Annotated in this window: 47 protein-coding genes and 1 tRNA gene; 19 read left to right on the top strand and 29 right to left on the bottom strand. The window is 74.2% G+C overall.

Annotated features, from left to right (window positions below; all coding sequences use genetic code 11):
- Positions 1–107 precede the first annotated feature (107 nt).
- The 3 genes from QK440_RS25205 to QK440_RS25195 all read right to left on the bottom strand — a co-directional run bounded on the left by QK440_RS25205 (position 108) and on the right by QK440_RS25195 (position 3031).
- Entirely contained in the window at positions 108–1061 is a 954-nt protein-coding gene (locus QK440_RS25205) for a chaplin (RefSeq protein WP_282795485.1), read from the bottom strand.
- A gap of 152 nt (positions 1062–1213) precedes the next feature.
- On the bottom strand, positions 1214–1447 hold the full coding sequence (locus QK440_RS25200) for a chaplin (protein WP_282795484.1): 234 nt from the start codon (positions 1445–1447) through the stop codon (positions 1214–1216).
- A gap of 240 nt (positions 1448–1687) precedes the next feature.
- Positions 1688–3031 (bottom strand): M20/M25/M40 family metallo-hydrolase, encoded by a 1344-nt coding sequence (locus tag QK440_RS25195; RefSeq protein ID WP_282795483.1) that lies wholly within the window; start codon positions 3029–3031, stop codon positions 1688–1690.
- Positions 3032–3209: 178 nt separating this feature from the next.
- Here QK440_RS25195 and QK440_RS25190 point away from each other — a divergent pair.
- Positions 3210–3297, top strand: a tRNA-Leu gene (locus tag QK440_RS25190).
- Between the two features lie 246 nt (positions 3298–3543).
- Positions 3544–4098 carry an AAA family ATPase gene (locus QK440_RS25185; protein ID WP_282795482.1) on the top strand — a complete coding sequence of 185 codons (555 nt, stop codon included), beginning with the start codon at positions 3544–3546 and terminating at the stop codon, positions 4096–4098.
- A 43-nt stretch (positions 4099–4141) separates the two neighbouring features.
- Here the strand turns inward: QK440_RS25185 and QK440_RS25180 are convergent, their stop codons facing one another.
- The 4 genes from QK440_RS25180 to QK440_RS25165 all read right to left on the bottom strand — a co-directional run bounded on the left by QK440_RS25180 (position 4142) and on the right by QK440_RS25165 (position 9834).
- Positions 4142–4735, bottom strand: coding sequence for a hypothetical protein (locus tag QK440_RS25180; protein ID WP_282795481.1), 594 nt, complete (start codon positions 4733–4735; stop codon positions 4142–4144).
- A gap of 369 nt (positions 4736–5104) precedes the next feature.
- Complete coding sequence (locus tag QK440_RS25175; RefSeq protein ID WP_282795480.1) at positions 5105–7996, bottom strand: peroxidase family protein; 2892 nt, start codon at positions 7994–7996, stop codon at positions 5105–5107.
- Positions 7997–8514: 518 nt separating this feature from the next.
- Positions 8515–8946 (bottom strand): YchJ family metal-binding protein, encoded by a 432-nt coding sequence (locus QK440_RS25170; RefSeq protein WP_282795479.1) that lies wholly within the window; start codon positions 8944–8946, stop codon positions 8515–8517.
- Positions 8947–9132: 186 nt separating this feature from the next.
- Positions 9133–9834, bottom strand: a complete 702-nt coding sequence (locus tag QK440_RS25165; RefSeq protein WP_282795478.1) for an FCD domain-containing protein — start codon at positions 9832–9834, stop codon at positions 9133–9135.
- Between the two features lie 192 nt (positions 9835–10026).
- Between QK440_RS25165 and QK440_RS25160 the strand changes: the two genes are divergently transcribed.
- From QK440_RS25160 to QK440_RS25150, 3 genes are all read left to right on the top strand, one after another.
- Entirely contained in the window at positions 10027–10530 is a 504-nt protein-coding gene (locus QK440_RS25160) for a gluconokinase (protein WP_282795477.1), read from the top strand.
- Between the two features lie 218 nt (positions 10531–10748).
- Positions 10749–12155 carry a gluconate:H+ symporter gene (locus QK440_RS25155; RefSeq protein WP_282795476.1) on the top strand — a complete coding sequence of 469 codons (1407 nt, stop codon included), beginning with the start codon at positions 10749–10751 and terminating at the stop codon, positions 12153–12155.
- Positions 12156–12611: 456 nt separating this feature from the next.
- Positions 12612–12815 (top strand): cold-shock protein, encoded by a 204-nt coding sequence (locus QK440_RS25150; RefSeq protein WP_282795475.1) that lies wholly within the window; start codon positions 12612–12614, stop codon positions 12813–12815.
- A 227-nt stretch (positions 12816–13042) separates the two neighbouring features.
- Here QK440_RS25150 and QK440_RS25145 read toward each other — a convergent pair whose 3' ends face one another.
- From QK440_RS25145 to QK440_RS25135, 3 genes are all read right to left on the bottom strand, one after another.
- Entirely contained in the window at positions 13043–14653 is a 1611-nt protein-coding gene (locus QK440_RS25145) for an APC family permease (RefSeq protein ID WP_282795474.1), read from the bottom strand.
- A 135-nt stretch (positions 14654–14788) separates the two neighbouring features.
- Positions 14789–15760: a hypothetical protein gene (locus tag QK440_RS25140; RefSeq protein WP_282795473.1), complete on the bottom strand. Its 972-nt coding sequence runs from the start codon at positions 15758–15760 to the stop codon at positions 14789–14791.
- A 270-nt stretch (positions 15761–16030) separates the two neighbouring features.
- Positions 16031–17686: an FAD-binding dehydrogenase gene (locus tag QK440_RS25135; protein ID WP_282795472.1), complete on the bottom strand. Its 1656-nt coding sequence runs from the start codon at positions 17684–17686 to the stop codon at positions 16031–16033.
- A gap of 191 nt (positions 17687–17877) precedes the next feature.
- On the opposite strand from QK440_RS25135, the gene QK440_RS25130 reads away from it, so the two are divergent.
- From QK440_RS25130 to QK440_RS25120, 3 genes are read left to right on the top strand one after another with little or no spacing between them, the layout of a single operon-like run.
- Entirely contained in the window at positions 17878–18483 is a 606-nt protein-coding gene (locus QK440_RS25130; protein ID WP_282795471.1) for an NUDIX domain-containing protein, read from the top strand.
- 35 nt (positions 18484–18518) lie between these two features.
- Entirely contained in the window at positions 18519–18911 is a 393-nt protein-coding gene (locus tag QK440_RS25125) for a DUF202 domain-containing protein (protein WP_282795470.1), read from the top strand.
- On the top strand, positions 18899–19267 hold the full coding sequence (locus tag QK440_RS25120) for a DUF202 domain-containing protein (RefSeq protein WP_282795469.1): 369 nt from the start codon (positions 18899–18901) through the stop codon (positions 19265–19267). The genes QK440_RS25125 and QK440_RS25120 overlap by 13 nt, the downstream gene beginning before the upstream one ends.
- Positions 19268–19334: 67 nt before the next feature.
- On the opposite strand, the gene QK440_RS25115 is transcribed toward QK440_RS25120, so the two are convergent.
- The gene (locus tag QK440_RS25115; RefSeq protein ID WP_282795468.1) at positions 19335–20270 is read right to left on the bottom strand and encodes an NADP-dependent oxidoreductase; all 936 of its coding nucleotides are present in this window, start codon (positions 20268–20270) and stop codon (positions 19335–19337) included.
- Positions 20271–20667: 397 nt separating this feature from the next.
- On the opposite strand from QK440_RS25115, the gene QK440_RS25110 reads away from it, so the two are divergent.
- Both QK440_RS25110 and QK440_RS25105 read left to right on the top strand, forming a co-directional pair.
- Positions 20668–21702 (top strand): phosphotransferase family protein, encoded by a 1035-nt coding sequence (locus QK440_RS25110; RefSeq protein WP_282795467.1) that lies wholly within the window; start codon positions 20668–20670, stop codon positions 21700–21702.
- A gap of 8 nt (positions 21703–21710) precedes the next feature.
- Complete coding sequence (locus tag QK440_RS25105) at positions 21711–22925, top strand: acyl-CoA dehydrogenase family protein (RefSeq protein ID WP_282795466.1); 1215 nt, start codon at positions 21711–21713, stop codon at positions 22923–22925.
- Positions 22926–23039: 114 nt separating this feature from the next.
- Here QK440_RS25105 and QK440_RS25100 read toward each other — a convergent pair whose 3' ends face one another.
- Both QK440_RS25100 and QK440_RS25095 read right to left on the bottom strand, forming a co-directional pair.
- Entirely contained in the window at positions 23040–23633 is a 594-nt protein-coding gene (locus QK440_RS25100) for a TetR/AcrR family transcriptional regulator (protein ID WP_282795465.1), read from the bottom strand.
- A gap of 161 nt (positions 23634–23794) precedes the next feature.
- On the bottom strand, positions 23795–24562 hold the full coding sequence (locus tag QK440_RS25095; protein ID WP_282795464.1) for an SDR family oxidoreductase: 768 nt from the start codon (positions 24560–24562) through the stop codon (positions 23795–23797).
- Between the two features lie 307 nt (positions 24563–24869).
- Between QK440_RS25095 and QK440_RS25090 the strand changes: the two genes are divergently transcribed.
- Both QK440_RS25090 and QK440_RS25085 read left to right on the top strand, forming a co-directional pair.
- On the top strand, positions 24870–26237 hold the full coding sequence (locus tag QK440_RS25090) for an erythromycin esterase family protein (protein ID WP_282795463.1): 1368 nt from the start codon (positions 24870–24872) through the stop codon (positions 26235–26237).
- A gap of 88 nt (positions 26238–26325) precedes the next feature.
- Positions 26326–27630, top strand: coding sequence for a serine-threonine protein kinase (locus tag QK440_RS25085; protein ID WP_282795462.1), 1305 nt, complete (start codon positions 26326–26328; stop codon positions 27628–27630).
- Between the two features lie 58 nt (positions 27631–27688).
- Here QK440_RS25085 and QK440_RS25080 read toward each other — a convergent pair whose 3' ends face one another.
- Positions 27689–30568 (bottom strand): penicillin acylase family protein, encoded by a 2880-nt coding sequence (locus QK440_RS25080; protein ID WP_282795461.1) that lies wholly within the window; start codon positions 30566–30568, stop codon positions 27689–27691.
- A 357-nt stretch (positions 30569–30925) separates the two neighbouring features.
- Here QK440_RS25080 and QK440_RS25075 point away from each other — a divergent pair, with 357 nt between their 5' ends.
- Positions 30926–31534, top strand: coding sequence for a hypothetical protein (locus QK440_RS25075; protein WP_190138670.1), 609 nt, complete (start codon positions 30926–30928; stop codon positions 31532–31534).
- Positions 31535–31547: 13 nt separating this feature from the next.
- Here the strand turns inward: QK440_RS25075 and QK440_RS25070 are convergent, their stop codons facing one another.
- On the bottom strand, positions 31548–32066 hold the full coding sequence (locus QK440_RS25070; RefSeq protein WP_282795460.1) for a hypothetical protein: 519 nt from the start codon (positions 32064–32066) through the stop codon (positions 31548–31550).
- 32 nt (positions 32067–32098) lie between these two features.
- Here QK440_RS25070 and QK440_RS25065 point away from each other — a divergent pair, with 32 nt between their 5' ends.
- Positions 32099–32824, top strand: coding sequence for a 3-keto-5-aminohexanoate cleavage protein (locus tag QK440_RS25065; protein ID WP_282795459.1), 726 nt, complete (start codon positions 32099–32101; stop codon positions 32822–32824).
- A gap of 115 nt (positions 32825–32939) precedes the next feature.
- Here QK440_RS25065 and QK440_RS25060 read toward each other — a convergent pair whose 3' ends face one another.
- The 5 genes from QK440_RS25060 to soxR form a co-directional block, all read right to left on the bottom strand.
- Positions 32940–34253, bottom strand: coding sequence for a cytochrome P450 (locus tag QK440_RS25060; protein WP_282795458.1), 1314 nt, complete (start codon positions 34251–34253; stop codon positions 32940–32942).
- An 80-nt stretch (positions 34254–34333) separates the two neighbouring features.
- The gene (locus tag QK440_RS25055) at positions 34334–35563 is read right to left on the bottom strand and encodes an NAD(P)/FAD-dependent oxidoreductase (protein ID WP_282795457.1); all 1230 of its coding nucleotides are present in this window, start codon (positions 35561–35563) and stop codon (positions 34334–34336) included.
- The gene (locus tag QK440_RS25050) at positions 35560–36825 is read right to left on the bottom strand and encodes an acyltransferase (RefSeq protein WP_282795456.1); all 1266 of its coding nucleotides are present in this window, start codon (positions 36823–36825) and stop codon (positions 35560–35562) included. The genes QK440_RS25055 and QK440_RS25050 overlap by 4 nt, the downstream gene beginning before the upstream one ends.
- Before the next feature lie 365 nt (positions 36826–37190).
- A complete protein-coding gene (locus QK440_RS25045) occupies positions 37191–37445 on the bottom strand; it encodes a hypothetical protein (RefSeq protein WP_282795455.1) in 255 nt (84 codons plus the stop codon).
- 486 nt (positions 37446–37931) lie between these two features.
- A complete protein-coding gene (gene soxR, locus QK440_RS25040; protein WP_190138659.1) occupies positions 37932–38399 on the bottom strand; it encodes a redox-sensitive transcriptional activator SoxR in 468 nt (155 codons plus the stop codon).
- Between the two features lie 131 nt (positions 38400–38530).
- On the opposite strand from soxR, the gene QK440_RS25035 reads away from it, so the two are divergent.
- Positions 38531–38995, top strand: a complete 465-nt coding sequence (locus tag QK440_RS25035; protein ID WP_282795454.1) for a MaoC family dehydratase — start codon at positions 38531–38533, stop codon at positions 38993–38995.
- 126 nt (positions 38996–39121) lie between these two features.
- Here the strand turns inward: QK440_RS25035 and QK440_RS25030 are convergent, their stop codons facing one another.
- Positions 39122–39772: a TetR/AcrR family transcriptional regulator gene (locus tag QK440_RS25030; RefSeq protein WP_282795453.1), complete on the bottom strand. Its 651-nt coding sequence runs from the start codon at positions 39770–39772 to the stop codon at positions 39122–39124.
- Between the two features lie 98 nt (positions 39773–39870).
- On the bottom strand, positions 39871–41025 hold the full coding sequence (locus QK440_RS25025; RefSeq protein ID WP_282795452.1) for an acyl-CoA dehydrogenase family protein: 1155 nt from the start codon (positions 41023–41025) through the stop codon (positions 39871–39873).
- Positions 41026–41108: 83 nt separating this feature from the next.
- Here QK440_RS25025 and QK440_RS25020 point away from each other — a divergent pair, with 83 nt between their 5' ends.
- Positions 41109–41753, top strand: a complete 645-nt coding sequence (locus tag QK440_RS25020) for a TetR/AcrR family transcriptional regulator (RefSeq protein ID WP_282795451.1) — start codon at positions 41109–41111, stop codon at positions 41751–41753.
- Positions 41754–41785: 32 nt separating this feature from the next.
- Here QK440_RS25020 and QK440_RS25015 read toward each other — a convergent pair whose 3' ends face one another.
- The 5 genes from QK440_RS25015 to QK440_RS24995 form a co-directional block, all read right to left on the bottom strand.
- Entirely contained in the window at positions 41786–42868 is a 1083-nt protein-coding gene (locus QK440_RS25015; RefSeq protein WP_282795486.1) for a Zn-dependent alcohol dehydrogenase, read from the bottom strand.
- 115 nt (positions 42869–42983) lie between these two features.
- The gene (locus QK440_RS25010; RefSeq protein WP_282795450.1) at positions 42984–44372 is read right to left on the bottom strand and encodes an aldehyde dehydrogenase family protein; all 1389 of its coding nucleotides are present in this window, start codon (positions 44370–44372) and stop codon (positions 42984–42986) included.
- 51 nt (positions 44373–44423) lie between these two features.
- The gene (locus tag QK440_RS25005; protein ID WP_282795449.1) at positions 44424–45617 is read right to left on the bottom strand and encodes an MFS transporter; all 1194 of its coding nucleotides are present in this window, start codon (positions 45615–45617) and stop codon (positions 44424–44426) included.
- 227 nt (positions 45618–45844) lie between these two features.
- Positions 45845–47383 carry a citrate:proton symporter gene (locus QK440_RS25000; RefSeq protein ID WP_282795448.1) on the bottom strand — a complete coding sequence of 513 codons (1539 nt, stop codon included), beginning with the start codon at positions 47381–47383 and terminating at the stop codon, positions 45845–45847.
- A 199-nt stretch (positions 47384–47582) separates the two neighbouring features.
- Positions 47583–49862, bottom strand: coding sequence for a molybdopterin-dependent oxidoreductase (locus QK440_RS24995; RefSeq protein ID WP_282795447.1), 2280 nt, complete (start codon positions 49860–49862; stop codon positions 47583–47585).
- A gap of 369 nt (positions 49863–50231) precedes the next feature.
- Between QK440_RS24995 and hmgA the strand changes: the two genes are divergently transcribed.
- The 3 genes from hmgA (at position 50232) to QK440_RS24980 (ending at position 53638) form a co-directional block, all read left to right on the top strand.
- Positions 50232–51566 carry a homogentisate 1,2-dioxygenase gene (hmgA, locus tag QK440_RS24990; RefSeq protein WP_282795446.1) on the top strand — a complete coding sequence of 445 codons (1335 nt, stop codon included), beginning with the start codon at positions 50232–50234 and terminating at the stop codon, positions 51564–51566.
- A gap of 54 nt (positions 51567–51620) precedes the next feature.
- Positions 51621–52370, top strand: a complete 750-nt coding sequence (locus QK440_RS24985; protein ID WP_282795445.1) for a GntR family transcriptional regulator — start codon at positions 51621–51623, stop codon at positions 52368–52370.
- A 71-nt stretch (positions 52371–52441) separates the two neighbouring features.
- Entirely contained in the window at positions 52442–53638 is a 1197-nt protein-coding gene (locus tag QK440_RS24980; RefSeq protein ID WP_282795444.1) for a type ISP restriction/modification enzyme, read from the top strand.
- A 188-nt stretch (positions 53639–53826) separates the two neighbouring features.
- On the opposite strand, the gene QK440_RS24975 is transcribed toward QK440_RS24980, so the two are convergent.
- Both QK440_RS24975 and QK440_RS24970 read right to left on the bottom strand, forming a co-directional pair.
- A complete protein-coding gene (locus QK440_RS24975; RefSeq protein ID WP_190138646.1) occupies positions 53827–54099 on the bottom strand; it encodes a hypothetical protein in 273 nt (90 codons plus the stop codon).
- Positions 54100–54160: 61 nt separating this feature from the next.
- Positions 54161–54625 (bottom strand): anti-sigma factor, encoded by a 465-nt coding sequence (locus QK440_RS24970; protein WP_282795443.1) that lies wholly within the window; start codon positions 54623–54625, stop codon positions 54161–54163.
- Between the last annotated feature and the right edge of the window lie 41 nt (positions 54626–54666).

Here is a 54666-nt window from a genome sequence, read left to right as displayed (position 1 = left end):
CAGACCTGCCCCGCCCGCCCCGCCATCCCCGGTCGCGCGCCGGCACGTTGCCGGGCCGCCCCCCCCGCCCCCCCCCCCCCCCCCCCCCCCCCCCCCCCCCCCCCACGTCACGCACGAGCTCGGCGGTACAGGACCGAACCCGCGAGCAGCATGCCCGCGCCCATCGGCAGCGCGAGCGCGGCCATCGGCGAGCCGCCGGTCTGCGCGAGCTGGTCCTTGCCCGCGGGCGGGGTGACGGCCTGCGCCACGGGCTGGTCCCCCGCGCCGGGCGGCACGAGCGCCGTTTCGCCGTACGGGGTCGTGTCACCGTAGGGGCCCGGGGCACCGTGGGGCACCGTCCCACCGGACCGGTGCGGCCCTTCGGGCGGCCCGTACTCCCCCGGCCCACCCGGGTGTCCGGGCCTGCCGTGCTGCCCCGGCCCGCCCGGCGTGCCCTGGTCCCCGGACGTGTCCGACCCGGGCTTCCCCGGCTTCCCGGGATGCCCGGGCGTACCCGGTCCGCCCGGCTGACCAGGAGTGCCGGGGCCGCCGGGCTTCCCCGGGTGTCCGGGCTCTCCCGGCCGGCCGGGCTTCCCGGGCTTCCCGGGCGGCGTCGCGGTGCCGTCTCCTTCGTTCGCGCAGTCGTTGCCCATGACCGCGTTGCCCGCGCCGCCGATGGTGACGCTGTTGGCGCACAGGTTCACGGGCGCGCGCACCGGCGCCTGCACGGTGTTGCCGGAGCCGACGCCGGGCGAGTGGCCGGAGCCGCCGTGGGCCGAGGCCCCGCCCGCCGAGGGCCGGTCCCCGTGGCCGTCCCCGTACCCGCCGCCTCCGTGACCGGAGGTGTTGGCACAGCGGTTGCCGGCCGCCGGATTCAGCACCCCCACCACGTTCACGGTGTTTCCGCACAGGTTCACCGGGGCGTCCACGGGGGCCTGCACGGTATTTCCCGACAGCACTCCCGGAGAATGCGCGCTTCCGCCTTTGGCGCCCGCGTCCGCGTGGGCGTAACCACTGGTGACCGCGAGCACCCCGCCGGCCGCCGCCGCGGTGAGCAGACCTTTGCGTGTGGCCTGTCGCATAGCTTTCCCTCCCTGACCTACAGCGATACGCACGGGCCCGTCGCGCCGTGCGCCCTGCGCCACGGCCCCGGGGCGCATGGCACGCGCTCCGGGGCCGATGGACTCAGACCCTCGATGGGGTGGCGCCCCTCAGGGGGCGAGAGACGGCAGCGTCACTTGTTGACGCAGTAGTTGCCGAAGGTGGGGTTCAGCAGCCCGACGACGGAGATCGTGTTGCCACAGGCGTTCACCGGCACGTGCACGGGCACCTGGACGACGTTGCCCGAGGCGATACCCGGAGAGTTCACGGCGGCGCCCTGCGCACCGGCGTCGGCAGCGGCAACGCCCGCACCGGCGAGCACCAGACCGCCCGTGGCAACCGCGGCGGCGACGACCTTCTTGATCATTATTCCTCCTAGTTGGCAGTGCGGCCCCAGCCGCGGACCGCACCACCTGTAACGAGGAGGCCAAGGGACGGCTACGAGCGCCGGACAGCTTTCACTCTTTTCAGTCCAATACGCACGTGCAGCCGATTGTTAGGAGTTTCGTTTCGGCTTATTGACCGGCTTGCCGGATTATCCGTTCCGTTCCCGTCAGGACGCGTCTCACCGTCAGAACACGTCTTGGCGTCGGAACACGTCCCACCGTCAGGACGCGTCGATGAAGCGGTCGAGGACACGTACGCCGAACTTCAGCGCGTCCACGGGCACCCGCTCGTCCACACCGTGGAACATGCCCGCGAAGTCCAGCTCCGGCGGCAGCTTCAGCGGCGCGAAGCCGAAGCCGCGGATGCCGAGGTCGTCGAAGGACTTGGCGTCCGTACCGGCCGAGAGCATGTACGGCACGGCCCGGGCGATGGGGTCCTCGGCCTGGAGCGCGGTCTGCATGGCCTCCACGAGGGCGCCGTCGAAGGTGGTCTCCAGGGCCTTGTCCGCGTGCACGTCCTCGCGCTTGACGCGCGGGCCGAGGATGCGGTCGAGGTCGGCGAGGAACTCCTCCTCGAACCCGGGCAGGAACCGGCCGTCGACGTGCGCGGTGGCCTGGCCCGGGATGACGTTGACCTTGTAGCCGGCGCCGAGCTGGGTGGGGTTGGCGGTGTTCCGGAGCGAGGCGCCGATCAGCTTGGCGATGCCGCCCAGCTTGGCGAGGGTCTCGTCCATGTTCTCCGGATCGAGCTCGGTGCCCAGCGCGTCGCCCAGCTCGTCCAGGAAGTGCCGCAGCGTCTTGGTGACGCGGATCGGCCAGTTGTGCCGCCCGAGGCGGCCCACGGCCTCGGAGAGCTCGGTGATCGCGTTGTCCTTGTGGATCATCGAGCCGTGGCCGGCGGTGCCGTCCACGGTCAGCTTCATCCAGTGCATGCCCTTCTGGGCCGTCTCGACGAGATACAGCCGCAGCTGCTCGTTGACGGTGAAGGAGAAGCCGCCGACCTCGCTGATCGCCTCGGTGACGCCCTCGAAGAGGTCCGGGTGGTGGTCGACCAGGTACCGCGCCCCGTAGGTGCCGCCGGCCTCCTCGTCCGCGAGGAACGCCAGCACGATGTCGCGCGGCGGCTTGCGGCCGCTGCGCAGCCGGTCCCGGACGACCGCGAGGGTCATCGCGTCCATGTCCTTCATGTCGACGGCGCCCCGGCCCCACAGGCAGCCGTCGGCGATCTCCCCGGCGAAGGGGTGGTGCGTCCAGTCCTGGGCGTTGGCCGGTACGACGTCGGTGTGGCCGTGGATGAGCAGCGCGGGCCGCGACGGGTCCTCGCCCTCGATCCGGGCCACCGTGGAGGCGCGCCCCGGGTGCGACTCGAAGATCTTCGGCTCGAGACCCACCTCCGCGAGCTTCTCCGCGACGTACTCGGCCGCCTTGCGCTCCCCCGGCCCCGAGTGGTCCCCGTAGTTGCTGGTGTCCATCCGGATCAGGTCACGGCACAGGTCGACGACCTCGTCCTCACCGGACACGGCCCCCGCTCCGCTGCCCTTGCCGCCCGTGGTCGGCTCGCTCACGCTGTTCCTCCCGCTGTCGCACTCTGGGTCCCCTCCATCCTCCCGCGCCCGCCCGCCGGGCCCAAGGGCGGGCGTCCCTCGTCATCCGCCGTTCACGCTCGTGACCTGTGTGATCAGGGACCTCCGAATGTTTGCTATGGTTTTCCACGTCGCCGCGGGAAACCGCGACAGACCACCGGTCCGGGTGGCGGAATGGCAGACGCGCTAGCTTGAGGTGCTAGTGCCCTTTATCGGGCGTGGGGGTTCAAGTCCCCCCTCGGACACCAGCAGGAAGGTCCCTCGCGAGGGGCCTTCTTCGCGTTTGCGCCGCGGCGTGACCAGCCGTGTGCCCTACGGCCCTGAGACTTCCCCGGTGGCCGGTGGCGTCGGACCGGGGCGGGCCGCACTGGACGCGGCCGGCTCCTTCGGTTCGCTCGGCCCGGCGCCTGCCGGTCTTGAGGGCGGGGCTGAGACCGGGCGGCCGGATCGATATCGGATCGCGTGAGGTGGTTGCCCGCTGGCACGCTGCCTCCATGGATCACGCGGAAGTACTGCTCATCGGAGGACGAGCCGGAGTCGGCAAGACGACGGTGGGGTGGGAGGTGTCGGCGCTGCTGCGCTCCGAGGCGGTCGCTCACACGATCATCGACGGTGACTTCATGGGGCAGGTGCATCCGGCACCAGAGGGAGACCCTCACCGTGCGGGGATCACCGAGAGCAATCTGACTGCCGTGTGGGCGAACTTCGCCCAGCGCGGATACCGACGCCTGATCTATACGAACACCATGAGTGTGCTGCCGGAAGCGACGGGCATGTTCAGGCGTGCCATGGGGGCCGGAGTGGGGATCACACGAGTCCTGCTCACCGCCTCCGATGCCACGGCTCGCGAGCGGCTGGTGGGCCGGGAACTCGGCTCGGAGCTGGAGCAGGAGGTGGAAGGAAGCGTCCGCAAGGCACGGCTCCTGGACCAGCGGGCGCCCGAGGAGACGGTGCGAGTGGCGACGGACGGACGGCTCGTCGTGGACATCGCACGGGAGGTGGTGGCCGCCACCGGTTGGGCCGGGCCGCACTTCGCCCGCGGATCGTGATCGTGCGGACTGGCTTGTCCGGGAACCGTTCACGGCTGGGGTACTAAGCACCGCCGCAGGGCTTCACCGAATCCAAGAGGACCTTGTGGCTCAACTTGACCTGGATGATGGAGACGTCCGTGACCGGCTCCGGCGGAGCCGCGTAGGCGTCGCCTGGCTGCACCCAGTGCGTCAGTTCATCGAGGGTGCGCTTCCAACGCCGCCCGCCGCTGTCATTGAAGTATATGGAGTCGACCGTGAAGTACTGATCCAGGCTGATCTCCGCACCGCGAGGGATCTTTCTGTTCGTTTTCGCCGTAGGGTCGACACTCATGTCCTGGCTGCGCAGGACGATTCCGGAGCAGGGCGGCACACTCCCGAGCCAGAGAATCAGCTGGCTCTTCTGCCGTCGCGGTTCAGCGTCCCCCTTCGCCTTCCACTCGACATCGGCCAAAATCATCACATGCACTTTTGAGATCGGGTCCGCCGACCGGTTGACGAGGTAGTAGCGACGACTCCTCAGGCTGTCTTCGACATCGCTGTAAAACGCCACTTTGGATGCTTGAGAGCGCAGTGATTCGTCCGCGTCCTCCTGGGACTGTTTCAACTGATCTTCCGCGGTCCGGGCACTGTAGTAGGTGGCGATGCCGGTGACCACGATGCCTCCGACTGCCGCGACGCCCGCGAGGGCGGTCCCGGTCTGCACCCACCAGTTGAGGCGTCGCCACCGTCCGCGCTCCGGCACTCGATGCTGTGCATCAGGTGTCTCCCGTGCTCGCACCGCACCAGGCCGGGGCCGTCGGCGTGCCAGCCGCAGTCTCACCCGCCGATCTGCACTGTTCCTCGCCACGGCCCCCCTCACTCCGGCCCTACACGCCAACAGACACACCCGGGGCCCATTCAGTTCCCATGAGAGGAAGGCCTTCCGGTAGTGCCTCTGACGTGGCCGGCAGCACGTGAGGGTGACCAACACCCACAGGTCCGATGGGCGGCCAGGTGATGTGTCGGTCAGGTTCGCGTGCTGTGGCTACGGCGTCGGCTGTGGAGGGACCCGGCGCCAGGGGGCGAAGGGGGTGGCTGTGCGGGGGAGGAGGGCGGCCAGGTCGGGGCAGTGGCGGAGGATGACCGTGTTCATGCTGCCCTTGCGGACCCAGTCGATGCCGAGGGGGGTGTAGATCTCGGGGCGGAAGTCGACGGTCAGGAAGCGGTCGCTCTGGAGGCGGCGCGTGGCCATCAGGATGAAGACGCGGAACGCCGTGTCGCTGAAGCCGAAGCCGGTGGGCGGGTTCTCGGCGAGCAGGCCGACCACCGTGTCGATCTCGTCGACCGAGGCGTAGACATCCTTGAGCCGGGCCAGCGACTCGGGGTTCTCGGTCAGGTCCTCGAAGCGGCGCAGGCGCGGTCGGTGCAGGCCCGCGCGGAAGTCGTCGTAGCGCGGGACGCCCCGGCGGCGGGTGCGGACGAGGTCCACGACGGACAGGTCGATGAGCTCCCCGTCGCGTTCGAACCGCGTGAGGGCGCGTGGGAAGTTGTGCAGCGTGATGGCCCCGGGGTGGGCGATGCCGAAGGAGTACAGGGTGTTCGCGAGCCCCGTCTTGCGCAGGACGCCCTCGGCCGCCGCGCCGTTGATGTCGAGGAAGCCGACGGTCTCCAGGCGCTGCCCGAAGTGGTGTTCGCGCAGCTCGAAGTCGTCGGGGATCAGCGGGTGCATGCGGTAGACGGTGATGAAGTCCTCGGTGAGGGAGTACGGGACCCCGTGGTGGTCGGGCAGGGTGGCGGGGATGCCGGTGAGGGCCTGGGACTCGAACAGCCACAGGCCGAGCTTGTCGAGCCACTTGTCCGGCGGGCCGTCCCAGTTGGTGTGCAGGCCGATGTCGAGGGCCTCGGTGGCGAGGACCGCGGGCGTCCACTCCACGGTGTGGATCTTGGCGATGAGGGCGGAGACCACGAGGCGCGCCGTGTGGTAGACGGACTCCTCGCCCATGGAGGGGTACGCCTGCCGCAGCGCGGCGCAGACGGCGTTGTGCTCGCGGGCGAAGAGGGTGTGCATCACGCTGAGGCCGAGCCACCAGCTGTCGGTGAAGCCGCTGAGCGGGGCTCCGTCGCGGCCCGTCGGCAGGTGGCCCCCTTCCAGGCGCAGCTCGGCACCGCCGCCGGGGGCCCGCAGGGAGCGCGCGGTCGTCTCGTTCTCGCCGTACACCTCGGAGCCGTCCCACCAGTGCGAGGCGGTGTTGGCGAAGAGGGGCGGCCGGCCGTCGGGGACGGGCAGGGTCTCGTTCTCGGCGAACCGCATGACCCGCTCGGCGGGGCCGCCGGGCGTGTTCTGCCAGGACATCCCGGAGGGCAGCGGGACCTCGACGGTCTTGGTGCCCGCGGGGTGGCGGCGGTGGTTCACCCAGTCGTGCACCTGGAACTGGATCCAGGCGGCGGCGAGGACGTTGAGGGAGGTCGCGGGCAGGAAGGTCTCGCGGTGGAGCAGCTCGCGGGCGACGGTGACAGGGTTCGGGGTGTCGAAGGTGCCGGGCCGGTGGACGGGCGCGAGGTTGCGGCCGAAGGCGGCGCCGACGGAGCCCATGGCGGGCGCGGACAGGTCGTTGTACGTGCCGTCGTACGAGCGCGCGGTGCGCAGGCGCTCGTCGGGCGGGCGCGGGACGGGCACGGCCCGCGGCGGCGCCTCGTGCACGTCGGTGTCGACGAGGTTGGCGCGGCGCAGCTCCTTGCGCAGGAAGAGCAGGTTCAGGAGGCTCGCCCGGGTCGGCAGGCGGTGCCAGGGCACGAAGCGGTTCAGGAGCCGGAAGGCCGCCGCGGCGGGCACCGAAAGGACGCGGTTGCGCAGGGGCTCCTCGGTCAGGAAGCGCAGGCCCTGGCGGTGGGCGGCGCTCGCCTCGTAGGCGGCCTTGCGGGCGCGGTTGAGGTTGCCCAGGGGGCGGAAGTCGTCGGTGGTGTACCAGGGGTTGAAGGCGAGGTCCTCCACGCGGAGCGCGGTGGCGCGGGCCTCGGCGGTGTCGAGGTCCTGGCCGGGGATGGTGAGCCGGGCGACGGGCAGGGCGGGCGCGACGGCCTCCCGCCAGTCGGCGGAGCCGTCCTCGACGGGGGTGCGGGTCTCGTCGACGTACCGCTGGACGCACAGGTCGAAGGCGATGTCCGCGGTGGCGAGGCGCCGTTCGAGGTCGCGGCGGAGGTGGTTGGGGTCGCGGCGGTCGGGGCGCGGGGCCGAGGCCGTGCCGCCCGCGGGGCGCAGCAGGTAGCGCACCGGCCCTGCGGTGCCCCACAGGATCGCGCCGCGGCTCCAGTACGTCTCGGCCGCGAGGCTGTCGACGGTGTGCCGGGTGCCCGCCAGGACGGTGCGCCGCATGCGGCGGGCGGTGGCCGGGCCGACGGCGAGCGGCAGCTTGACGAAGAGGGCCACGGCGGTCCGGAGCCGGGTGCGGGCGCCCGCCATGGCCCGGGCGAAGGCCACGAACTCGCGGGCGTCCTTCGCGTGCGACACCGGCCAGTTGGTGGCGAGCAGGTCGTGGCTCTCCTCCCCCGACACGACGACGCGTACGGCGAGGCCGCGCAGGTCGGCCCTGCCGTCGGCCTGCCGGGCGCCGCTCGCGTTGGAGATGCGTACGGTCGCCGGGTACTCGGCGCCGGGCCGCGCGAAGCCGTGGCGCAGCTCGTCGGGCAGGTCGTCGCGGAAGCGGAGGCGGGCGTTCTCCACGCCCAGCGCGGCCTTGGCGTGGAACGCCCGGGCCAGGGCGCCGCCGCCCGCGGCGCGCCGGGTGACGGCCTGGACCCGCATCAGCTCGCGGGCGAGGCGCTCGAAGAGGCGGCGCTCGGCCTCGGGCCCGCCGCCGGCGTAGCGCTCGTAGCTGTGCCCGGGCACGGGCGGTGCCGCCTCGGCCGTACTCCGCTCGGGCGCTGTCTCTTCGGCCATCGGGCGCTTCCCTTCGCACGAGGTCGGTACACGGCGGGAGGCGTCGACGCTACTGGCGGCGCGGGACGGGCCGCAGCGCCCGAACCCGCCATGTGCGCGGATCCCGCGCGGGGTCGAACAGGCGGCCGGGCGGCGCCGTCCGGGCCTGTCAGCGGCCCCGGGGCGGGGGCGCGGCGGCGCGGCGCGCGTCCCTCGCGGTCCTCGGTTCTCTGGTTTCCCTCTTCGGGGGGTGTGGGGGTGGCCGGGTCGTGACGGGTACGTCGCCGGGCGGGGGCGTGCGGGGGTGCGGGGGCCGGGGGTGGCGGGGGTTCGAAGGCGCGGGGGGGCGGCGCCGGGCGGCTCGCGGGGTCCGGGAGGCGCCGGGCGGCTCGTGGGGCGCCGGGCGGCTCGCGGGGCGCCGGGTGCTTCGACGGCCGGGGCGAGGACCTGCCCGGGAGTGGGGTGTGCCGGGGAGGGGCCTGGCCTGAGCGGTGCTGGGACGGGGCCTGCCCAGGTGGTGCCGACGTGCGCGGCGCGGGTCAGTCGATGAACTCGCCGTCGACGTAGACCCAGGCGCCGTCGACCCGCTCGAAGCGGCTGCGCTCGTGCAGGCTGTCCGGGCGGCCGCCGTCGCGGTAGCGGGCGCGGAAGGTGACGGTGCCGGTGCTGTGGAAGGCGGTGCCGTCGGTGGTCTCCTCGACCTCCAGGCCGGTCCAGCGCAGCGCCGGGTCGAAGCCGATCTCCGGGGGGCGGGTGCGCGGGTGCCAGGTGCGCAGCAGGTACGCCTCGTCGCGCAGGGCGAAGGCGCTGTACCGGGACCGCATCAGTTCCTCCGGCGTCGCCGCGGCCGCTTCACCGCGGTGCAGGCGGCCGCAGCAGTCGTCGTACGACCGGGCGCTGCCGCAGGGGCAGACGTCGGGACGCGAGGGGTGGGCGGGACGGGCGGGGCGGTGTGGTGCACGTGGGGGCATGGGGTCATTCTCGCCGAGGGCGGAGGTGATGGTGCGGGGGGCGTGGGGGGTGTGGGAGGGCGGGCGGCCCTTGCGGCGCGGGGCGGCCGGTTCCTGGGGCTGGTCCCTGGGACTGGTGCGGCCGGTTCCGGAGGTGCGGCTGAGGCCGGGGCCGAGGCAGCCGGTGGGTGCTGAAGCCCGGTGTGGTCAGGGGGCCAGGATGTCCAGTTCGCGGAGGGCGCCCTCGGCGATCTCGCGGGTGAGGGCCTCGGCACGGGCCGCGTCGCCCTCCCGTACCGCCTCGGCCAGGCGGACGTGCAGGGTCACGGCCGCCGGGTCCGGATCCTCGAACATCACGTCGTGGTGCGTACGACCGGCCAGGACCTCGGCGACGACGTCGCCGAGGCGGGCGAACATCTCGTTGCCCGAGGCGTTCAGGACGGTGCGGTGGAAGGCGATGTCGTGCACCAGGTACGCCTCGAGCTGCCGGCCGCGGGAGGTGGCGACCATGCCGAGCGCCTCCTCGGTCAGGGCCGCGCACTGCTCGGCCGTGGCGTGGCGCGCGGCGAGGCCCGCGGCGACCGGCTCGACCGCCGAGCGCAGGACGGTGAGGGAGCGCAACTGGCGCGGGCGGTCGGCGCCGGCCAGGCGCCAGCGGATGACCTGCGGGTCGTAGACGTTCCACGCCTCGGCGGGCAGCACGGTCACGCCGACCCGGCGGCGGGACGCGACCAGGTGCATGGACTCCAGGACGCGCACCGCCTCGCGCATCACGGACCGCGACACCTCGAAGCGCTGCGCGAGCTCGTCCGTGCGCAGGACGCTCCCTGGCGGGTACTCGCCCCCGGTGATGGCGGGCCCGAGGCTGTCCAGTACACGGGCGTGCAGCCCCCGGGCCTGTGCGGTCATGGAGCCAGCGTACGAGGACGGCGCCACCCCTAAAAAGTCAGACTTTTACGTCACAGTCTCTTGAATTCGTCGGATCTAATGAGTTTCAGTGGCGTGAACGGAACGGGCCCGTGTCCGAAACCGTCGCCCTCGGGCGTGCGGTGGGGACGGCGGCCCGCGACCGATGTCGATGAAGACAGCGAGGCAGCAGCGATGAGCACCCCCCACGTCGTCGTAGTGATGGGCGTCGCAGGTACCGGCAAGACCACGGTCGGCCCCCTGCTCGCGGACCGGCTCGGCGTGCCCTACGCCGAGGGCGACGACTTCCACCCGCCGGAGAACATCGCCAAGATGTCGTCCGGCACTCCCCTGACCGACGACGACCGGTGGCCCTGGCTCGACGCCATCGGCGCGTGGGCGCACGGGCGCGCCGGGCACGGCGGGGTGGTGAGCTGCTCCGCCCTCAAGCGCGGCTACCGCGACCGGCTGCGGGCCGCCGCGCCCGGCCTCGCCTTCGTCCACCTCACCGGCGACCGCGCCCTCATCGAGGACCGCATGCGCCACCGCGAGGGCCACTTCATGCCGACCGCCCTCCTCGACTCGCAGTTCGCCACGCTGGAGCCGCTCGGCCCGGACGAGGCGGGTGTGGCCGTGGACGTCACGGGCACGCCGGAGGAGATCGCGGAGCGGGCGGCGGAGGCCCTGGCCGCGCGGTAGATCACCGGCGCCGTTCTCCCCTCCGCGCCGTTGTCCCCTTCGTCGCGTCCATCGCGTCCATCGCGTCCATCGCGTCCATCGCGTTCGTCGCGTTCGTCGCGCCGTCAGCTCCTCCTCCGGTCCTCTCCGGTCCTCGTCCGGGCTGTCGGCCTCTTCCCTCCCTCCTCACGTACGTACGTCCGCACGCCGGCGTACGCCCACTCGTACAAGGAACCACCGTGACCAGTCTCAGCGTCGAGATGCTGGCAGCGGACCCCGTCGAACCGATCACCTCGGCGGGCCATGCCCAGCTCGGCATCGCCGTTCTCGCGGGCATCGCCGTCATCGTCCTGCTCATCACGAAGTTCAAGGTCCACGCCTTCCTGGCGCTGACCATCGGCTCGCTGGCCCTCGGCGCCTTCGCCGGGGCTCCGCTCGACAAGGCCATCAGCAGCTTCACCACCGGGCTCGGCTCGACCGTGGCGGGCGTGGGCGTGCTCATCGCGCTCGGCGCCATCCTGGGCAAGCTGCTCGCCGACTCCGGCGGCGCCGACCAGATCGTCGACACGATCCTGGCAAGGGCCGGGGGGTCCGGCGGGCGTGCCATGCCGTGGGCGATGGTCCTGATCGCCTCCGTGATCGGGTTGCCACTGTTCTTCGAGGTCGGCATCGTGCTGCTGATCCCGGTCGTGCTGATGGTCGCCAAGCGCGGCAACTACTCCCTGATGCGGATCGGCATCCCCGCGCTCGCCGGGCTCTCCGTCATGCACGGCCTCATCCCGCCGCACCCGGGGCCGCTCGTCGCGATCGACGCCGTCAAGGCCAACCTGGGCGTCACGCTGGCGCTCGGCGTGCTCGTCGCCGTCCCGACCGTGATCGTGGCCGGGCCGCTGTTCTCGAAGGTCGCCGCGCGGTGGGTGGACGTCGCTCCGCCGGAGAAGATGATCCCGCAGCGCGCCACCGACGAGCTGGAGCGGCGGCCCGGCTTCGGGGCGACCGTCGCCACCGTGCTGCTGCCGGTGGTCCTGATGCTCGCCAAGGCGCTCGTCGACATCGTCGTGGACGACCCCGAGGCCACCGTCCAGCGGGTCTTCGACGTGGTCGGGGCGCCGCTGGTCGCGCTGCTCGCGGCCGTGATCGTGGGCATGTTCACGCTGGGGCGGGCCGCCGGGTTCACCAAGGAGCGGCTGTCGACGACGGTCGAGAAGTCCCTCGCTCCCATCGCGGGCGTCCTGATGATCGTGGGCGCCGGCGGCGGCTTCAAGCAGACGCTCATCGACGTCGGCGTGGGGCAGATGATCCTCGACTTCTCCGAGGACTGGTCCATCCCCGCGCTGCTGCTCGCCTGGCTCATCGCCGTCGCGATCCGGCTCGCCACGGGGTCGGCCACGGTGGCGACGATCTCGGCGGCGGGCCTGGTGGCACCGCTCGCGGCGGACATGTCCACGTCGCACGTGGCGCTTCTCGTTCTCGCCATCGGGGCCGGGTCGCTCTTCTTCAGCCATGTGAACGATGCCGGGTTCTGGCTGGTGAAGGAGTACTTCGGGCTGGACGTCGGACAGACGGTGAAGACGTGGTCCGTGATGGAGACGATTGTTTCCGTGGTGGCGCTGGGGTTCGTGCTGCTGTTGTCACTGGTGCTCTGAGAAGTACGGACCGTGGTGCTCTGAGAAGTACGAACCGTGGTGCTCTGAGAAGTACGGACCGCGAGACGCGACGCCCCTTGCCGGGCCGGTCATGGCGAAGCCCCCATTGGCGGAGTCGTCCAGCACTCGGCGGCCGCGGCCGCCCGGCAAGGAGTAACGCTGCACTCCGCGCGCCTCGATACCTGTGCCCGCCGCAACAGAATTCACCGATGCGGACAGGCAGCTTTATTGGGCCATTCACCGGGGTGGGGTCTTTTCATGTACGCGGGCCATTTCCGCGTGCTACTGTCGATGTCAGTTGCAGTTGTGGTTCCCGACGCTTCAAATGCTCCGAGTGACCTCCGGGTCGTCGGCAGCACTTATGTCTTCCGGTCTTTTTCCGGACGGGGTGATCATCGCGGCGACACGGTGTTCGTACAGTGCGGACGCCGATGCACTGCCCCAAAGGAGATTGACATGGCTGCTGGTACCGTGAAGTGGTTCAACGCGGAAAAGGGCTTCGGCTTCATCGAGCAGGACGGTGGCGGCGCCGATGTGTTCGCCCACTACTCGAACATCGCCGCCCAGGGCTTCCGCGAGCTGCTCGAGGGCCAGAAGGTGAACTTCGACATCGCGCAGGGCCAGAAGGGCCCGATGGCCGAGAACATCGTTCTCGTCTGATAACGCCTGTCGCGTAGACGTAGCTGGGGCTCGCATCCTTCGGGGTGCGGGCCCCAGCTGCATTTATTCCACTGGGCGGGAATTCCTGCCGGTGTATTCGTATCGGCTTACTGTGCGACCGGTCTTGCTTTTCTCCATACTCGCCGCATCGCTTTCTCCGTACTCACCGCATCGCTGCGGGAATTCCTCGATAGGGGCCGCAGCGAGGGACGGTCGTGTGAGCCCGGTCAGTCCTGCGGCGCGGGCGGGGGCGTCGCTGCCGCCTTCTCCAGTTGGAAGGCCTCGTTGCCCAGGCCGATACGGGCGTGGGCGGAGGACTTGCGTACGCGCATGACGGCGCCGTGCACCAGCCCCGCCACCGCCGCCGCGCCGATGATCCCCGGCAGCACCCACGGCAGGGCCGACCCGGGTGCCGCGCCGACGAGGATGTCGAAGTCCTTGACGGTGTAGCCCGCGATGACCAGCAGCGCGACCGCCGCGAGGCCGGACGCGGCGATGCGCCACGCCTGTGCCCGCGCCGCGCCGCGGCGTACGAAGAACACGATGACCGCCACGGACGCCGCGGCCATCAGCAGCAGCACCCCGAGCGCGCCCACGTTGCCGCCCCAGGTGAAGAGGTGCAGGACGGGCGCGGTCGGGTCGCCCGCCGGGCGGTCGTCGGCGACGGCGAAGCCCACCACCACCACGGCCGCGACCACGGTCTGCAGCAGCGACCCCGTGCCGGGCGCCCCGCTCGCGCTGTTCGTACGGCCGAAGGCGGCGGGCAGCAGGCCCTCGCGGCCCATCGCGAACGCGTACCGCGCGACCACGTTGTGGAAGCTCAGGACCGCGGCGAACATGCCGGTCACGAAGAGGACGTGCAGCACGTCGGTGAAGGTGCCGCCGAGGCGCGACTCCGTCAGCCCGAAGAGCAGGCCCGCGCTCTGCTCCCGGGCGGCGGGCACGATGCCCGAGGGGCCGGTCGCGACCGTGAGGGCCCAGGAGCTGAGCGCGAAGAAGACCGCGACGAACCCGACCGCGAAGAACATCACCCGCGCGACCACGACCTGCGGCCTGCTGGTCTCCTCCGCGTACACCGGCGCCTGCTCGAAGCCCGTGAACGCGGCGATGCAGAAGCACAGCGACGTGGCGACGCCCGCGCCGGTCAGCGTGTCGGGGTTGAAGGCGTGCAGGGACAGGCCCTCGGGGGACGGGTCGGCCAGCGCGGCCACGTCGAAGATGACGACCAGCGCCACCTCCACCAGGAGCAGCACGCCGAGCACCCGCGCGTTCAGGTCGATCTTCAGCCAGCCGAGCACGGCGACGAGCGCGACGGTGACGAGCGCGGGTATCCACCAGTCCACGGTGACGTGCGCGTACTTGTCGAGCAGCCCGGACACCTCGAAGCCGAGCATCCCGTACAGGCCGGCCTGGAGCGCGCTGTAGGCGACCAGCGCGACGGCGGAGGCGCCCGCGCCCGCGGTGCCGCCGAGCCCGCGCGAGATGTACGCGTAGAACGCCCCGGCGTTGTGGACGTGGCGGCTCATCTCCGCGTAGCCGAAGCTGAACAGGGCGAGCACGACGCCCAGGGCGAGGAAGAGCAGCGGCTGGCCGACCACGCCCATCACGCCGTACGTGGTGGGCATGACCCCGGCGACCACCATCAGCGGGCCGGTGGCGGCGAGCACGGAGAGCAGCAGCCCCGCCGTGCCCAGGCGGCCCGCGCGCAGCGCCCGCTCCTGGCCCATGTAGGTGCTGATGCCGCCGCGTTCGGGGGCGGGCCTGCCGTGGGCCCCGGTCCCCGTTCCGGCGTGCTGCCCGGATCTGCTTGCGCTCGCGTTCGAACTGCCCGTCGCCATGGCGCGGTTGTCCTCTCCGCTGGTCGTGGGTCGGTCGTGGGTCGGTCGGTCTGTCGTTGTCCGGACGGGTGCCGTCCGGCTGATCTGTGCGGTGCCGCGGTGCGGTGCTGGGGCCTTCCCGGGCCCCCGGTCCGGTCAGTCCGCCGTGCCCAGCGTCGTCGCGCGTGCGGCCGTGTACGCCTCGTACGCGTCGCGGTCCGGGTACGACCAGGGCGCCTCGGTCTGGTGGCGGCCGATGCGGTGGAACAGCGCCGCGGCCTCGGCCGTCCGGCCGCCGCAGTACGTGGCGTGCGCCAGGTAGTTGAGGTCGACGAAGGCGCGCGGGTGGTCCGTGCCGGCGGGGGCGCCGCCCGGGGTCTCCCAGGCGAGCCACCAGTCGAACGACGCCTTCATCACCTGCCGGGCGCGGCGGCTGGTCCAGTGGCCGGAGGCGACCGGGTCCCGGCTCTCGCTGCCCGCGGTGGCGAGGACGCGGTAGCGCTCGGCGTGCGCGACGACCGGGAGCAGCGCGAGGGGCGAGTGGTCGGGGGCCTGTTCCGCCGCCCAGGACGCGAAGTCGTACACCTCGTGCAGCGGGTCCTGGCCCGCGCCGGGGCGCCGCTCGGCGAGCCGGGCGACCATCAGGTGGTGGGCGTGGTGGTGCTCGGGGTGCCGGTGCCTGACCTCGTCGAAGAGGCGTACGACGTCCTCCTCGTGGCCCAGTGAGCGCTCCAGGAGCAGCAGCGCGAGCCACGGCGTGGGGTCGGCGGGGACGCGCGCCGCGGCCTCGCGGCAGGCGGTGCGGGCCTTCTCGGAGCGGCCCTTGCCGCGCAACGCGCCGTGTACGGCGGCGAAGGCGAGCAGCACGACGGCGTCGGCGCTCTCCGGTTCCGCGAGGCGCCAGTCACGGGCCCAGGCGGTGGTCGTGGGCTCGCGGGCGAGGACGTCGCAGCGGTGGCCGCGCCGGTCCCAGTCGTCGCCGGTGGCGGCGAGCAGCTCGCGCACCTCGCCCCAGCGTCCCAGCGCCAACGCGGCGCGCGCGGCGACGAGTTCGGCGTCGTCGAGGGCGGCGTCGAAGACGTGGGCCGAACGTTTGCGAGAGCGACCGAGGGGTGGGGGTGGGGACACCGCGGGCGTCCTCCCAGACGCGGTAGGTGGGCAGGCGATCACGCACAGCCAACCGGTAGGCAGCGCTCCACGTCAAGGCCCGGGCGCCTCCCGCGTCTTGACACACCTCCCACACAACCTGCGGGACTCCTCCACCGTTTGCGGCAGGGCACCGCGGTTCACCAGCGGCGTCACGCGCCCCTCGCGGCGCCGCGCCGGTCCGGCGGGCGGATCCGTCGCGTGGGGCCGCCGGGCGGATTCCGGCCCACGGACCTGGCCGCCGGGCGGGTGCTAGCTCACGGACCTGGCCGCCGCACGGCCCGCCGCGCGCCCCGAGAAGAGGCAGCCGCCGAGGAAGGTGCCCTCCAGGGAGCGGTAGCCGTGCACCCCGCCGCCGCCGAACCCGGCCGCCTCGCCCGCCGCGTAGACGCCGGGCAGCGGCTCGCCGCCCTCCCGCAGGACGCGTGCGTCCAGGTCGGTCTCCAGGCCTCCGAGGGTCTTGCGCGTGAGGATGTTCAGGCGGACGGCGACGAGGGGGCCCGCCCCGGGGTCGAGCATCCGGTGCGGCGCGACGGAGCGGATCAGCCGGTCGCCGACGAACCTGCGCGCGCCGCGGATGGCGGTGACCTGGAGGTCCTTGGTGTAGGGGTTGACGATCTCGCGGTCGCGGGCGGCGAGCGTCCGGTGCAGGGCGGCCTCGTCGATGAGGGGTTCCTTGGTGAGCGCGTTCATGCCGCGCACCAGGGCCCCCAGGTCCTTCTCGACCACGAAGTCGACGCCGTGGTCCATGAAGGCCCGCACCGGGCCCGGTACGTCGGCCCGCGCGCGCTCGATGACACCGCGCACGGACTTGCCGGTCAGGTCGGGGTTCTGCTCGGAGCCGGAGAGGGTGAACTCCTTGCCGATGATCCGCCGGTTGAGCACGAACCACGTGTGGTCGTACCCGGTGCTCATGATGTGGCTGAGCGTGCCGAGGGTGTCGAAGCCCGGGAACAGCGGGACGGGCAGGCGGTTGCCGCGCGCGTCCAGCCAGAGCGAGGACGGGCCGGGCAGGATGCGGATGCCGTGCCGGGCCCAGATCGGGTTCCAGTTCTCGATGCCCTCGGTGTAGTGCCACATGCGGTCGCGGTTGATGAGGTGCCCGCCCGCGCGCTCGGTGATGCCGAGCATCAGGCCGTCGACGTGCGCGGGCACGCCGGAGAGCAGCTTCGCGGGCGGACTGCCGAGGCGGGCGGGCCAGTTGGCGCGGACGAGGTCGTGGTTGCCGCCGATGCCGCCGGAGGTGACGACGACGGCCTGGGCGCGGAACTCGAAGGAGCCGGTGACCTCGCGGCTGCTCGCCCTGCCGCGCTCGACGCCCGACGGCTCGAGGACCTCCCCGCTCACGGTGTCGACCACGCCGCCGGTGCGGGCGAGCCCGGTGACGCGGTGGCGGAACTTCAACTGGACGAGGCCGCGCGCGGCGCCCTCGCGCACCGCCCGTACGAACGGCGCGAGCAGGCCGGGCCCGGTGCCCCAGGTGATGTGGAAGCGGGGCACGGAGTTGCCGTGGCCCTGGGCGTCGTACCCGCCGCGCTCGGCCCAGCCGACGACCGGGAAGAACCGGACGCCGAGGCCGTGCAGCCAGGCGCGCTTCTCGCCCGCCGCGAAGTCCACGTACGCCGTGGCCCACTGGCGCGGCCAGTGGTCCTCCTCGCGGTCGAAGGCGGCCGTGCCCAGCCAGTCCTGGAGGGCGAGCTCGCGGTGGTCCTTGATGCGCATGCGGCGCTGTTCGGGCGAGTCGACGAGGAAGAGGCCGCCGAAGGACCAGTGGGCCTGCCCGCCCAGGGACTGCTCCGGCTCCTGGTCGACGAGGATCACCCGGCGGCCCGCGCGCACGAGTTCGGCGGTGGCGGTGAGTCCGGCGAGTCCCGCACCGATCACGATGACGTCCGCGTCGTAGGCCATGACGGCTTCCTCTCCCGGGTTACTGGTGGGTCAGATCCTGGAGAGCGCGGGGGCCCGCGTCAACCAGTGGGAGGGGGCGGGTCGCCGCCGGCGGCTCCCGGGGAGGGCACCCCGGGCGCGCGCAGGCGCCCCTGGGACCTGCGGGTGCGCCCGGGGCCCGGCCCGTTCCGCCGCCTGACAGGATGGCCCGTATGAGTGCTGACACCACGAATCCGGCGGACGAGCTGCTGCCCGTCGTCGACGAGCACGACCGCGTCGTCGGCGAGGCCCCGCGCGGTGAGGTGTACGCCCGCGGGCTGCGCCACCGGTGCGTCTTCGTCGAGGCCAGGGACGCCGCGGGGCGCGTGTTCGTGCACCGCCGCACCGCCACGAAGCTCGTCTTCCCGTCGCTGTACGACATGTTCGTCGGCGGGGTCGTCGGCGCGGGCGAGTCCTACGACGACGCCGCCCTGCGCGAGGCCCGGGAGGAGCTGGGCGTCGAGCGGCTCCCCCGGCCCGTGCCGCTGTTCAAGTTCCTGTTCGACGACGGCGCGGGCCGCACCTGGTGGTCGTACCTGTACGAGGTCCGCTGCGAGCTTCCGGTGCGGCCGCAGGTGGAGGAGGTCGCCTGGCACGACTTCCTCACGGACGCGGAACTCGCGCGCAGGGCCGGGGAGTGGGAGTGGGTGCCGGACGGCCTGGAGGCGTACCGGCGGCTGCGGGCCTTCCGCGCGGCGGGGGACGGCCCGTCCGGTGGCGCGAACGGCGGCACGGACGGCGGTGCGGGAGACGGCCCGTCCGGTGGCGCGGGGCGGTGAGCGGCCCGGTGGGCCCCGGCGCCTAGGGTGCGACGGTGAGCAACTTCGTGCAGAGCCTGCGGCTGTGGTTCAGCCCTGCCCGGCTGCGGGCGGAGGGCGACACCCCGGACTACCGTTTCTCGCTGGCCAACGAGCGCACCTTCCTGGCCTGGCTGCGGACCGCGCTCGCGCTGCTCGGCGGCGGCTTCGCGGTGGACCAGTTCCTGCCGGACCTGCGGTGGGCCGCCCGCGCCGGGCTCGCGCTCGCGCTGCTCGGCGCCGGGGTGCTCTGCGCGCTGCGGGCGGGCGGCCACTGGGCGCGCTGCGAGCTGGCCATGCGGCGCGGCGAGGACCTGCCCGTGTCGCGTTTCCCGGCGCTGCTCGGCCTCGTGGTGGCGCTGGTCGCGCTGGCGATGGCGGCGGTGGTGCTGCTCGGGTGGGAGCGGTGAGGGGGCCGGGCGGCACGGCGCGGGGCACCGGGCCCCCGCCGGAGCGGGCCGGTGCCGCGCGGGACCCGGGGCTCCAGCCGGAGCGCACCCGGCTGGCGTGGCGGCGTACGACGCTGGCGTGCACGGTCGCCGCGGTGCTCGCCGTGCGGTCGGCGCTGCACGAGGGCCTCTCCGCGGCGGGGGCGGTCGCGGGTGCGCTGGGCCTGGTGTGCTGGCTCGGCTTCCTGCTGGTGGCGCACCGCAGGATGACGGCGCTGACGGCTCCCCGCCCGCGGGCGCTCACGCCGGGCGTCTCGGCGGCTGCGGCCCTGTGCACGGCGGCGCTGGCGCTGTCCGGGGTGGCTGTGGTGGTGTGAGCGCCCGGGCGCCGGGAGGTGCGCCCGCTCCCGTGCCCCGGCGGAAACGGGTGCGACCGTTGTGGACCTAGCCGTCCCAGTCGACGGTCACCACGATCTTGCCGCGGGTGCGCCCCTCCTCGCTGAGGCGGTGCGCCTCCGCCGCACGCTCCAGCGGGAACGTCGCGTCCACGTGGACGGTGACGACGCCCTGCTCGGCGAGTTCGGACAGGTGGTGCAGGTCGTCGGCGTCCGGGCGGACGAAGCAGTAGCGGCCGCCGAGGCCGAGCACGGCGCCGTCGGCGACCGAGGCGAGGCGGCCGCCGGGGGCGAGCAGGGCCGCGGACAGGCGCAGCGTGTCGCCGCCGATGGTGTCGAACGCGGCGTCGACGCCGTCCGGGGCGAGGGCCCGCACGCGGTCGGCGAGGCCGTCGCCGTACGTGACGGGCTCGGCGCCCAGCTCCCGCAGGTAGGCGTGGTTGCGCTCGCCGGCGGTGCCGATGACGCGGGCGCCCGCGTGCCGGGCGAGCTGGACGGCGAAGGAGCCGACGCCGCCGGCGGCCGCGTGCACCAGGACGACGTCGCCCTCCCTCACGGCGAGGGCCCCGCGCACGACCTGGTAGGCGGTGAGCCCGGCCAGCGGCAGGCCCGCGGCCTCCTCGAAGCCGAGGTTGCGGGGCTTGCGGGCCAGGGTGCGCACCGGGGCCGCCACGTACTCGGCGAACGTGCCGCGCGACAGGAAGTCCTCGCGTACGTAGCCGATGACCTCGTCGCCGACGGTGAACTCGGGGGCGGCGGCGCCGGGCTGGACCACCACGCCCGCCACGTCCCAGCCGGGGATCACCGGGAAGACGGCGTCCAGGATGCCGTCGAGGTGCCCCTGGCGGCACTTGTAGTCGACGGGGTTGACGGCCGCGGCCCGCACCTTGACCAGGACGCTGTCCGGGCCGACCTTCGGGTCGGGCATCTCGCCGTACTCCAGGACCTCGGGTCCGCCGTACGCCTTGTAGCTGATCGCTTTCATGGGCTCGCCTCACGTCGCCTCACGCCGTCGCGGCACTACGGGCCAAGCTGTCACAGCGGGAGCGGCGGGGCACCGAGGGCTAGCCTGAGCGAGTCACACGCCCCTGGGAGGCGCCGCCCCATGGCCACCCTCCACCAGGGACACACCGCTCGCGGCCGCTGAACCGCCGACCCCGGCCTCCCCGGCGGCCACCGCGATCCTGATCACGTTCGGGCACCCCCTCTGGACGACATACCGACTGGTCGGCATCATGAACGCCGACGCACATGACCGCTGACGCAGGTGAACGCCGACGCACATGAACGCCGACGCACATGAACGCCGAAGTGCATGAACGCCGAAGCACCGTCCGTCCGCCTGTCCGCCGCCCGTCCGCAACGATCAGGAGCGATCCGCCATGAGCGCTGACCATCCGCCCGGCCTCGACCTCGACCGGCTGCGCGACCACCTGGACCGCGCGCGCCCGGGGCTGCTCGGCCGGGGCCCGCTCACGGCCCGCCTGATCGAGGGCGGCCGGTCGAACCTCACGTACACCGTCACGGACGGCGACGCCCGCTGGGTGGTACGGCGTCCGCCGCTGGGCCACGTGCTGGCCACCGCGCACGACATGCGGCGCGAGCACCGGGTGATCAGCGCGCTGCACCCGACGGCGGTGCCGGTGCCGCGCCCGGTGCTGCTGTGCGAGGACGAGGCGGTCCTCGGGGCGCCGTTCTACGTCATGGAGTTCGTGGCGGGCACGCCCTACCGCACGGCCGAACAGCTCCTGCCGCTCGGGCCCGAGCGCACCCGGGCCGTGGTGCTCGGGCTCGTCGACGCGCTCGTGGACCTGCACGCCGTGGACCCGCGGGAGGTGGGCCTCGAGGACTTCGGGCGGCCCGAGGGGTTCCTCGACCGGCAGCTCCGCCGCTGGGGCAAGCAGCTCGCGGCCTCCCGCGGGCGCGAGCTGCCCGGCATCGACGAGCTGCACGCGGCGCTCGGCCGGACGCTGCCCGCCTCGCCCGCGCCCGCCGTCGTCCACGGCGACTTCCGCCTGGACAACGTCCTCATCGAGTCCTCGGACGGGACCGACCGCATCGCGGCCGTCCTCGACTGGGAGATGTCGACGCTCGGCGACCCGCTGACGGACCTGGGGCTGCTCGCGATGTACAGCGTGCGCCTGGAGGTGCCCGACTCCCCCGTCAGCACCACGGCGGGCGCCCCGGGGCACCCGGACCCGGCCGAGCTGGTCGAGCGGTACGCCGCCCGCTCGGGGCGGGACGTGTCCGCCGTTCCCTGGTACACGGCGTTCGCGTGGTTCAAGCTCGCCGTGATCCTGGAGGGCATCCACTACCGCTACACCCAGGGCCAGACGGTCGGCTCGGGCTTCGACCGCATCGGCGAGCTGGTGCCCCTGTTCATCGAGCACGGCCTCACGACCCTTCAGGAAGGCTGACCCGACCCATGGACTTCGCGTTCGACGCCCGCACCGAGGAGCTGCGCGGCAGGCTGCTCGCCTTCATGGACGAGCACGTGTACCCGGCCGAGCGGGTCGCCCACGAGCAGCGCGCCGCGCTGGCCTCGCCCTGGGACACCCCCGCCGTGGTGGAGGAGCTGAAGGCCGAGGCCCGCCGCCAGGGCCTGTGGAACCTCTTCCTGCCGGACACCGAGCACGGCGCCGGCCTGACGAACCTCCAGTACGCGCCGCTGGCCGAGATCAGCGGCCGCAGCCCGCAGTTGGCGCCCACGGCCCTCAACTGCGCGGCGCCGGACACCGGCAACATGGAGGTGCTCGCCCAGTTCGGCACCGAGGAGCAGCGGAAGCGGTGGCTCCGGCCGCTGCTCGCGGGCGAGATCCGCTCGGCGTTCGCCATGACCGAGCCGGACGTCGCCTCCTCGGACGCCACCAACATCACCACGCGCATCCGGCGCGACGGCGACACGTACGTGATCACCGGCCGCAAGTGGTACATCTCCGGGGCGATGAACCCTGACTGCGAGGTCTTCATCGTCATGGGCAAGACCGACCCGCACGGCCCGGACGTCCGCCGCCAGCAGTCGATGGTCCTGGTGCCGCGCGACACCCCCGGCGTCGAGGTGCGCCGCGCCATGACGGTGTACGGGTACGAGGACCACTACCACGGGGGCCACGCGGAGGTCGTCTTCGACGAGGCCCGCGTGCCCGTGGAGAACCTCGTCGGCGAGGAGGGCGGCGGCTTCGCCATCGCCCAGGCGCGGCTCGGTCCCGGCCGCATCCACCACTGCATGCGGCTCATCGGCATGGCCGAGCGGGCCATCGACCTGATGTGCGCGCGGGCCGTGGGCCGTACGGCCTTCGGCAAGCCGCTGGCCGCGCAGGGTGTGGTCCAGCAGTGGATCGCCGACGCGCGCGTCACGGTCGAGCAACTGCGGCTGCTCGTGCTGAAGACGGCGTGGCTGATGGACACCGTGGGCAACAAGGGCGCGCACACGGAGATCCAGGCCATCAAGATCGCCACCCCGCGGGCGGTGGTGGACATCCTGGACCACGCCGTGCAGGTGCACGGGGCGGGCGGGGTGAGTCAGGACTTCCCGCTGGCGGAGCTGTGGGCCGCGGCGCGGACGCTGCGGCTGGCCGACGGGCCCGACGAGGTGCACCAGCGGTCGCTGGCGCGGCGGGAGCTCAAGCGGTTCGCGTAGCCGCGGGCCGGGCCGGACCCCGTCGTGCCGCCCTGGTCCCCCGCGGGGCGGCACCTCGGGCTGTGCCCACCCGTTCCGCCCCGCGGAACGATTGCCCACAGCGGTGGCGGCACGTCACGGCCGTAGCGCTCGCAGGAGCAGGTCCGCCAGGTGGTCCGCCACCTGGCGGGGGGTCAGGGGGCCGTCGGGGCGGTACCAGGTGGAGAGGTGGTGGACGGAGCCGAAGTGGTAGTCCACCACCAGGTCCGCGGGGGTCGCCGAGGAGAAGACGCCCGCCTCCTGGCCCTCCTCGACCAGCGCGCGGAAGCGCTCGTGGTAGCGGCGCCGCTCGGCCCGCACCTGCTTGTGCTTCTCGGGGCTGAGGTGGTGCATGGACCGGAAGAAGATGGCGGCGTCGTCGAGGTTCGCGATGGTGGTGACGACGACGTCGGCCGCCGCGTCCCGCAGGCGGCGCTCCACCGGCGCGTCCGCGTCCGCGAACGCGTCGAGCCGCTCCTGCTGGACCCGCAGCATGCGCGCGTACACCTCGTGCAGCAGGTCGTCCTTGGAGCCGAAGTAGTGGTAGAGCGCGCCCTTGGTGACGCCGGCCGCCTCCACGATCTCCTGCACGGACGTGCGGTCGTAGCCGCGGTCGGCGAAGAGCCGGGTGGCGGCGGCGAGCAGCCGCTGCGGGACGGGCGTACCGTCCCCGTCCGTCGTCCTGGCCACTGGCCGCCACCTGCCTTTCGTCGTCCCGTTGTACGGGGTGCTCCGGTTGTACCGGGTGCTCCGGTTGTGCCCGGCGCTCCGGTTGTACGGGGTGCTCCGGGTCGTTCGTACGGTCCCCGGTGACAACGCGGATCCCGCCGGAGGATCTTCCCACCCGCCGGCTACGGGAGCCGCGCCGCCTCCCATTTCTGCTGGATGTGGTTCATGCTCGTGAGCCACTCGTCGGGGGCGGCGGCGCGCCGCTCGTAGAACGCGGCGACCTCCGGGTGCGGCAGGATCAGGAAGCGGTCCTCGGCCATGCCGGCGAACAGCGCGTCGGCGACGTCCTCCGGCTCGATCGCGGTGGGCGCGAGGACGAGTTCGCCCGCGGACCCGGCGGCGGTGAGCATGTCGGTGCGCACGCCCTGGGGGCAGACGGCGTGCACCGAGACGCCCCGGTGGCGGTAGGTGAGGGAGAGCCACTCGGCGAAGGCGTAGGCGCCGTGCTTGGTGACGCTGTACGGCGCGGCACCCACCATGGTGAGCAGTCCGGCGGCGGACACCGTGGACACGAAGCGGCCCTCCCCGCGCTCCAGCCAGTGGGGAAGCAGCGCCTGCGCGGCCCGTACGTGCGCCATGACGTTGACCTCCCAGGCGCCGGTCCACACCTGCTCGTCGGCGGCCTCCGTGCCGGGGGCGGGCACGCCCGCGTTGGCGCAGTACACGTCGACCGTGCCGCCGAGCGCGGCCAGCGCGTCGGGCACCACGTCGCGGGCGTCGCCCGGCACGGCGAGCCCGCCGACCTCCTCGGCGACGGCCGCGGCCTTGGCGGCGTCCAGGTCGTTGACGGCGACGCGGGCGCCGGCCGCGGCGAAGCGGCGGGCCAGCGCGGCCCCGATCCCGTCTCCCGCGCCGGTGACGACGACGGACTTGTCGCGCAAGCTCTCCACGGACGATCTCTCCTCTTCGGCCTCGGTGCCCGTGCCGCACGGCACGCCGCGGCAGCAGACTAACCGGTCGGTATGGAGCCGTGGAAGGGCGCCTACCGGTAAACCGGTAGCCCTCGCGGGGCGTGGTCCCCCCTGCCGGTCCGGGTGCCTTCCGGCTGGTGACGGGCGTGCCCGCTCCGGAATCGTGATCTCCGGCGCGAGCAGCGCGCACCGGCCGCGAGGTGAGGAGTGATCAGCCATGGCACGACGGAAACGACCGGCACGACCGGCACGACGGGTGGGGGCGGCACGGAGGGGGCGTCGCACCGTGGTCCCGCTGCTGGTGGCCGCGGCCGGGGCCGGCGCCCTCGTCGCCCCGGAGTCCGCCCACGCGGAGGCCCATGCCGAGGCCCGCTCGGCGGCCCGTGCCGAGGCCCACGCAGCCGCCGCCCACGCGGCGGCCCGCGGGGACGACCCGGTGCGGGCGCTGGAGCGTGTCGCGCACCCGCTGCGTTCCACCGGCCCGGAGGGCGCCACGACGGATCTGCGGCCACTGGCCGCGATGGCGGGCGGCGCCACGGTGGTGGGCCTGGGCGAGGCCACGCACGGGTCGCACGAGTTCTTCACGATGAAGCACCGGGTCTTCCGCCACCTGGTCGAGGAGAAGGGCTTCACCACCTTCGCCCAGGAGGTGAGCTGGACCACCGGGCTGCGCTTCGACGCCTATGTGCGCGGCGGGCCGGGCGACGTGCGCGCGCTCGTCCACCGCGAGCTGGCGAAGACCCCCTGGGACACCGAGGAGTACGTGGCGCTGCTGACCTGGATGCGGGCCTACAACGACCGGCACCCGCACCGCCCGCTGCGCTTCATGGGCAACGACCTGAACTACCCCGAGACGGGCCCGGAGCTCTTCGACGGCGTCGCGGACTACGTACGGCGCCACGAGCCGGACCTGCTGCCGCGGATCACGGAGCTGTACGCGCCGCTGCGGCGCCTGGCGGACGGCGACGCGCACATGGGCCTGCCGCGGGCGGAGCGCGAGCGTCTGGCACGCCGGGCGACGACGGCGTACCGGCTCCTGGAGGAGCGCCGGCCCCGGCACGGCGGCGAGCGGTTCGCGCTGGCCCTGCAGCACGCCCGGTCCGTGCGGCAGACGGCGACGCTCTACTCCTTCGCGCTGCACACGCCCGACGGGGACCGGCGGGCCATGCTCTACCGCGACCGGCTGATGGCGGAGAACACCGCCTGGTGGCAGCGGTACACGGGGACGAAGGTGCTGCTGTCCGCGCACAACTCCCATGTCGCGTACGTCTCGCACGACCCGCGCTACCCGAAGATGCAGGGCGCCTTCCTGCGCGACCGGCTCGGGACGAAGTACGTGAGCGTGGGCTTCACCTTCGAGCGGGGCGCGTTCCTGGCGATGCCGGACGGCGGGACGCCGTGGAAGACGTTCTCGGTGCCCCCGGCGACGCGGGACATGAACGAGTACACCCTCGACCGGGTCCGCCACGAGGACTTCTACGTCGACCTGCGCACGGTCCCGGGGGCCGCCCGCGCCTGGCTGCGCACGGCCCGGCCGACGTACACGATCGGCGCGGGCTGGCCCGACGGGCCGTACCGCGTCGCGCTCGGGCCCTCGCACGACGTGCTGATCCACCTGCACGACGTCACGGCGGCGCACCGGCAGCGGCCGTGAGCCGTGAGCCGTGAGCCGTGAGCCGTGACCAGCGAGACGGCCCGCCGCGGATCTGGCCAGGGGCCGCGGGCGGCGGGACGATGCGGGCGTGGAACCCTACTGGGACCTGACCTTCGACGCCGACGGCGACGTCCACCCCGGGCAGCGCGACCGGCTGCTCTCCGGGGCGGAGGCCGCGCGGATCACCGACCTGCTGGTGTTCGCGCACGGCTGGAACAACGACCAGGCGCTCGCCCGCCGCCTGCACGGGCGGTTCTTCGCGCCGTTCGCCCGCATCACGGGCCCGGGCGTACGCCTCGGCCACACCGGGGTGCTGTGGCCCGCGATGCGCTTCCCGCGGGAGCGCATTCCCGACTTCGAGCCGACCGGGGGTCCGTACGCCGAGCCGTCCGTGCCGTCCGGGGCCGCGGCGCCCCCGCAGGCCGCCGCCCCGCCCACGCTGGACGAGCCCACGCGGCGGCTGCTCGCCCGGCTCTTCCCGGGGCCCGAGCAGGCGGACCGGCTCGACCGCCTCGCGCGCCTCCTCCAGGAGCGCTCCGCGGTCCGCTCCCGCGTGGACGAGTTCGCGCGGCACGTCCGGGACCTGGTGGCCGTGCGGGAGACGAGCCCGTTGCACGAGTTCGCCGACGACACCGGCGCGGGCGAGCCCGCGATGCTCACCGACGACGCGGTCGAGGTCTGCGAGGTGCTCGTCGCCGCACTGGAGAGCACCGGCCACCCGGAACTCCTCGGCGGGCCGCGGGACCGCCTGTGGCACGGCGCCCGGGAACTGCTGCGGCAGGCCTCCTACTACACGATGAAGCGCCGCGCGGGCACCGTCGGCCAGCTCGGCCTCGGCCCGGCGCTCGGGCTGCTCGCGGCCGACGTGCCGGGGCTGCGGGTGCACCTGGTCGGGCACAGCTTCGGCGCCCGGCTCGTGTCGTACGCGGTGCGCGGGCTGCCCGCGGGCGCGGGCTGCGTGGCGTCGGTGACGCTGCTGCAAGGGGCGTTCTCGCACTACGCGTTCAGCGAGCGGCTCCCGCACGACCGGTCGCGCGGCGGCGCCCTGCGCCGGGTGCCCGCGCGCGTCGACGGGCCGCTCGTCGCCTGCTTCTCCCGCCACGACGACGCCCTCGGCAGGCTGTATCCGCTCGCCTCCAAGCTCGCCGGGGACTCCGCGAGCTTCCGGGGCCTGTGGGAGCGGTGGGGCGCCGTCGGCTTCGACGGGGTCAAGGCCGTGGACGGCGCCGCGCGCGTACGGCTCGGCGCCGCCCTGCCCCGGCGCGGCTGCGTCAGCGTGGACGCCGCCGCGGTGGTCCGGCGCGGCGGCCCGCCCAGCGGGGCGCACAGCGACATCTGCCACGAGGAGCTGGCGCGGGTGGTCTGCGCCGCCGGGCGGATCGCCGGGGCCTGAGCGCCCCCGCGGGGTCCCGCGGGGGCGAGGCCGTGCCCGGGCTCGGCGGGGCGCGGGCTCAGCGGTGCCGGGGGAACTCCACCACCTGCTGGTACGTCGGCCGGTTCTGCCACTGGACGGCGCGGTGCGTGATGCCGCCGACGGGGCGGTGGATCACCGCGTCCGCGCACCACTGGTCGCCTGCCGCGCAGGTCCCGTCGCCGGGGTAGACCTCGGACGCCGGGGCGGCCGCGGCCTGCTTCAGGGTGGCCAGGAGCGCCTCGCGGCAGGCGTCGCGCGAGCCGCCGCCGCAGTACGCGGTGCGGCTCCAGCCCTCGGCGGGCCGCCCGAGCACGGTGCGCAGGTCCTTGTCGACGTAGCCCCACCAGCCGTACTGGAAGGCGGACCCGGCGTGCGCGCCGGTCGGCCCGTGCCCCGCCGAGGGCGGCTCGTCCACGCCGAGCTGCGCGGTGAGCGCCCCGTACAGGTCCGCCCCGAGCCCGGGCCGGAAGGCGGCCTCGACGAGCCTCGGCCACCAGGCGTCCATGAGCCGGACGGCGTCGGGGTGGGTGTAGGCGTGCGAGCCCCGGGCGGTCTCCACGCGCCGGGCCCCCGCCGCGCGCCAGGCCTCCAGTTGCTCCACGGCTCTGGCCGGCGCGGGGTCGTCGACGGCCCGGGTGCGGATGACCTCGAGGAGTTCGGGCAGGACCTGTTCGCCGCGCAGGTCGGTGACGGCCGCCTCGGCCATGGCGCGGGTGAGGGAGGCCCGGGTGACGCCGCCGTCCGCGACGAGCTTCCTGACCCGGTCGTCGAGCAGGTCGCCGCGGTGCACGGCGCTCATGCCGAAGCCGCCGGAGGTGTAGTCGGTGGCCTGTTTGTTGTTCCAGGAGATGTAGTAGTCCTGGTTGACCGACTGCGGGTGCGCGGCCGGGGGCGTGAGCGCGGAGGTGTTGTTCTCGGGGTCGAAGTCCCGCCACTCGTAGGCCGGTTCGGCCCGGACGGGGAAGTTCGGGTCGACGTCCGGCGCGCGCTCGGGGTTGGCGCCGCTGTTGTAGTACGCGATGTCGCGGGCGTCGGCGTAGAACCAGTTGAAGGCGTAGGAGATGTGCTGGGCCGCCTTCTGGAAGGACGCGGCGTCCGTGACGTACGACGGGTCGTTGAGCATCTGGAAGCCGATGATCGAGTCGGCCTCGTGGCGGTAGGTGGAGCGCAGCGAGACGTACGCGACGGGTGTGCCGCCGATGGTCGCGCGGTGGGTGACGACGCCGTACTTGGTGCGGAACACCCGCATGCGGTAGGAGCCCGCGGCCGTGGAGTCGGCGAGCGAGGGCTTCCAGGCGTTCCTGCGCTCCAGCTTCTCCATGGGCGTGCAGGCGCCCCGGTAGCGGTAGTGCGCCGACTCCTTGGTGGGGTCTCCGCCGCCGGGTTCGCACAGCTCCACGGCGTAGGTGTCGGTGATGTCCTGGGTCGCGGAGGTCGCCGACCACGCGTAGTCCTGGCCCCGGCCGAGCTGGACGTACATGCCGACGCCCGCGAACGACACGCCGCGCGCGCTGATGCCGGGTCCCTGGAGCTCCTGCTGCATCAGCAACTGCGGCGCGAAGTAGCCGGTCTGCGGGCCGAACACGGCGACGGGGTGGCCGCTCGCGGTGTGCCTCCCGGAGACCAGGAGGGCGTTGGACATGCCCTTGCGCCCGGCGGCGGCCCTGCCGAACAGGTCGGCGGGCAGCACCCCGTCGTCGTACACGCCCTGCAAGGGCCTGAGCTTCCGCGGTGCTCTCACGGGGGCCTTGGCCGGGGTCCGCGCGCCGCCCTCGCGGTCGTACACCAGTTGCTCGCGCCGCACCGAGCCCGGGTCGGGCAGCGCGGTGCCGCGCGCGTGCTCCGGCCTGCCCGCGTACGGGAAGCGGCTGCCGTCGTGGAGGGTCTGCACCGTCTCGGGGTCGTTGCGGGCGCGGAAGTCCTCCCAGACCTCGGTGCCCTTCTCGACGCCGTACGTCCGCTGCGCGGCGAGCAGCGAGAGCGCGGACTCGACCTCTCCGCCGCCGCCGTTGCCGAACAGGCCGCCGACCACGGAGGCCAGGGCGATCATGTCGGTGACCTTGAAGGGCTCGATCTCGCCCGCGTTGGTGATCGCGTCGATCTTGCCGGTGAGCACGTACTCGCCGGGGAAGGTGCGGCTGTCCTTGGCCTTCCGGCGGTAGGCGTTGAGGCCGTCGACGTACGCCTGGGCGTCCGCCATGGCCTGCCGGCCGCGCTCGCCCCGGGTGTCCCTGATGTACGCGACCTGCCGCTCCAGGTCCTGCTCGGTGTACGGGGCCTGCGGCCAGAACTGCTGCTCCAGGCCCTGGTTGGCCGGGGCGCCGCCTGCGAACGGGGTGAGCTGCCCGCGGCCGATGTGCCGGAACAGGTCGATGAGCCACAGCCGGTCCTGGCCCGCCGCGTAGCCCGCGCCGAACTCGGTGCCGTAGCGGGTGGTGCCCTGGACGTGCGGGATGCCGTACTTTTTGTCCCGGGTGATCGTCACGTCGGCGCGCGGCCGGGTGACGGAGGCGACCTGGTCCGGGGCGACGCCGAAGGAGGCGTCGCCGAAGAACGCGCCGAGCTTGTCGTCGGTCAGCGAGGGGTGGGCGGTGGCGAGGGCGTCGTAGGGGCCCAGCTGGTCGTCCGCGTGGGCGGGCCGGGTGCCGAGCAGGCGGTGGCTGAGGATCTCGGCGAGGGTGGCGCTGCCGTTGGTGCCGGGCGGCAGGATGTCGGCGCACCGGCCGCCGCAGTGGGCGGGGGCGGCGGGCGGCGCCGCGGCGGGCCGTGCGGGGGTGGTCGGTGGCGGGGCCTGCCGCGCGGCGGCCGGCTGGGCGGCGGCGGTCGCGCCGGGGCCGGGCGGGAGCAGCAGGGCGGCGCCGAGGGCCAGGGCCGCCGCTGTGGTGAGGGATCTGAGCCGTGCGCTGCGTCGTCGCATGGATGCTCCTCCGGGGGCCGTCGGGCCGTCGCGGCGGAGGTTACTGCCGGGTTGCCGAACCTTGAAGACGCGCGGGGCCGGCCTTTTCACCGTCGCCGCACCCCGGCCCGGGGCGAGGGCGGTCCTGCCGCTCGCCGGGCGGCGGGGGCGGCAGGTGTCCGGCCGCTCGCGGGGTGCCCGCGGGGGCCGCCGCCACGGCACCTCCACATTGCTCACGCATTGACGGGGACCCGCGGGGAACGCGCTGATGAGAAGCCATCGGAAATCGGATGGCACCAAATCGCTTGTCGATACGTCTACTCGATGTCCGCTGGGTCACTGGCGACGTCCGAGAACGTCTGACGGAGGTGCAGGGCGATGGCCGGATTCCGGAGTCTCGCGAGACAGGTACGTGATCCGCAGTGCGACTTGGCGCTGCGCCGGTACTCACTGCGCAAGTGCCTGGAGAGATTCGCCCCCTACGGCCACCGGGCGACCTGGGACCACCTGTGCTCCCGGGCGGGGTTCGGCCCCGAGGACCGGTCGCCCGATCCGGCGCGGCTGGTGGCCGCGCTCGACGAGCTGGAGGCGGCCCGCGACGTGTGGCTCGCCTACGAGGAGGACTTCGCGCGCCGGCGGCGCAAGGAGAAGCACGACGGCCTGCGTCGGCCGGGCAGCGTGGACGACTGGCACCGGTGCACGTGGGGCGGGCACGGGATCGCCTGGTGCGACGACCCCGACGTGCATCCGTCCGCGCCGCTCGCCGAGGTCCTCCGCCGGCTCATCACCGCACTGGAGCGAGAGCCGGGCGCCGCCTGCCCCGTGTGCGGCGACACGGACCTCGAATGGCGTTACGGCCTGGCGCACGAACCGTCGTCGGGTCCCGTCTGCACCGGCTGCGGCATCGTGGTGCCCGCGCCGGTGCTCACGTCAGAGGCGGTGCGGCGCTCGCGGTCCCGGCGGTCGCGGTCGCTCGTGGCCGTCTGAGGGCCCGGGGAGCTCAGGGCCTGATGACGTCCGTCTGGATGGCCACCTTGAACTCGGCCAGCATCAGCGGCGCGGCGAGCTTCACGTCGCCGGGTGCGCGCGCGGATATCTTCAGGCCCACCGGTGTTCCGGGGTGCACGAACATCTGCCACATGTACGCGCGGTACTGACCGCCGCGGGTGGGCACGGTGTCGGTGGTGGCGGTGGAGTCGTAGCCCGTCGACAGGTTCAGCGGGTCGCGCACGAAGCGGGCGCGGTACTCCGATGGCCTGCCGTCGGGGTGCCAGAAGACCAGTGCTGTCAGCGTGGCCCACCCGTCGTGACTCGGCCAGATCAGCCCCGAGCGCGCGTCGGGGAACTTCGACGGCTTGGTGCCCCCGTGCGCCGGGTCGTGCATGTGCCAGGGGTCGTAGGCCTCCTCTCCCACTTCGTACGGGAACCGCACCAGGTGGTACCCGTCGCTGTCGTACGTGATCCGCTGCGGGCCCGACCGTGCCGATTCCCATTTCAACGAGCAGACGGCGACGCTCATCAGCCCTCCCCGTGGTGTGGTGTCATGGCGTCATGCTTCGAGACGGCGCCACGCTCCTGCAGGTGTGTCTGAACGGTGCGCGTACCGCGGGCGACGGCGCGGCCGTGCCGCTGTCGCCCGCCGCGCTGGCGGAGTCGGCGGCCGGGGCCGTCGCCGCCGGAGCGCGTGACGTACATGTACACCCCAAAAGCCCGTGCGGAAAGGACTCGGTCGCGCCGGGTGCGGTCGCGGCCGCCCTGGTGGCGATCCGCGCCGCCGTCACCGTGCCCGTCGGGGTGACCACCGGGGCGTGGGCCGAGCCCGATCCGGCGGCGCGGGCCGCGCGGGTGCGGGAGTGGACGGTGCTGCCCGACCACGCCTCGGTGAACTGGCACGAGCCGGGCGCGGAGGACGTGGCGCGGGCGCTGCTCGAACGGGGGGTCGGCGTGGAGGCGGGGCTCTGGTCCGGTACGGACGGCCCCGAGCGGTTCGCGGCGTCTCCGCTCGGGCCGCGGGTCCTGCGGGTCCTCGCGGAGGTCACCGACCACGACCCGGCGACCGCGGAGGACTCCGCCCGGGCCCTGCTCGACCGGATCGGCCCCGCGCACGGGCGGCCGGTCCTGCTGCACGGCGAGGAGGGCGGGGCCTGGCCGGTGCTCGCCCTGGCGGGGCGGCTGGGGCTGGGGCGGCGGGTGGGGTTCGAGGACACGCTGGTCCTGCCGGACGGGGGGCGGGGGGCGTCCAACGCGGAGTTGGTGAGCGCGGCGTTGGCCCTGTAGGCGGGGCCGCGGCGGGGCGCCGCCGCGTGGCCGGGCTGCCCTCCGTGGCCGCGCCTCGGCGGGGCCTTCCCACCCCTGCCGCCCCGGCGGACGCGCGGCGCGCACCGTCGCCGTACTAGTCCGGTGTGCGTCGGGCGCGGACCTCCAGGACGAAGCGGCGGGGCTTGAGCATGGCGGCGAAGTGCGCGGGGCGGCCGTCGGTCCTGGCCGTGGGCCGCGGGTCCCACAGGTGCACGAGGGTGGCCAGGGTCAGGACGGCCTGGGTCGTGCCGAAGTGCTCCGCGACGCATTTGCGGGCTCCCGCCCCGAAGGGCACGTACGCGCCGCGCCGGGGAGCGGCCCGGTCGGGGAGCCAGCGGTCGGGGTCGAACGCCGAGGGGTCTTCGTACAGTGCCGGGTTGCGGTGGACGGCCGCGGGGCAGACCACGACGGTGCTGCCGGTGGGCAGGTGCTTCCCGGCCAGCTCGACGGGTCGCGTCGTACAGCGGAACACGAACCATGCCGGCGGGTAGAGGCGCAGTGCCTCCGCGACGACTCTTCCGGTGCGGGGCAGGCGGGGCAGGTCGCTGTAGCGGGCGCCGCGTCCGTGCAGGGTCTCTTCGAGTTCGCGGTGCAGGCGGCGGGCGTCGGCGGGATGGCGGGTGAGGAGGTGCAGCGCCCAGCAGACGGCGAGGGCCGAGGTGTCGGTGGCTCCCAGGTACAGCGACACCACTTCCTCGGCGATGTCCCGGTCGGAGGCGGCCGGCATGGCCTGTTCCAGCCGCGCGACGATGCCGTCGCCCGCTGTGGCGCCGTGGCTGCGGCGCAGCTCGCTGATGGTGTGCGTGAGGCGGCGCAGCCGTGACAGTCCCAGGTCGCGGAGGGGACGGGGAGCGGCGAGCCGCCACAGCCCGGTGTCGATGACGGCTACGGCGTGGCGCTGGAGGTCCGCGAGCGCCTCGCGCGGGGCGCGGGAGGCGAACAGGGCACGCGTGACGGTCCGCACGGCCGTGCCGACGAGCGCGGCGTACAGGTCGACGTGCTGGTGGTCGTGCCACTCCGCCGTGGTGGCGGTGATCTCCTCCTCCATGAGCGCGGCCTGGTGCCGGAGCAGGGCGTGGTGGAAGCTCGGCTGGACGGCCCGCCGGGAGCTGCGGTGGTCCTGCCGGGAGCGCAGTGCCAGGCCGTTGCCCAGCAGGCGGCGGGTGGTCGTCCACATGGGGCCGGTCCGGTCGAAGGTGCGGTCGTCGGTGAGGACCTGCCAGACGAGCTCGGGGTGGCAGGGGAAGTACAGGCGCCGTCCCATGACGCGGAGTTCGACCAGGTCGCCGTGCTCGGGCAGGCAGGTCAGGACGTCGAGGGGGGCTCGCGCGAGGTCGGCCGCGTGCCCGACGAGGGGCCAGGCACCGGGAGGTGTTCCTACGCTGAGGCCGGCAGGTGAGGAAGCCATGAGTCGGTCCTGTGTCCAATGGTGTGCTGAGGGGCGGGCGTTCCGTGCCTCGCCCGCCGGTTCGTGGGTCGCGTCCCGCGTCATCGGGCGGTGCTCCGCCGGGCGGCGGGGTCCTGGGCCGCGCGCCGCTGGGCGGGCACGGGGTCGCGCGCCGACGCGATGGCCCGGGCGATGCCCCGCGCCTCGACACCGGCCTGACGCAGCGCGCCGCTGAGGGGGTTGGTGAAGCCGGCGAAGTACAGCTGCGGAGCGGCGGCGGAGGTGTGTGCCCCGTGGACCACGGGGTGGCCGGACCGGTCCAGTACGTCGATGCCGGGCAGCAGCTCTTCGAGCCCAGGGCGGTAACCGGTCGCGGCGATCACGGTGTCCGGAGTCAGGACGGAGGCGTCCGCCAGTACCACCCGCTCCGCGTCGAACCCGGCGACGGCCGCCACGGGCCGGACCCGTCCGGTGCGCACCGCCGCGACGAACCCGTGGTCGAGCACGGGGTTGTTCCCCTCCCGTGCGTTGCGGGTGAAGGGGCCCGCCTGGGGCCGGGCGATGCCGAAGGAGGTGAGATCGGGCACCGTGCACCGCTGGGTCAGGAGTGCGGAACGGTCGCGCCAGGCCAGCGGGAAGGCCCCCATCAGGCGCCCCGCCGCCTGCCACCGGCTGGAGGCGCGCGGCAGGATGTTCGGCGGCGTCCGCACGGCCAGCCACACCTTCCCCGCGCCTTCGCCCGCCAGCACACTCGCGATCTCCGTACCGCTGTTCCCCGCGCCCACCACCAGCACCGAGCGCCCCCGGTAGGACGCGGGCCCGCGATAGTCGGCCGAGTGCAGCAGCGCACCGGTGAACCCGTCCCGCCCCGGCCAGTCGGGGACCCGAGGGGTGTGGCAGCGCCCGGTCGCCACCACCACCGCGCGCGCCGCGAGCACGGCGTCACCGGTGTGCACCCGCCACCGCTCACCCGCGCCGGCCGCGCCGGGCTCGATCCTCCGCACCGCGGTCCCCAGCCGCACCCGGAGCCGGTGGTGGTCGCGGTAGCGCTCCAGGTAACGCACGAAGTCGTCCCGCCCCATCCAGGTGCCGCACCCGCGCGGCGGCGCAAGGCCGGGCAGCCGGGACCTGCCCCGCGCCGTGTGCAGGCGGAGGTGGTCGTAGCGCAGGGCCCAGCTGGTCCCCACGCCCTCGCCGCGCTCCAGCACGAGTGCCGGCACGCCCCACCGCCGCAGCATCGCCGCCACGGCCAAGCCACTGGGTCCCGCCCCGATGACCAGCACGGGCGTGCCGTCGGCCCGGGTCTCGCGGGACTGTGTCGTCCTCGTCATCGGTCTGGCCTTCCTTCCCGCTTCGGCCGGCGTGCGCTCCGGCGGCGACGGCTCGGTCCGCGCTCACGGCTCGCGTCGGTCAACGCCACCCGTGCGTCGGGCGACGGCTCAGGGCACCGGCATTCCGCCGCCGCTGGTGTCCGGGCGGGCGGGGGCCGACGTCCGCTCCGCGCCCAGCGCGTGCAACAGGGTCTTTCGACCAGGACGTACAGCAGCCAGGAGGCCGGCAGAGCGAGCAGGAGGCCGCCGCAGACGGTGACCGCCGTGCCCTGGTTCCCGTAGTGCTCGACGGCCGCGAGGGCGGGTCTGTGGATGAGGTAGAAGGCGTACGACACCTCGCCCAGAAGCACGGCGGCCGGGGTGCGCAGCCACGGCAGGGTGCCCCGGGCCTCGGAGGTGGCCACGGTCCGGACGATCAGGGCCACGGGCACGAGGGTGGCCGCGGCGAGGAGGAAGGGGCGGGGCAGCACCGCGATGCCGGTCAGCAGGCACGCGGCCACCAGCGCCACGGACGGCAGGAGGCCGACGCGGGCCGCGCAGCCGTGCCGGTGCAGTCGGGCCAGGACCATGCCGAGGACGAACTCCGGCAGCCGCGACGGTGGGAAGGCGTAGACGACACCCAGTTGGACGTCGGTGATGTTGCCGCCCAGGAAGCCGCCTGGCAGCGGCCGCCCGCCCAGGCCCAGGGCGATCAGCGGGACGGTCCAGGCCGCGGCCACGGCACCCGCCGCGGCGGCGGGCAGGCGCTGCGGACGGATCCTGGCGACGACCGGGTACAGCAGCGGGAACAGCAGGTAGAAGAGGAGTTCACAGGTGAGGGACCACGTCACGTCGTTGCCGCCGGTGAAGAAGTCCGGCCGGGGGACGAGGGTGTTGAGCAGCAGGGCGTTGGTCAGGTCGCCGGGGAGCCCGGGGGTGACGTAGGGCAGGCCGTTGCCGAACCGGGGCATGCCCGCCGCTCGGAAGAGCAGCATGCAGCCCGCCCACACGACCAGGTGGCTGGGGTAGACCTTCGTGACGCGCCGCCGCCAGAAGGCCTTGGCCGTATCCGTGCCACGCGCGGAGTACGCGAGGACGAAACCGCTGAGCACGAAGAACAGCGAGACCCCCACCGGCCCCAGAAGGAAGAGCGCCACGGGGGCCGAGCCGCCTTCCGGCGCGGTCACGAGCGCGGCGTGGCACACGAACACGGCCAGCGCGGCGACGAACCGCAAGCCGGTGAGGGACCGCAGCCGGGCCGACGGGTCGGTCAACGTGCGCATGGGGCTCCTCGGGGGCGCGGAGCGCCTGCTGAGGCAGGCGTGGTGCCCGGCCGACCGGGCGGGCACGGGGGAATCGGCGCCCCGGCCCGCGGGCGCGGGCTCCGTGCTGCCACCTGGTGACGTGGCACCCCTTGACCGCCGCTCATTCGGTGGCGGCGTCGGGCGGCGAGCCGGACGGCGGTGGGCTGGGCCGCTGGGGGGAACCGCCGGGGCCGTTGGCCCCGGAGCGGGCGGACGCGGACCGTCGCCGACGCGCGACCAGGCCTGTCCGACGGATCCTCGGTGGCAGCCCGCGCACGGCCCCTCAGACCCGCGGCCAAGCCTGCCCGACGGATCCTCGGCGGCAGCCCGCGCACGGGTGCCCCTCAGACACCGAGGGTCGGGAGACCGCCGCCGGTGCCACCGGCGGCCGAACCGACGCCGCTGCCCGCGCCCTCGGCCCCCGAGGCGATCCCTCCGCCGACGGCCCCGGCGGCGGCGCCGGGGCCGATGCCACTGCCGCTGCTACTGCCACCGCCACTGCCATTGCCGCCGGACGCCGTGGAGCCGATCGGGACCTCGACTGCCGTCCCGGCTCCGCACAGGCTGAACAGGCTCGTCGCGGCGCGTGTCACGGACACACGACCGAGCACCTTCATGTGACCTCCTCGGCAGGGCAGGCCGACAGGAACCCCTTGCTGACTACCGCCGGCGGAGCCGCGACACGTACGCCGTGCTCCCCCACGCCCCCTGTTGGCCCCCCGCTCCCGTCTGCCGGCCGCCCGCCGAGGCGGGGCTTCCCACCCGCCCACCCGTACCACCCCGGCGGACCGGCCCGGTCCGGACCGGCCCAGCGGGTCGCGCGGCTTACGGCTCGCAGGTCTGTCGGCCGCTGCGTCGGTGGGGGCGGGGGGTGGGGGAAGAGTTCCGCCGGTTAGCCAGGGCCGTGTGGGGGCGTGTGCTGACAGGGCCGTGGGAAGAATCGGGGCAGCGCAGTGGGAGGGCGGGTGGGTGGGGGAAGAGCCGCGCCTGGCCGCCGGGGCGTTCGACGGGGGCGTCCGGGCGGCAGGGGCCCGCCTTGTAGCGCCGCCAAGGCCTGGAGGCCAGGTGAGGCCTGGAGGCCAGGTTCAGCGTGGGGGGCGGCGTTCGCCGAGGAGGCGGGAGCCTACGATGCGGTCGCCGAAGACGTCGTCGGGGTTGGTGAGGACACAGGTCTCCAGCGACAGGCACCCGCACCCGATGCAGTCCGTGAGGTGATCCCGCAACCGCCCCAACTGCTGGATACGCTGGTCGAGTTCGGCCCGCCAGGTCTCCGAGAGCCGCGCCCAGTCCGTCCGCGTCGGCGTCCGCCCCTCCGGCAGCTCCGCGAGCGCGTCGCGGATCGTGGCGAGGGGGATGCCGACCCGCTGCGCGGCCCGGATGAAGGCGACGCGGCGCAGCGTGTCCCGGCTGTAGCGACGCTGGTTGCCCGAGGTGCGGCGGCTGCTGATGAGCCCCTTGGTCTCGTAGAAGTGCAGCGCGGAGACGGCCGCGCCGCTGCGCGCGGCCAGTTGGCCGACGGAGAGCTCGTGGATCTTCTCTGGGATCTGGGGCACCCCTCCGAGCCTACTCACCCCCTCGTTGACACCCGCCACCGCACCCAGCATGCTGAGCAAGCGCTTAGCCCAGCCAGGGCGTCCGCGTCCAGCCGTCACGACCGCCCGCCCGTACCCGTACAGGAGGCCCCATGACAGAGCCGAGGATCTTCAGGTCAGCCGACGACCTGCGCGCCGCGGTCGGCGAGCAGTTGGGGTACAGCGACTGGCTGGAGGTCGACCAGAAGCGGATCGACCTGTTCGCGGAGGCCACCGGCGACCACCAGTGGATCCACGTGGATCCGGAGCGGGCGGCCGGCGGACCCTTCGGGGCGACCATCGCGCACGGCTATCTGACGCTGTCGCTGCTGCCGGTCTTCGTACCGCAGGTGATGCGCGTCGAGGGCATGCGGATGGGGCTCAACTACGGGACGAACAAGGTGCGCTTCCCCTCCCCCGTGCCCGTCGGCTCACGGCTGCGCGCGACCGCCGTCCTGACGGCGGTGGAGCCGACGAAGGACGACGGCGTGCAGGTCACGACGGCGGTGACGGTGGAGCGGGAGGGCGCCGACAAGCCCGCCTGCGTCGCCGAGTCGGTGTCCCGCTACTACTTCTGAGCCCGGCCGCCACAGCCGCCTCCCCGCGCCACCCCCGCGCCCCGGCACCACTCCCAACCCCCCGCACCGACAACCAAGGCCCAGCACCACCCCCGCGCCCCGGCGCCGCTCCACAGCCCCCGAGCCCTACTCCCCGGCCCCGGCCCCGGACGCCGCCGCCCCCGCCCCCACCATCCGCAGCACGAGGTCCGCGTACAGCGCGCCGACCTCGTCCGGCGTGCGGTGGCCCGCGGTGTTGAACCAACGGGCCACGTCGATGCACAGGGAGAGCACGGCCAGGGTGGTGCCGGGGACGTCGGGGACGTCGAACTCCCCCGCGCGGACGCCGTCGTTGATGATCTCGCGCACGGCGGCGTCGGACTTCCGGCGCAGGGCCACGATCTCGGTACGGTGCTCGGGGCCGAGGGCGTCGAGTTCGTACTGCACGACCCGTGCGGTCATGTGGTGCCCGGCGTGCCAGCGGACGAAGGAGCGCACGGCGTCCGCGAGCCGCTCGGCCGCGGTGCCCTCGCCGTCGGCGGCGGTGCGCAGGATGGCGAGGGCCTTGTCGTGGCCGAGCCTGCTGATGCGGTGGAGGAGCTCCTCCTTGGTCTTGTAGTGGATGTAGAGCGCGGCGGGGCTCATGCCCGCGCGGCCGGCGATGTCGCGGGTCGTGGTGGCGTGGTAGCCGCGCTCGGCGAAGGCCTCGACCGCGGCGACCAGCAGCCGCCTCGCCGCGTCGGGACTGACCTCGGCCCACGGCTGCTCCTCGCCGAGGGTCTCCTTCGCCGCACCCATGCGCGCTCCTTCCACCGTCCGGGACAGACACCCTACCCTGAGGGTGAGCAAGCGCTTAGGCAAGTGGGCCGGGGCGGGGACGGGGGCGGCGCCCCCGGTCAGAAGGCCGAAACGCCCGTCAGGGCCCGGCCGATCACCAGCTTCTGGATCTGGCTGGTGCCCTCGTAGAGGGTCATGACGCGGGCGTCGCGGAGGAGCTTGCCGACGGGGTACTCGTCGATGTAGCCGTAGCCGCCGAAGACCTGGAGGGCCTGGTTCGCGGCGCGCACCGCGGCCTCCGACGCGAACAGCTTGGCCTTGGACGACTCCGTGGCGAACGGCAGGCCGCGGTCGACGAGGTCGGCGACCCGCCAGGTGAGCAGCCGGGCGGCGTCCACGTCGACGGCGATGTCGCTGAGCAGCTCCTGGACGAGCTGGTGGTGGGCGATGCTCCGGCCGAACTGCTCGCGTTCGGTCGCGTACGCCACCGCCGCGTCGAGGGCGGCCTGGGCGATCCCCACGCACCCCGCGGCCACCGACATCCGCCCCTTGGCGAGGGCCGCCATGGCCACCGAGAACCCCTTGCCCTCGGGGCCGAGCAGGGCGTCGGCGGGCACCCGTACGTCCTGCAGGACGAGTTCGGCGGTGGCCTGGCCGCGCAGGCCCAGCTTGCCGTGCACGGCGCGGCGGGTCAGGCCGGGCGTGTCCGTCGGCACCAGGAAGGCGGAGATGCCCTTGTGCCCCGGGGCGTCGCTGGTGCGCGCGAACAACAGCACGACGTCGGCCCAGGTGCCGTTCGTGATGAACATCTTGGTGCCGTTGACGGTGTACATGCCGTCGGCGTCGAGGACGGCCCTGGTGGCGAGGCCGGCCGCGTCGGAGCCCGTGCCGGGCTCGGTGAGCCCGAAGCAGCCCAGGAGGGCACCGGAGGTGAGCCCGGGCAGCCAGCGCCGCTTCTGCTCCTCGGTGCCCCAGGCGGCGACGGACTCCGCCACGAGCCCGAGCGAGACCGAGACGATGCCGCGCACGGACGAGTCGCCGCGGCCCAGCTCCTCGGTGACCAGGCAGTACGCGAGGTGGTCGCCGCCGCTGCCGCCGTACTCCTCGTCGATGGTCAACCCGAGGAAACCGAGGTCGCCGAGCTTGCGGACGACGGCCCTGTCGACGCTCTCGGCACGGTCCCAGGCGGCCGCGTACGGGGTCACCTCGCGCGCCACGAAGTCCTTGGCGAGGCGCCGGACGGCGTCCTGCTCCTCGCTGAGCTCCAGGTTCATCGAACCCTCCCCGCCTGCGGCGTGTGATCAGCAGGTTTTAATTAGCACTGCTAGTTTCTGTGGGCAGCCCTACTATGTGCCGCATGGCCCGACCGCGCAAGCCCCTCCTCAGCCGCGACCGCATCGTGGACGCGGCGCGCTCCCTCGTGGACGCCGAGGGGCTCGCGGCGGTCTCCACCCGCCGCCTGGCCGCCGAGCTCGGCGTCAGCGGGCCCTCCCTCTACAACCACTTCGCGACCAAGGACCAGATCCTGGAGGCGGTCGCGGACTCGGTCAGCGCGCAGGTCGACCTGTCGATGTTCGAGGACGGCCGGGACTGGCGCACGGCGCTGCACGACTGGGCCGTCTCCTACCGGGCGGCGCTGACCCGGCACCCGAACATCGTCCCCGTCCTCGCCCGCGGCCCCGGCCGCCGCCCGGCCGGACTGCGGCTCGCGGACGCCGTGTTCGGCGCCATGGTCGACGCGGGCTGGCCCCCGGCGCAGGCCACGTCGATCGGCGCGCTGATGCGGTACTTCATCATGGGCTCGGCGCTCGGCTCCTTCGCGGGCGGCTTCGTCGACGACGAGACGGCGTACGACCCCGCCGACTACCCGCACCTCGGCCAGGCCCACCTCCTCGCGGAGCACCAGCAGCGGGTGGACGAGCGCGCCTTCGAGACGGGGCTGCGGGCGCTGCTCGACGGCCTGGCCCTGCAGTACGAGCGGGTCGCGCTGCACACCGGCTGACCGGGGCACCGGGACCCCGGACCCCGGGGCCGTCAGAACACCACCAGCGCCCTGCCGCCCCTGCCCGCCTCCATGTTCGCGAACGCGCCCGGGATGTCCTCCAGGCCGATCCGGTCGGTGACCAGGAGGCCGAGGTCCAGCCGCCCGGCCCGGACGTGCTCGGCGAGCACGGGGACGTCCCGCTCCGGGTGCGTGTTGCCGTACACGCAGCCCGCGAGGGTGCGGCCCCAGTGGAAGATCTCCAGGGCGTTGAAGGTGACCTGCTGGTCCTTGCCGCCGATGCCGACGACCGTCGTCCGGCCGCCGCGGCGGGTGGACTCCCAGGCCGTACGGATGGTCACCGCGCGACCCACGCACTCCACGGCCACGTCGACGCCGTGGCCGCCGGTGCGGGCCCGGACGTCCCGGGCCGTGGTGGCGGAGGCGACGACGTAGTCCGTGGCCCCGGCCGCCCGGGCCAGGTGCTCCTTCTCGGGGGACACGTCGACCGCGACCACCTGCGCCGCCCCCGCGATCCGCGCCGCCTGGAGCGCGGCCAGGCCGACGCCGCCGGCCCCGAGGACGGCGACCGTCTCGCCCTCGCGGACGCGCGCCGCGTGGTGCACCGCGCCGTAGCCGGTGAGGACGGCGCAGCCGAGGAGCGCGGCGTCGGTGAGCGGGACCCCGTCCGGGGCGGGCAGGACGCAGTCGGCCGCCACCACCGTCTCCTCGGCGAACGCGGCCACGTTCAGGCCGGGGTGCAGGCCGGTGCCGTCGGCGCGGCGGGCGTACACGGCGCCCGCGCCCGTGAGCGCGGCCTCGCACAGCCAGACCTCGCCGAGGCCGCAGGCGTGGCAGCGGCCGCAGGACGGGGCCCAGTTGAGGACCACGCCGTCGCCGGGCGCGACCCGGGTGACGCCCTCGCCGACGGCCGTCACGGTGCCCGCGCCCTCGTGCCCGAGCACCGCCGGGACCGGCACCCGCATCGTGCCGTTCGTCAGGGACAGGTCGGAGTGGCACACCCCGGCGGCGGCCAGGCGCACCCGCACCTGGCCGGGGCCGGGGTCGGGCAGCTCGATCTCGGTGATCTCCAGCGGAGAGCCGACGGCGGGCAGGACGGCGGCGCGGACCACGATGGCTGTTCCTCCGGGGCGACAGGGTGCGGGCGGACAGGGTGCGGGCGGAAACGGACGGGGGCGGAAAAGGGTGCGGGCGGCAGAGGGCGGGGCGGAAGAAGGTGCGGGCGGGCGGTCAGAACTGGAGCGACTTCGTCTGGAGGTACTCCGCGAGGCCGTGGCGGCCCAGTTCGCGGCCGACGCCCGACTGCTTGTAGCCGCCGAAGGGCGCGAGCGGGTTGAAGGCGCCGCCGTTGATGTCGACCTGGCCGGTGTCGAGGCGGCGCGCGAAGGCCTCCGCCTCGGCGTCGTCGCCCGCCCACACCGCGCCCGCGAGGCCGTACGCGGTGCCGTTGGCGATGGTCTCGGCCTCGGCCTCGTCCGCGTAGCGGAGCAGGGTGAGGACGGGGCCGAAGATCTCCTCCTGGGCGATGGTCATGTCCGGGGTGACGTCGGCGAAGACGGTGGGACTGACGTAGTAGCCGCGCTCGCGCGGGGCCTCGGGGCCGCCCGCCACCAGGCGCGCGCCCTCCTCGACGCCCTGGAGGATGTAGCCGCGCACGCGGTCCCGCTGCCGGGCGCTGACCACCGGGCCGATGCGGTCGCCGTACTTGGCGGCGGCACGGGCGGCGAGCTCGACCGCCTCGTCGTACCGCGACGTGTGGACGAGCATGCGGGTCCAGGCGCTGCACGTCTGGCCCGAGTTGGCCATGACGTTGGCGACGCCGACGTTCACGGCCCTGGCGAGGTCGGCGGTGGGCAGGATGACGTTGGCGGACTTGCCGCCGAGTTCGAGGGCGACGCGCTTGACGGCGGCGCCCGCGATGGCGCCGATCTTCCTGCCGACGGCCGTGGAGCCGGTGAAGGAGACCAGGTCCACGCCGTCGTGCTCGGCCAGCGCCTGGCCCGCGACCGGGCCGCGGCCGGTGACGAGGTTGAACACCCCGGCGGGCACGCCCGCCTCGTGCACGACCTCGGCGAAGAGCTGGGCCGTGAGCGGCGTGTCCTCGGCGGGCTTGAGCACGACGGTGCAGCCCGCGGCGAGGGCGGGCGCGACCTTGGCGACGATCTGGTGGAGGGGGTAGTTCCAGGGGGTGATCGCGCCGACGACCCCCACGGGCTCGGCGTACACCGTGGAGTTGCCGACCTTCTCCTCGAAGGGGTACGCGGCCGCTAGCTCCGCGTACGAGCCCGCCACCGCGATCGGCACGCCCGCGTGCACGGCCTCCGCGAACGGCAGCGGGGCGCCCAGCTCGGCGGCGACCGTACCGGCGATCTCGTCCCTCCGGGCGGCCAGGCCGTCGCGGACGGCGGCGATCCGCGCGGCCCGGTCCGCCTGCGGTGTCGCCGCCCAGGCGCGGAGCGCCGCGCGGGCGGCACGCACCGCCGCGTCCACGTCCGCGGCGGTGCCCGCCGGGACGTGGGCGATGACCCGCTCGTCGGCCGGATTCACCACCGGGAGCGTGTCCGGGGTGGCCGCGGGGGTCCACCGCCCCGCGATGTACATGGCGTTGTGGGGCTTCATGGCGCCTAAACTAGCGCCGATAGTTAATGTCCCGCCAGGGTGGGCGCGCGGTCAGCCCGCGCGCACGGCCGCGCCCGCCGCGCCCACCAGCAGCACGCCCAGGGTCAGGAACGGCGCCCCCACCCCCGCCACCCCGGTGACCAGGCCCGCCGCCGCGGGGGCCACGACCTGGCCCAGCCGGTTGCCGGTGAGGCGCAGGGCGAGTGCCGTGGAGCGGGCCCCGGCGGGCGCCGCGCGGACGACCGTCGTCATGGACAGGGGCTGGCCGACGCCCAGGCAGAAGCCGAGCAGCGTCAGCGTCACACCCAGCGCCCACACCGGCAGCGGCAGCGCGAGCCCGGCGCACAGCGCCCCGGCCAGCAGGCAGGTGCCGACGACGAGCGTCCGCCGCCCGACGAGCCTGATCAGCGGGTCCATCACCAGGCGGCAGGCGATCGTCGCGCCCGCGCGCAGGCTGAGCAGCACGCCGACGGCGGCGGGCGCGATGCCCCGGTGTTCGCCGACGACCGGGAGGTAGGCGGTCAGGACGTCGGTCGCGGACAGCACGGCCAGGCTGATGAAGATCCCCGCGGGTACGCCACGGGCGCGCAGGATGCGGGACACGGGCGCCTTGCCGGCCGTGGCCGCCCCATCCTTGCCTGCCTTGCCTGCCTTGCCCGCTGCGGTCGGTGCGCCCGGCGTACCCGCGGACCGGTGGTGCTCGAACCGCCACAGCGACGTGAACGCCGCCGCCGCGACCCCCGCCGAGACGACCAGGGCCAGGGCGCTGGTCGCGCCGGTGTCGCCGCCGATCAGGGCCCCGGCCGCGAGCGGGCCGACGAGCTGGCCGAGGGAGGCGCCGATGGTGAAGTGGCCGAAGTTGCGGTCCTGTTCGGCTGGTGCCGACTGGCGGGCGACGATGGACTGGGCGCCGATGACGAAGCACAGGTGGCCGAGGCCCATCAGCCCGCTCCACGCGGCGAGCGCGCCGAGCGACCCGGCGGTGCCGCTGAGCGCGCAGCCGCCCGCGATGAGGACGACGCCGAGGGGCAGCAGGGGCGCGCACCGCCCGTGGTCGGTACGGCGCCCGAGCGGCACGGCGGCGAACAGCGGGAGCAGCGCGTACACGCCCGCGATCACGCCGACGGCCCGTTCGTCGGCGCCCAGCGACAGGGCCCGGTAGGAGACGGCGGGCCGCGCCATGGACACGGCGCCCTGCGCACAGCCGAAGGCGATCACCAGCCGCAGCAGCCACCCCCGGCCCACGGGGAGCCCGGGCAGCGGCGACGAGCCCGTCGGCCCAGACCTCCGGGCCCCCTGCGCCGGGCGCGCTCCTGCCGCCTCCGGAGCCGTGGCCCCCGCCCGGCCGGGGCGCCGCGCCCCTGTCCCGCCGGGGCGCGGCGCTTCCCTCCCCCCGGCTCCGCGGGGGCGACGTATCCGCATCAGACGTTCCGTATCCGCGTGCTCACGTGCCTGTGGCGTGCCTGGCCGGGTCAGATGACGCCGAAGAGGATCCCGGCCCCCAGGACCACCAGGGAGGTGAGGACCGCCCACTTCACGGTGAACCGCGTGTGGTCGCCGAACTCGACCTTGGCCATGCCCACCAGGACGTACACGGCGGGCACCAGCGGGCTCGACATGTGCAGGGCCTGTCCGGCGATGGAGGCGCGGGCGATCTCCAGGGTGGAGACGCCGTGGGCGTTGCCCGCCTCGGCGAGCACCGGCAGGACGCCGAAGTAGAAGCCGTCGTTGGACATGAAGTACGTGAGCGGGATCGAGAGGAGGCCGGTGACCAGGCCCATCTGGCCGCCCATGCCGTCGGGGACGGTGTCGACGAGCCAGTCGGCCATGTGGTCGACCATGCCGGTGCCGGTGAGGACGCCGGTGAAGACGGCGGCGGCGAAGACCATGCCGGTGACGTTGAGGACGTTCTCGGAGTGGGCGGCGATCCGGGCCTTCTGGTCGGGCATGTGCGGGAAGTTGACGGTGAGCGCCAGGGCCGCGCCGAGCAGGAACAGGACCGGGATCGGCAGCAACTCCATGATCATGGCGGTGAGCAGCAGGACGGTGAGGCCCGCGTTGAACCAGTAGAGCTTGGGGCGCAGGGTGGGCCGGTCGGGGTCGAGGCCCTGGAAGCCGTCGTCCTCCACGGCGTCGGAGCCGGACGGGGCTTCCGCGGCGCCGGAGCCGGGGGCGGACGGGGCCCCCGTGCTGGGTCCGGGCCGGGCCTCCGCGCCGGGGCCGGGCGCGCCCGCCGCGCCACCCGCGCCTCCCGCACCCGGCGCGCGCCCGGCGCCCGCCGTACCGCCGCCCTTGACGAAGCTGACCCGTCCCGCGCGGGCGCCGTCGCCGCCCGCGCCGGCGAGGACCGGCACGTCCGCGACCGCCCCGCGCTCCAGGACCACGTCGAGCGAGAGCACCCCGAGCCGCCTGCGCTCGCGCAGGCCGAGGACGTACGCGAGGACGAACACGGCGACGAGGCCGACCGCGAGCGCCGGGATCATCGGGACGAAGATGTCGGAGGCGTCGACCTTCAGCGCGGTGGCCGCGCGGGCCGTGGGGCCGCCCCAGGGCAGGGTGTTCATCACGCCGTTGGCGGTGGCCGCGACGCCCGTCATCACGACGAGGCTCATCTTGAGGCGCTTGTACAGCGGGTACATCGCCGACACCGTGATCATGAACGTGGTGGAGCCGTCGCCGTCCAGCGAGACGATCGCGGCGAGCACGGCGGTGCCGACGACGACGCGCATCGGGTCCGCCTTGCAGAACCGCAGGATGCCGCGGACGACCGGGTCGAAGAGGCCGACGTCGATCATGACGCCGAAGTACACGATGGCGAACATGAGCATCGCCGCCGTGGGCGCGAGGTTGCCGACGCCTTCGATGACGTAGTCGCCGAGGTGGGCGGCCTTGCCCACGAGGACGCAGAAGAACGCGGGGATCAGCACCAGCGCCGCGATGGGCGACATCTTCTTCATCATGATCAGCACCAGGAAGGTGGCGATCATGACGAATCCGAGGATTGTCAGCATGGGGGCTACCTATCGTTCACCATCGAACTGCCACCAGGTCTGGCGGTCCGGACGACGGTAGGACCCGCTTTCCCGCGTTAACAAGGTGTTGACGCGTGAGCAATAAGCGCAGAACTCCAGGTCAACGCGGTACGGCCAGGACGGCGTCACGGCTCACGGCGTTACGACTCACGGCTCACGGCGTGTACGACGTCACGGCTCACGGCGTGTACGGCGTTACGGCGGGCGCCGCGGCGAGGGGGGCGACGGTCACGGGGAAGCCGTTGAGCACCGCCGTGCCGGAGAGCGGGTCGAGGAGGCTGCCGTCGAGGAGCTGGTTGACGTTGGCCCCGGGGTCCTCGCCCGCGACGCCGAGCCGGGTGCCGGGGCGGTCGTGGCCCCAGCCGTGCGGCAGGCTCACCACGCCCGGGCGGACCGTGTCCGTCACCTCCACGGCCACCGCGAGTTCGCCCCCGGCGGCCGTCACGCGCGCCGCGGCCCCGTCGGCGAGGCCGAGGCGGTCCGCGTCCTCGGGGTGCACGTGCAGGGTGCAGCGGTTGGTGCCGCCGGTGAGCGGCCGGACGTTGTGCATCCAGCTGTTGTTGGAGCGCAGATGGCGGCGGCCGACGAGGACGACGGCGGCCGGGGCCGCGTCGAGCGCCCGGGCCAGGCGCGGCAGGTCGGCCGCGATCGGGGCCGGGAACAACTCGATCCGGCCGCTGCGGGTCTTGAGGATCTCCGGTACGCGCGGCGCCAGCGGGCCGAGGTCGATGCCGTGCGGGTGGTCGAGGAGTCGGGCGAGGGTCAGCCCGTCCGGGTCGGCGCCGAATCCGTCGCCGTACGGGCCGAGGCGCAGCATCATGTCGAGGCGCCGCTCGGGGCCGCTCTCCCCGGTCAGGAGCGCGGCGAGCTGCCGGGGGTCGCGGCCGTGCACCCGGCTGCCCGGGTCGGCGACGGCCTTGCCGAGGGTGCCGTCGACGACCAGGGCGTCCACCGTGGCGGGGGCGGCGCCGTGCGCGCCGGTGGCGGCGAGCACCAGCCGGGCGAGGATCTCCGTCTCGGCCATCCGGCCGTCCTGGAGGGGGACGGCGGCGCGGGTGTAGCGGACCTGGTTGCGCACGGCCAGGGCGTTGAAGGCGAAGTCGTAGTGGGGGCTCTGGGCAGGCGGGGGCGGCGGGAGCACGACGTGCGCGTGGCGTGAGGTCTCGTTCAGGTACGGGTCGACGCTCACCATGAAGTCCAGGGAGGCCAAGGCCTTGTCGAGGCGGTCGCCGTCGGGCGCGGACAGCACCGGGTTGGCGGCGACGACGACGAGGGCGCGGACCGGGCTGTCGCCCAGGCCGCTGTCCGGCACCCGGGGCGGGGTGTCGATCTCCTCGGCGAGCGCGGCCAGCGGCAGCTCGCCCTTGGCCTCGGGGTGCCCGCCCACCCGGCTGCGCCAGCGGCCGAGCGCGAAGCCGCGGCCGGGCCCGGCGGGGCGCGGGGCCCGGGCGGTGGCGGAGAGCGGGAACATGGCGCCGCCGGGCCGGTCGAGGTTGCCGGTGAGGACGTTGAGTACGTCGACGAGCCAGCAGGTCAGCGTGCCGTGCGCGACGGTGCTGGCGCCGACGCGGCCGTAGACGGCGGCGGTGGGCGCGGCGGCCAGGTCGCGGGCGAGCGTCCGGATCGTCGCCGCGGGCACGTCGCAGGCGCCGGCGACGGCCTCCGGGGTGAACGCCCGCAGCGCCGCGCCCACTTCGGCCACGCCGGTGACGTGGCCGGCGAGGCGGCCCGGGTCGACGAGGCCCTCGGCGAAGAGGACCTGGACCATCGCGGCGAGCAGCAGCGCGTCCGTGCCGGGCCGGATCGCCAGGTGCCGGTCGGCGAGGCGCGCGGTGCGGGTGCGGCGCGGGTCGACGACGGTGAGCGTCCCGCCCCGGGCGCGCAGCGCCTTGAGCCGCCCGGGGAAGTCGGGGGCGGTGCACAGGCTGCCGTTGGACTCCAGGGGGTTGGCGCCGAGCATCAGCAGGTGGTCGGTGCGGTCCAGGTCCGGCACGGGGACGGCCAGCGCGTCACCGAAGAGCAGGCCGCTGGAGACGTGCTTGGGCATCTGGTCGACGGTGCTGGCGGTGAACAGGCTGCGGATGCCGAGGCCGCCGAGCAGCACGGGCGGGTACAGGGCGCCCGCCATGGTGTGCACGTTCGGGTTGCCGAGGACGACGCCGACGGCGTGCGGCCCGTACCGCTCGACGACGGGGCGCAGCCCGGCCGCGACGGCGTCGAACGCCTCGTCCCAGCCCGCCTCCGCCAGGCGCCCGCCCCGGCGGACGAGGGACCGGGCGAGCCGGTCCGGATCGGCGTCGGCCGCGCCGAAGGCAGCGCCCTTCGGGCAGAGGAAGCCCTTGCTGAAGACGTCCTCCCGGTCGCCGCGCGCACCGGTCACGCGCGACCCCTCGACGGTGAGCGTGAGCCCGCAGGTGGCTTCGCAGAACGGGCAGATACGCGGGGCGGTGCGGGTCATGGGCCCTCCCGGGGCGGCGGCGCGTGCTCGGGCGCGCGGTACGCGGCACGCCCCAGCATACCGACCGGTATGCATGACGCCAGGGCCCGCCCCGGCGCCGCCCCTCCCGCGACGAGGCCGGGCGAGGCCCCGGCGGGCACCCGGACCCCCGGGCACCCAGGCCCCCGGCACCCGGACCCCGGACCCCCGGACCCCCGGGCAACCGACCCCCCGCCACCCGGACTCCCGGGCGCCCGGACCCTGGGACCCCCGGGGAACTGTTCGCATTTCACGGATTCCCCTTGCGCACGGAAATCCCGAATCCTACGGTGTCCCATAGGAATCATTGGCGAGGGTGCCGGCGCGGGCCGGGGAGTCGAGGGAGCTGTCATGAGTGGGGACCACTCCAGGAACGACGCGCGCAAGACCGCCGAAGCGCTCGGCTATCTGACGGGCTTCGGCAACGAGCACAGCTCCGAGGCGGTCCCCGGCGCCCTGCCGCAGGGCCGCAACGCGCCGCAGCGCGCCCCCCTCGGGCTGTACGCGGAGCAGCTCAGCGGCACCGCGTTCACCGAGCCCCGGGCGCACAACCGGCGCTCGTGGCTGTACCGCGTCCGCCCCTCGGCGGCGCACCCGCCGTTCACCCGGACCGGCAACGGCGCCCTGCGCACGGCCCCGTTCACCGAGACCGTGCCCGACCCCAACCGGCTGCGGTGGAACCCGCTGCCGGAGCCGGCGCCCGGCACCGACTGGCTCGCCGGCCTGTGGACCCTCGGCGGCAACGGCGACGCCACGCAGCGCACGGGCATGGCGGTGCACCTGTACCACGCGAACGCCTCCATGGAGCGGGTGTTCAGCGACGCCGACGGCGAGCTGCTGATCGTGCCCGAGCGCGGCGGCCTGCTGCTGCGCACGGAGTTCGGCCTGCTGCACGCCGAGCCCGGCCACGTCGCGCTGGTCCCGCGGGGCGTCCGCTTCCGCGTCGAGCTGCTCGACGACAGCGCCCGCGGCTATGTGTGCGAGAACTACGGCGCGGCCTTCCAGCTCCCCGACCTCGGCCCGATCGGCGCCAACGGCCTGGCCAACGCCCGCGACTTCAAGGCGCCCGTGGCCGCGTACGAGGACGTCGAGGGCCCGGTCGAGGTCGTGAACAAGTTCTGCGGCAACCTGTGGTCGGCGACGTACGACCACTCGCCGCTCGACGTCGTCGCCTGGCACGGCAACCACGTGCCGTACGTCTACGACCTGCGCCGCTTCAACGTCATCGGCTCGATCTCCTACGACCACCCGGACCCGTCGATCTTCACCGTGCTCACCTCGCCGTCGGACACCCCCGGCCTCGCGGGCGTGGACTTCGTCGTGTTCGCACCACGCTGGCTGGTCGGCGAGGACACCTTCCGGCCGCCGTACTTCCACCGGAACGTGATGAGCGAGTACATGGGCCTGATCGAGGGCGCGTACGACGCCAAGACCGCCGGGAAGGGGGGCTTCGTGCCCGGCGGCGGCTCGCTGCACAACATGATGTCCGCGCACGGCCCCGACCGGGAGACCTTCGAGAAGGCCAGCGCCGCCGAGCTGAGGCCGCAGAAGATCGACGACGGTCTCGCGTTCATGTTCGAGACCCGCTGGCCCGTCACCGCCACCGCGCAGGCGGCGGAGGCCGACCACCTCCAGCGGGCGTACGACGACGTGTGGCAGGGTCTGGAGCGTCATTTCCGGCCGTAGTACCCCCACGTCCGGCCGCCGCCCGCGTCGTGAGACGGAAGTACGGAGTTCCCCGTGACCGCGTTCGCCCCGGACTCGATCGTGCTGAACCGGAAGCTGCCGCTCTGGTATCAGGTGTCGCAGTCGTTGCGCGCCTCGATACTCGGGCGCACCCCGGAAGCCCCCCTGCGCCTGCCCACCGAGGAGCAGCTGGCGGGGCACTACGGCGTCAGCGTGCTCACCATGCGCCAGGCCCTCAAGGAGCTGGAGGACGAGGGCCTGATCAGCAGGCACCGGCGGCGCGGCACGTTCATCGAGCCGCACGCCCGGCGCGGCTCGCCGGTGCGCCTGCTCGGCTCGGTCGACGCGATCGTGGCGCAGCAGTCCGGCATGGACACCAAGCTGCTGTCCCAGGGCCGTGAGCCGGTGCCCGCCGACCTCGCCGAGTTCTTCCCCGACCTCACCGAGGTGGCCACGTACCACCGGCTGCGCAGCGACGCCACGACCGGGGAGCCGACCAACCACGCCCGCAACCACGTGCGCCCCGACCTCGCGCCCCGCATCGACCCCGCCGACCTGGAGCGCTGGCCGATGACGAAGGTCCTGCGCGACGTGGTGGGCGTGGCCATCTCCCGCATCACCGACACGGTCGAGGCCCGCCTCGCCGACCCGGAGACGGCCCGGCTCCTCGAAGTGCCGCTGCTCAGCCCGATCCTGCACTACACGGGCATCACGTACGACGCCGAGGGGCGGGCGCTCGACGTGGCCCGCATCCTGTACCGCGGCGACCGGTTCTCCTTCACGGTGACGCTCGACGCCACCTGAGCCCGGGCGCGGCCCCGCCGGGCCCGGGGGCCTGTCGACGCCGCGCCGGCCGCGCGCCGCGCCGTCGTACGATGCCGGGCGTGACGTACGACGACGCGCCGCCGCTCGCCGATCTCATGCCGTGGTCCGTCGCGCCGCTCAGACCCGGCCGCGCCTGGCCGATGGGGCCCGACGCCGCGTCCCTCAAGGCCCGTTGGGACGCCTTCGTGCGCGCCGACCCCGCCGCCCGCGAGGCGCTGTTCCGGCCCACCCGGGCCCGCACCCTGACCACCTCGGTGGCGCAGCTCCCCGGGTGCGGCGGCGGCACGGGCCGCCTCGCGCGGGAACACGGACCGTGCCCGGAACCCGTCCGGGTGGTGCACGGCCCCTTCGACGAGCAGTGGCTGATACCCGACCACCGCCTCCTCGACGCGGCCCGCCCCGAGCTGTGGCGGGTGGCCGGCGAGGGCCAGCTCTTCCTCACCGAGCAGGGCCATGTCGCCGACGGCGGGGCCGGTCCCGCGGTGCTCGCCTCCGCCGTCCTGCCCGACGGCCGCTCCCCCGCCGGGCGGCCCGGCCGGATCCGGCCGCTCTACCGGCGCCCGGGCGCGGTCGAACCGAACGTCGCGCCGGGCCTGCTCGCCCACCTCTCACGGCGGTACGGGGCGGACGTCGCCCCGGAGGACCTCCTGGCCTGGGTGCTGGTCGCCGCGCGGTCCACGCCCTCGGGGTGCGTCGTACCGCTGGCGGCCACGGCCGGGGCGTGGGCGCGCGGGGTGGAGCTCGGCCGACGGGTCCTCCGGCTGCACCTGCGGGGAGGCTCCGGGGAGCGGCCGAAGCTGCCCGGCGGGCGGCGGCCGTACGTCCGGGCGCCGCTGCCGTCGTGGCCCACCGGCCTCTCCTACGACGCCGAGGACGAGACCCTGCACATCGGCACGGGCGGCGTCATCGCGCCGGTGCCCGCCGGGGCGTGGGACTTCCAGGTCGGCGGGGTGCGGGTGGTCGAGCTGTGGTGCGCGCGCCGGATCGCCGCGGCGGAGCCGGGCACGCTGGAGGCCATCCGGCCGGCCGCCTGGCCGCAGGCGTGGACCTCGCAGCTCCTGGAGCTGATCACCGTCCTGGCGCTGCTCGCGGAGGTGCCGCCGCTCTCGCTGGACGCCGAGCCCCTGCTGTCCGCGGAAGAGCTGCGGGAGGCGGGCGTGCTGCCCGTGCCGGCGTCGGCCCGTCGTCCGGCGTCCGTCCTCGACCATCACGAGGAAGGGCCCGGGGGGCAGTTCGTTCTGCTGTGACCGGCGCCCGCCGCTGTGGCGGCCGGACGCTCACGGCCGTGCACCGGTGAAACGTCCACGGCCCGCGTCGGGCGCGGGCCGCTCGGGTACCGGGGAGTCGTCGCTCGCCCGCCGCGTGCCGGGTGCTGCGGCGGGGAAAGAAGAGGCGCGGACGCCCCAGGGCGTGCCGGAGGCGACCGCGCCCGAGGTCAGTGACCGCCGCCGAACAGCGTACGACGCAGTCGGCGCAGCGGTGCGAACAGCGAGACGCGGCCCACCTGGGCCCGCCTGCCGCCCCGCTGGTGCGCGGCGTCACGCGAGGTGAGCTCGCGCATCAGCAGCGTGGCCTCGGCCGCCTCGCGCTGCGGGACGGCAGGACCGCCCAGCACCGAAAGATGACGGTCGAGACGCGAACTGCTCGCGCCGCTCCCACAAGTGATCGCAGGGACCCTCGCCCTGCTGCGCACTGTTATCTGTTCCATGTCACTCCCCACCCGTACGAGGGCACCCGGCCCAGGGCAGGTTAACCCTATCGCCCCACCCTCACACTCGTGTATCCCGGTGGCGGGATTCACCTTCTCCCCAAGGAGGTTGACGGTCACTCTCCGAATCCGACTGATTCCAGGGTGAGTTGGACGACCGGCCTGGTGATGGGCTTCGTGGCGCCGCCATCTGTTTCGGCAGTGACGCTGAGTGAGCCGGCGCGGGGAGTGAGGCCACCGGCGACACCGGCGTTTCGCCACCAAGAAGCCCGAGCGCCCGGGGTGCGCCCCCGGCGCGCGTCACCCACAGTTGATCTGCGCGCCCCTCCGGCGGGCGGCCCGGGCCCGTGACGCTCACCACGGCGCGGCCCCGGGCGCGGGTGGCGACCACGCCGGTGGTCCGCCCGCGCGCGTCCCTGCGGCTGCTCGCACGGGCGTCGGACGCGGCCAGGACGTGGGCGATCTCACGTGCGGCGGCGCGCTCGTCGGCGAGGTCGCCGTCGGCGCGGACCGGGGGCGCGGGCACGAAGGGGCGGGGCCGGGTCGGCCCGGGCCCGCCCCCCGCCC

This window comes from Streptomyces sp. CC224B, assembly GCF_030010595.1.
GTDB lineage: Bacteria > Actinomycetota > Actinomycetes > Streptomycetales > Streptomycetaceae > Streptomyces > Streptomyces longispororuber.
Note: the sequence above shows the minus strand (reverse complement) of the source record. Positions and strands in the feature narration are given on the sequence as shown.

Coding starts and splice junctions, on each gene's coding strand:
- QK440_RS25115 (WP_282795468.1), bottom strand. CDS start 20,270: ATGAAAGCGATCAGCTACAAGGCGTACGGCGGACCCGAGGTCCTGGAG.
- QK440_RS25025 (WP_282795452.1), bottom strand. CDS start 41,025: ATGAACCTGGAGCTCAGCGAGGAGCAGGACGCCGTCCGGCGCCTCGCC.
- QK440_RS25020 (WP_282795451.1), top strand. CDS start 41,109: ATGGCCCGACCGCGCAAGCCCCTCCTCAGCCGCGACCGCATCGTGGAC.
- QK440_RS25130 (WP_282795471.1), top strand. CDS start 17,878: ATGAGTGCTGACACCACGAATCCGGCGGACGAGCTGCTGCCCGTCGTC.
- QK440_RS25185 (WP_282795482.1), top strand. CDS start 3,544: ATGGATCACGCGGAAGTACTGCTCATCGGAGGACGAGCCGGAGTCGGC.
- QK440_RS25145 (WP_282795474.1), bottom strand. CDS start 14,653: ATGGCGACGGGCAGTTCGAACGCGAGCGCAAGCAGATCCGGGCAGCAC.
- QK440_RS25170 (WP_282795479.1), bottom strand. CDS start 8,946: ATGCCCCCACGTGCACCACACCGCCCCGCCCGTCCCGCCCACCCCTCG.
- QK440_RS25135 (WP_282795472.1), bottom strand. CDS start 17,686: ATGGCCTACGACGCGGACGTCATCGTGATCGGTGCGGGACTCGCCGGA.
- QK440_RS25165 (WP_282795478.1), bottom strand. CDS start 9,834: ATGACCGCACAGGCCCGGGGGCTGCACGCCCGTGTACTGGACAGCCTC.
- QK440_RS25065 (WP_282795459.1), top strand. CDS start 32,099: ATGCTTCGAGACGGCGCCACGCTCCTGCAGGTGTGTCTGAACGGTGCG.
- QK440_RS25010 (WP_282795450.1), bottom strand. CDS start 44,372: ATGAAGCCCCACAACGCCATGTACATCGCGGGGCGGTGGACCCCCGCG.
- QK440_RS25060 (WP_282795458.1), bottom strand. CDS start 34,253: ATGGCTTCCTCACCTGCCGGCCTCAGCGTAGGAACACCTCCCGGTGCC.
- QK440_RS25200 (WP_282795484.1), bottom strand. CDS start 1,447: ATGATCAAGAAGGTCGTCGCCGCCGCGGTTGCCACGGGCGGTCTGGTG.
- QK440_RS25105 (WP_282795466.1), top strand. CDS start 21,711: ATGGACTTCGCGTTCGACGCCCGCACCGAGGAGCTGCGCGGCAGGCTG.
- QK440_RS25110 (WP_282795467.1), top strand. CDS start 20,668: ATGAGCGCTGACCATCCGCCCGGCCTCGACCTCGACCGGCTGCGCGAC.
- QK440_RS25000 (WP_282795448.1), bottom strand. CDS start 47,383: ATGCTGACAATCCTCGGATTCGTCATGATCGCCACCTTCCTGGTGCTG.
- QK440_RS24980 (WP_282795444.1), top strand. CDS start 52,442: ATGCCGGGCGTGACGTACGACGACGCGCCGCCGCTCGCCGATCTCATG.
- QK440_RS25030 (WP_282795453.1), bottom strand. CDS start 39,772: ATGGGTGCGGCGAAGGAGACCCTCGGCGAGGAGCAGCCGTGGGCCGAG.
- QK440_RS25205 (WP_282795485.1), bottom strand. CDS start 1,061: ATGCGACAGGCCACACGCAAAGGTCTGCTCACCGCGGCGGCGGCCGGC.
- QK440_RS25070 (WP_282795460.1), bottom strand. CDS start 32,066: ATGAGCGTCGCCGTCTGCTCGTTGAAATGGGAATCGGCACGGTCGGGC.
- QK440_RS25080 (WP_282795461.1), bottom strand. CDS start 30,568: ATGCGACGACGCAGCGCACGGCTCAGATCCCTCACCACAGCGGCGGCC.
- QK440_RS24995 (WP_282795447.1), bottom strand. CDS start 49,862: ATGACCCGCACCGCCCCGCGTATCTGCCCGTTCTGCGAAGCCACCTGC.
- QK440_RS25175 (WP_282795480.1), bottom strand. CDS start 7,996: ATGGCCGAAGAGACAGCGCCCGAGCGGAGTACGGCCGAGGCGGCACCG.
- QK440_RS25055 (WP_282795457.1), bottom strand. CDS start 35,563: ATGACGAGGACGACACAGTCCCGCGAGACCCGGGCCGACGGCACGCCC.
- hmgA (WP_282795446.1), top strand. CDS start 50,232: ATGAGTGGGGACCACTCCAGGAACGACGCGCGCAAGACCGCCGAAGCG.
- QK440_RS25035 (WP_282795454.1), top strand. CDS start 38,531: ATGACAGAGCCGAGGATCTTCAGGTCAGCCGACGACCTGCGCGCCGCG.
- QK440_RS25160 (WP_282795477.1), top strand. CDS start 10,027: ATGAGCACCCCCCACGTCGTCGTAGTGATGGGCGTCGCAGGTACCGGC.
- QK440_RS24975 (WP_190138646.1), bottom strand. CDS start 54,099: ATGGAACAGATAACAGTGCGCAGCAGGGCGAGGGTCCCTGCGATCACT.
- QK440_RS25050 (WP_282795456.1), bottom strand. CDS start 36,825: ATGCGCACGTTGACCGACCCGTCGGCCCGGCTGCGGTCCCTCACCGGC.
- QK440_RS25075 (WP_190138670.1), top strand. CDS start 30,926: ATGGCCGGATTCCGGAGTCTCGCGAGACAGGTACGTGATCCGCAGTGC.
- QK440_RS25150 (WP_282795475.1), top strand. CDS start 12,612: ATGGCTGCTGGTACCGTGAAGTGGTTCAACGCGGAAAAGGGCTTCGGC.